This window comes from Sphingopyxis sp. (genome assembly GCF_965279755.1).
In the GTDB taxonomy this organism is placed as follows: Bacteria; Pseudomonadota; Alphaproteobacteria; order Sphingomonadales; family Sphingomonadaceae; genus Sphingopyxis.
Window position 1 is genome coordinate 57,672 of record NZ_OZ257261.1, and the last position, 55,049, is coordinate 112,720.

A 55,049-nucleotide genomic window follows, 5' to 3' on the forward strand; every position below is an offset into this window, starting at 1 on the left:
TGCTCATCGCTGCGCTTGTCTGGTGGATACTCGACGAACCGCGTCAGCGTGTCGACGCCACAGTGCCGCGCGGCGGTACCGAGGATTTCCGGACCTCGGTCGGGCGCCTCGCCGGAAAGCGGTCGTTCGTGCTGATGCTCGCGGGCTTCACTCTCTATCATTTCGCCGCTTACGGCTCGCTCGTCTTCGTCCCCTCCTATCTCGTGCGCGTCATCCAAAGCCCGATCGAGCAGGCCGGGCTCTATTATGGCGCCACCTCGGCGTTCGCGGTGCTGGTCGGAAGCCTCGCCGGCGGCGCGATCCAGGATGCGCTATCGCGGCGCGATCCGCGCTGGATCGTCCGTTTCCCGGCAATCGCATTCGGCCTCGCGGCCGTGCCCAATTGCGCGATGTTCCTGATCGACGACCTTCCCACCTTTCTGATCGTCAGCACGATCGGCGGCATCTTGCTCTACGCTGCCCTGCCCGCCGCCTTCGCCGCGATCCATGCCGTGTGCGGCAGCGCGCGCCGCGCGACCGCAATCGCGGTCGTGCTCTTCTTCGGCAACCTGCTCGGCTTCGGGCTTGGCCCGGTGATCACCGGCGCCCTCAGCGATCATTTCAGTACAATCCACGGCCCCGGCGGGCTGCGTTATGCGCTGATCATCGTGATGGCGCTGACGGTTCCGACCGCATTGTTCTTCTACCGTGCAAGCGGCAGGGTGGCCGAGGATCTGGAAGACTGAAGCTGGTGGTCGCGGCTCAGCCGCGGCCGTTCAGCGAGAAATCGGCGGTGCTCGCGCCCGCGACAAAGGTCTTCATCCGCTCGCGGAATTCATCCGAATGCTCATATACGAGCCGCTCGGCTTCGTCCGCGTCACCGCGGCGGATCGCATCGATCATCTGGTTGTGCTGATCGATAACATCCGAATAGCTGAGCAGCGCAGCGCCGTTCTGGCGAAAGGCGAGCAGCGACAGCCGCATCACCCCGCGCAGCATCTTCGAGCAGTCGGCGGCGAGGAACCTGTTCCCGCAGGCCTGATTGATCGCATCGTGAAAAGCCCAGTTCGCCTCGACGATCAGGCGCGGATCGCGCGTTTCGCTGGCGGCCGCGAACTCGCGGTTGCGCTGTTCGAGCAGGTCGAGATGATGCGGCTGACGGCGGAGCGCCGCCCAGCGCGTTGTCGCACGCTCATAAAGCTCAAGCGCCTCAAGTACCTGCGGAACCTGATCGAGATCGAGCGGCGCGACACGCGCGCCGCGGTTAGGCGCCAGCACGACGAGGCTGTCGGACGCGAGCCGGATCAACGCCTCACGGATCGGTGTGCGCGAAAAACCCAGCTCGCGGCTGAACTGGACTTCGTCAAGTTCGGTGTTCGGCGGCAGGTCGAGGTTCAGTATCTGCTCGCGCAGCAAGGCATAGACCTTCTGCCCCGAGGACTGGCGGGCAATCTCGTCGCCTATGTCAAGGGCTTCCACCGGTTCGGCGGCTTTGACGGATCTGGTTCGGGCTGCGCACATTGCCGATCTCTACTCCGCATGGGTCATGGCAATCAACCTCGACATGAACCGCGCGCCCGCTTCGATCTGCGCGACCTCGATATACTCGTCAGGCCGATGCGCCTGAACGATCGAGCCCGGACCGCAAATCACCGTCGACATACCCGCGGTCTGGAATTGTCCCGCCTCGGCACCATAGGACACCGCGCCCGCTGGCGTGGCGACTTCGCTCAACAACGCCGCAAGCCCTTCGGCCGTCCCCTTCTCCTCGCGGCGCAGCGGGGGCACCTCTGCGATCGCCCGCACCGTAATGCCGGTTTCTTCGCCTTCGGCCTTCAGCCGCATCCGCGCTGCCTCCACCGCCGCCCAGAAAGGCTCCAGCACGGCCTCGAGGTCCCGGTCGGGCACGGTGCGCAGGTCGAAGGTGAACCGGCATTCGCGCGCAAGAATATTCGCGGCCGTTCCGCCTTGAATCGTCCCCACGGTCAAGGTCGACCAAGGCGGCTCGAACCGCGCGTCGCGATGATCGGTGCGCTCGCTGTCTGCGATCCGCCCAAGCACACCCAATATCTCGATCGCGATCATGTTCGCCGACACGCCCTCGTGCACCAGGCTTGAATGCGCCTCGCGCCCCGTGACGACGACTTCGTAGAGGCGAATGCCCTTGTGGCTGTTGATAATCGCCATTTCGGTCGGCTCGCCGACGATCGCCGCGACCGGGCGATGCCCTTCGGCCACCAGCGCATCGATCAGGTCCGGCGCGCCGAGGCACCCGATCTCCTCGTCATAGGAAAAGGCAAGATGGACCGGTCGCGTCATCGTGCGCGGCGTAAGATAGGGCACCGCCGCGAGCGCGAGCGCGATGAAACTCTTCATGTCCGCGGTGCCGCGTCCGTAGAGCCGCCCTCCATCCTCGACGAGCGTGAAGGGATCGCGGCTCCACGGCTGGCCTTCCACGGGCACGACATCCGTATGCCCTGACAGCACGAGACCGCGTGCTTCCGCCGGGCCGATCGTCGCGAGCAAATTCGCCTTGCTGCCGTCGGCGTTGGCGATCCGCCGCGCGGCGACGCCATGCCCGGCCAGATAGTCTTCCACATAGTCGATCAATGCGAGGTTCGACCCGCTCGAAGTCGTATCGAATGCGATCAGGCGGGCCAGGATTTCGATCGCCGATGCGGCGAGCTCCGGGGCCAGATTATCGTCGCTCCGCGGCGCGCCGGTCATCCGATGCGCCCTTTTGCAGCGCGCTCCGCAGGCGGCGTGGAAGACCGGCGCGCGCATCGCGTCCGCGCGCGTCGTCCGAAACCCTCTTTCATGAAAAACCCCTGTTGCGTATGTCGATGACTAATTAATGTATACACATTGTATTATTATCGCCGGGGGTCAATAGGAATTGCGATGAAATACGGTCGACGTGCGGGATGATATGGATGTGAAATTTCGTGTAGCGCCGGGCGAGGCGGACGCGACCGACAAGGGCCCGGCAATTCGGGAGGCTCTTCATCTGGCGTTTGGTAATGGCCCGTCAGGCCTATTCGCGCACAAATGTGTCGCCACCAAGGTCCATGGTGGCAATTGCTCCATCCGGCGCGAAGGTGAACCCGACCGGGGTCTGGCCCAATATGCTCATCTGCCCGGGACTATCCCACCGCGCCTTGAACATATCGCTATGGTCATGGTTGAGCACGGCCGTTGCCTGCGGACGTGCGAGCTTGAGTTTGCCGTTGACCAGCGTAATCGCAATCCGACCGAGCAGAGCACTCGAATAGGTGCCGGCATAGCGATCGAGCGGCAGCCGCGTAGGCGCAATGGTCGCCAAAGCCGGCGCAGCCGCTGCCTTTTCACGCGCGATCCGGACCGCCTCGTCGGCCTCCCGCTTCATGACGGCGCTATGATTGACCACAGGACCACCCAGAAAGGCATCCAGCACGCGCAGTTCGACGGCCGTGGCCAGCTTCGTGCGCAAGCCGTTGGTCAGCACGACCACGCCGAGCCTCCTTTCGGGTAGCATCGCGACCATGCTCTGCATCCCGTCGATCGCCCCACTATGCCGGACGACCTTTTGTCCGCGATACTCCTGCACGCCCCAGCCGAGCCCATATTCATTGAACTTGAAGGTTGCGTCCGCTCCTCCGCCCGTGATGATCTGACCGCTATGCATTTCCGCCAGCGTCGCGGGCGCGATCAGCTGCGCGCCCTCGAAACGGCCGCCGCCCAGTTGCAGGCGCACCCACTGCGCCATGTCGCGCGCGCTGGAATTGATCACACCTGCGCCGCCGACATTGTCGATCATGCGATATTCGACCGGTATCACCTTGCCGTCGAGCAGCGCATGCGGGGTTGCGACATTGGCCAGCCCCTTGAGGGCCGTGATGCTGGTGCTGGTGCGGCGCATGCCAAGCGGCCCGAAGATGCGATCGGCGATGAAGCGGTCAAAGCTGATACCGGTCACCGCGGGGACGATTTCGCCCGCGACGATGAACATCTCGTTCTGATATTGATATTGGTTGCGGAAACCGAGCGTTGCGGTCTGGAAGCGCAGCCGCCGGATGATTTCCTGCCGGTCGAACCCCGATCCGTACCAGAGCCCCCCGTTGGTGACGACCCCGGTGCGGTGCGACAGCAGGTCGCGCACGGTCACATGGCGGGTGACATAGGGGTCGTGCAGCTCGAACGACGGCATATAGTCATGCACCGCGCCATCCCAGCCGATCTTCTTTTCGTCGACCAGCATGCCGAGCGCCGCCGCCGTAAAGGCCTTGGTCGCCGACCCGATCGCAAAGACGGTATCGGCGTCGACCTTGCCGGGCTTGCCGCTCTCGCGCACGCCGAACCCTCTGGAATATATAATCCGGTCGTCCTTGACGATCGCGATCGACAGACCCGGCACCTGCCACGTCTGCCGAGCGTCCTCGATATATTCGTCAAGTCCTGCGAGAGCTTCTGCCGTCGTGGGCGATGTGACGGACGGCGGAATCGGCGTCTCCGCCGCGGCCGGAGCGGAGGCCGGGCCGGCGAGCACGGCAAAACTTGCCGCGGACAGGACGAGATGTCTCAATCGCCTATTCGAGATCATGATGCATGCCCTTCCCAGAAAGCAGAAATTTCCAATTTGAAAATATTTTCATATCTGGACATAATTGCCCGGAGTGAAAATTGTCAACGGCCTACCATCCTTCATTGCGGGATCAGAGCCGGCGCACCGAAAAGCGTTTGGTTGTCCGGCAGTTGACGAGATCAGGTTGGTAGAAGCCTGATCGGCAGGCGGCTTGCGGCTGCAAACAGCCGTTTGCGGACTGGCCGCCTTGGGGGTGGCCACTGGCGATATCGGACATCAGCTATGTTACAGAGCCAAGGACGTGGACGGACGATCTCGGCCGTCCGTTGACGCAGCCTGAGCACCCGAAAACAAGCGTTCGATTGTGGACCGAAAGGCGCCTGTGCGATTCAATGTCGCCATGGTCAAAGGCGAGATCATAATCCACGACGCCACCTTGGCCGACGCTGGGGAGATCGCCGCAATTCACTGCGCAAATTCGGTCGAAATGTCACCGGTGCGACGCCAGCGGCAATAACCACGCCGCCGCGTCAGGCTTGGCAAGGTCGATCATTCGCGTCGGGGATTTCCCGTGCCGCTTGTCCCACCGTTTCTCCATCAGGAAAAACCAACTGCCTTCCAAAAGCTTGGCTTTCTCCGGAGGCTCTCGGAAGCTTGGGGGTGACCCCCTTGGTGGACAGGGCTGGATTCGAACCAGCGTACGACAACGTCGGGCAGATTTACAGTCTGCTGCCTTTAACCACTCGGCCACCTGTCCATTGGGGCCCGCTTTGGGAAGTGGCCCAATGGCGAAACGAGGCTTGCCTGTCAATGGCAGTCATGGGAAAGGCGCGCGCATGAAACAATTTTCCCGTCACCGCCGCCCGCAGGCGTCCGGCCCACGCGGCCAGGCCATCCGTTTCTGGGGCCGTCACGCCGTTTTCGCCGCGCTCGCGAACCCCGAACGCACCGTGAAACGCATCTGGGGCACCCGCGAAGCCCTGGGTCAGCTCGACCTGCCGCCGGTGATTCCCATCACCTATGCCGACGTCGCCGACCTTGCGCGCCTCGTCGCGCGCGATGCGCCGCATCAGGGTCTCGTCATCGAAGTTGATCCGCTCGAGGAAATCTATCTCGGCGACCTGCTGCAGCAGGAAGTCGATGCCGAGAGCCGGCGCCCGCTCGTCATCCTCGATCAGGTCACCGACCCGCACAATATCGGCGCGGTGCTGCGTTCGGCCGCGGCGTTCGATGCCGCCGCGATCATCACGCAGGATCGACACAGCCCGCCCGAAAGCGGCGTCATCGCGCGTTCGGCCTCGGGCGCGCTCGAAACCGTGCCATGGATACGCGTCGTCAACCTGTCGCGCGCGCTGGAGGAAATCGCCGAGGCGCAATATTGGCGCATCGGCCTGATGGGCGACACCGAAACGACGCTGGGCGAGATACTCGACGGCGGTAAGGTCGCGTTGGTGCTCGGTTCGGAAGGCGACGGCATGCGCCACAATGTCATGGAACATTGCGACGTGCTGGCGAAACTCCCCATCTCGCCGCGGATGGAGAGTCTCAACATCTCGAACGCTGCCGCGGTCGCGCTCTACGCGGTCGCGACGGCAGGATCATAACGCATCGTCATTGCGAGCGAAGCGAAGCAATCTCCAGCTATCGACCACATCTGAGTCGATAGCTGGGGATTGCTTCGTCGCTAAGCTCCTCGCAATGACGAGCGTTTTTCGGAAATCAATCTTCCGCGGCGATCCGGACGCGAAGGCCGTCGAGCGCGTCGCTGAACGGAATCTGGCACGACAGGCGCGAACTGTCGTCGCGATCGGTCGTCGAATCGAGCAGGTCGTTCTCGTCCTCGCTCATCGCGGGCATCGCGCTCTTGTCACCACCCTCGATATGGACGTGGCACGTCGCGCACGAGCAGCAGCCGCCGCACAGTGCGAGCAGCTCGTCGAAGCCCGCATCGCGGATATTCTCCATCACGGTCAGGCTGGTGTCGCCCTCGATCTCATGCTCGGTCCCGTCACGCGTCACCACAATCAGCTTGGCCATGCTCGTCCCTCATAGGTTCTTTGTTGCAGGCGCTATGTCGTGCGTTGCGCGGCAAATCAAGCGTTGCTAATGACTACTGAAAGAACAAATGGAGAATATGCGATGGGCCTGAGCCAGGATCAGCTGAACGCGGGGATCGACGCACTGGCGGCGCGCGACGCGAACTTCGCGCGGGCGCTCGGTAATGCGGGCTATCCCGAACCGCGCATCCGCGAACCCGGCTATACCACCCTGCTCCGCACGATCGTCGGCCAACAGGTCAGCGTCGCCGCCGCGAATTCGATCTGGAACAAGCTGGAGGCCGGCTTCGGCGAAGGATGCCCGGCTGAGGTGATGGCCGCCGCGGAATTCGACGCGCTGCGCGCCTGCGGCCTCTCGGCCCAGAAACAGGGCTATGCGAAGAGCCTCGCGCAGCTCGTCATCGACGGTGAGCTGAAATTCGACGCCCTGCCCGCCGACGATGAGGAGGCGATCGCGCTGCTCACCAAGGTCAAGGGCATCGGCCGCTGGTCGGCCGAAATCTACCTGCTCTTTGCCGAGGGGCGCCCCGACATCTGGCCCGCCGGCGATCTCGCGGTGCAGGAAGCCGTCGGCCGCATCCTCCAGCTCGAAGCGCGCCCGAGCGAGAAAGCCGTTCGCACGCTCGCCGAACCCTGGCGCCCGCACCGCGGCGCCGCCGCGATCTTCAGCTGGCACTGCTACAATATGGATGTGATCTGATAAGGCGGCCGCGAAACACCGAACGGAGATTCGCATGACCAGCACCCGCGATATCGTCACCGCCTATTATGCCGCTTTCAATGCGGGGGACACCGATGCGATGCTGGCGTTCGTCGCCGACGATATGCGTCATGACGTCAACCAGGGCGAGCCCCGCCAAGGCAAGGCGCTGTTCGCCGAATTCAACGCGCATATGACGCGCTGCTACCGCGAGCAGCTCACCGACATGGTGATCTTTGCCGAGGGTGACCGGGCGGCGGCGGAGTTCATCGTGAGCGGCACCTATCTCGCCACCGACGACGGCCTGCCCGAGGCGAACGGCCAGACCTATCGCCTTCCCGGCGGCGCCTTCCTGTCGGTGAACGCCGACGGCCTGATCGACCGCGTCACGACCTATTACAATCTGCAGGACTGGCTGAAGCAGGTCGGCGCGTGACGATCCAGATCGCGCCGGTCACAGGCGCGGGGCTGGCCGAGGCGCTTCCCGCTCTCGCCCGCCTGCGCATTATGGTCTTCCGCGACTTTCCCTATCTCTACGACGGCGACGAGGCCTATGAGTCCGCCTATCTCGCCGGCTTCGCCGCTTCGGAAGGTGCCGTCATAGTCGTCGCGCGCGACGGAGCCGGGATCGTCGGCGCCGCTACTGCCGCGCCGCTGGCGGCGCAGGACGCGGCATGGCAGCAACCCCTCGTTGCCGCGGGATTCGACCTCGCGCGCACCTTCTATTTCGGCGAATCGGTGCTGCTGGACGGCTATCGCGGCCAAGGCATCGGCCACGGCTTCTTCGACCACCGCGAAGCACAGGCCCGCGCGCACGGCGCCTCGCACGCCGCCTTCTGCAGCGTCATTCGTCCTGAGGACCACCCCGCCCGCCCGGAAGGCTACCGCCCGCTCGACGCCTTCTGGCGCGGCCGCGGCTATGCCCCGCTGGCCGGCGTGACCGCCACATTCGACTGGAAAACGGTCGAGAGTGCCGAAGAAGAACCCCACCAACTGCAATATTGGACCCGCGGGCTTTGATCTTAGGCAATGGCCTAACCACGGATGACCGCTAACGACCGGTTGCGGACATAATAGTCTATAGCCATGATCATGGCATGGGAAAGAGCTTAAAAATCTTTGGTGGCATAGCGCTGCTCATACTCGGATTGCTTGTGGTGTTGCTAGTCCTTAGCCGGGGACGTGACGGTGGTGCGTCTGATTTACCCCGGAAATGTGCACCCTCATTTGGTCTCACTGAAGCAGAGCAGAACTTTTCCACAACGAGCGCTAGTTACCGCGCGGCGGTGAAGGCGTTACATAGCCTACGTCAGAATATGAAAGTTGATATTGGGGATATTGCTGATTTCTGCGGGTACAAAGTTGAGAACTCTAGAACCTGCTATCGATTCATAGATGTGGATCATGGGTTGGGGCATCGGGTTTGCATTCGGGAAACCGACGGCAAATTTTCCGCGTACGAGCTCGAAATATAGAAGTCGCACGCATGGCATCCATGCCCGCTTTCCACCCCATTTGCGTCGTCGGCCGCCGATCTGGACGCGATGGCAGGTAACGACCGTTTGCGGACGTCAGGGCATTGCGCTCTTTTGTGCGTGTGACCGTCGTTTCAACTCGGGGGTTATGAGAGTCAACACCCCAAGGCCCATGGTCCAATAAATGTAGCTGTTCAGTCCTTCATAGCCATCTAGGCGCAAAAGCAGCAGAGTGGCGAAGCTACCGAGCAAGAAAAGTCGCATATGTTCAAGAAACTCAACAAGTTTCGTCACGGCTTGCTCCATTTGCGAATAGCCCCATTCGCATATCACAATCTCAATGCGAGGTGAAGCAGACGAACCGCTCTCCACCCCGAAACGGCCCGTCGTCCGGCGCTCCAAAACACAGCCAATAAAAAAGGCCGGGTGGATCGCTCCACCCGGCCTTTCAATCTCTTGCGAGGCGAAGCTCTTACTTCTTCGCAGCCGCTTTCTTGGCCGGAGCCTTCTTCGCAGCAGCGGGCTTTTCCTCCGCTTCGGCCTTCGGCGCCGCGGCCTTCTTCGCCGCCGGCTTCTTGGCGGGAGCTTCCTCGGCCTTGGCTTCTTCCTTCACCGCGTCCTTCTTGGCGGCCGGCTTCTTCGCGGCGGCCTTCTTGGCGGGCTTGTGGTCGTGGTCATGGTCGTGGCCGCAGCCCGGGCCATGGACATGATCGTCGTCGGCTTCGATCGCGGCTTCGATTTCTTCGCGCGTCACTTCGCGGTCGGTGATCTCGGCCTTCTCGAACAGGAAGTCGACGACCTTGTCCTCATACAGCGGGGCGCGGAGCTGCGCGGCGGCGAGTGCATCCTGCTGGACATATTCCATGAAGCGCTGGCGGTCTTCAGGGCGATACTGCTGCGCGGCCTGCATGATCAGGCGCTGCATTTCCTGGTTCGACACCTGCACGCCGTGCGCCTGGCCGATTTCCGAGAGGAGCAGGCCCAGACGGACGCGGCGCACCGCGATCGCATGATATTCGTCGCGATCCTTTTCGAGTTCGGCCTTCGCAGCCTCGACGTCGGCTTCGTGCGACGCTTCATGCTCGAGCTGCTGCCAGATCTGGCCGAATTCGGCCTCGACCATCGTCGGCGGCACGTCGAAGTCGTGCGCCGCGGCGAGCTGGTCGAGCAGCTTGCGCTTCATATAGGTGCGGGTCAGGCCGTTCAGTTCCTGCTCGACCTGATCCTTCATCAGCTCTTTCAGCTTGTCGAGGTTTTCGAGGCCCAGCGACTTGGCGAATTCGTCGTCGATCTTCGACGCGGCGGGAACCTTCACTTCCTTCACGGTGATCGCGAATTCGGCGGGCTGGCCCTTGAGCGTCTCGACCGGATATTCTTCCGGGAAGGTCACCTTGATCGTCTTTTCGTCGCCGACCTTGGTGCCGACCAGCTGGTCTTCAAAGCCCGGGATCAGCTGACCCGAACCGATTTCGACCGCCATGTCCTCGCCCGTGCCGCCGTCAAAGGCGACGCCGTCGACGCTACCGGCGAAGTCGATGATGACCTGATCGCCCTGGGCGGCCTTCTTCGTCTTCGGCGCGTCCTCGAAGCGCTTCATCTGCGCCGCGAATTCCTCGATCTTGGCCATCACGGCCTTGTCGTCGGCGGGAACGGTCAGGCGCTCGAGCTTCAGGCCGTCGATCGAGGGCGCTTCGATGTCGGGCAGAACTTCAAGGCTGACGGTCAGCTCGGCATCCTTGCCGCGCTCATAACCGTCGGCGAGCGCAACCGCGGGCTGCAGCGCGGGGCGCAGCTTGTGGTCGGCCATCAGCTTCTGGACGCCCTGGTCGATCGCCTTGTTCAGCGCGTCGGCCGACAGCGCGTCGGCGTGCATCTTGCGGATCAGGTTCGCGGGAACCTTGCCGGGGCGGAAGCCGGGCATGCGCACGGTCGGTGCGATCGCCTTCACTTCGTCGTCGACGCGCGCGTCGATGTCCTTCGCGGTGATCGTGACGCGATATTCGCGCTTCAGGCCTTCGTTCAGCGTTTCGACGGTGTTCATTGCCTTGGTCTTATCCTTGCTCAAAATCTCATGTCCGAACCCCGCCTGACAAGCGAAGTTCCCCATTCCCGGTCTCTGCTCGCGAAGGTGGTGCGGGCGAAGGGACTCGAACCCCCACATCTTGCGATACTGGTACCTAAAACCAGCGCGTCTACCAATTCCGCCACGCCCGCTCAGAGCTTCGGCCGGGATGCACGACATCGCGCGCTGCCGCGCACGCCCGTGCGGGCCGCGCGGGGCTATAGCAGAGACGCGGCCAAGGGCAAGGGCACAAAGCCCCCTTTTCCGCCCCGAACGCGGGAGGCGGAACATGCCCCGCGCCCGTTCGTTGGTTAATCAAGGAGATTGACCATGACGAACACCCCCGACCCGTTTCCGAAACCGAAGCCCGACACGATCGAGCCGGCAGCCCCGCCCGAGCAACCGGTGCAGCCGGCGCCGCTCGAAGATCCCGCCGGCCAGCCGCAGGAAATCCCCGGCAGCCCCGGCGGCGGCGACTTCGACGCCCCCGGCCGCGGGCCAAGCGAAGTGCCGCCGCAACAGGTTTAGCTTGCCAGGCCCTTGACCCGCCCCCTCCCCCGCCGCCACGATGCAGGCGGGGAGAGATGCCATGAAATCGATCATTACTGCGGTCGCGCTGGCGCTGGCGGCCACGTCCGCCGCCGCGCAGGACACCATCCTCTATCGCGGCGGCCCGATCGTCACGATGGACGGCGACACGCCGCAGACGGTCGAGGCGGTCGTCACCCGCGATGGGCATATTCTTTTCGCCGGCTCCGAAAAGCAGGCGCGCAGACAGGCCGGCAAGGATGTCGCGGTCCACGACCTAAAGGGTGCAACGATGCTGCCCGGCTTCGTCGACGCCCATTCGCACTTCGCGGTCGCCATGCAGATGGCGGGCGGGCTGGATCTTCGCGACGGCGGCCTGCCGCCGGTCACCGACATCGCATCGCTTCAGCGCACGATCGGCGACTATATCGTGCGGCAAGCGATCCCGAAGGACGGCTGGGTGATCGTCTGGCAATATGACAATGAGTCGCTCGCCGAAAAGCGTCACATCACCCGCGCCGAACTCGACGCGGTCGCCGCCGACCGCAAGATCGTCGTGCTGCACCAGTCGCTCCACGGGCTCGTCGCGAACAGCGCCGCGCTCGCCGCCGCGAAGCTTGACAACGCCAGCCAGCCGCCGCCGGGCGGCATGATGCTGCGCGACGCCGACGGCCGTCTGAACGGTGTCCTGCTCGAAAAATCGACCTTCCTGATGCTCGCCGCGATGCCGCAGCTTTCGCCCGAGCAAAAGCTCGCCCGGCTCGATGCGGCGCAGCAGCGCTATTTCGCCGAGGGTTATACCCATGCGCAGGACGGTGCGACGATGCCCGCCGATCTTGCCTTTTTCACCAGCCCCGCGGCGCGCGATCATCTGAAGATCGATCTCGCCTTGCTCCCGCTCTACACCGGCCTCGACGCCCTGCTCGCGCGCCCCGACGTCCGCTTCGGCCAATATGACGGCCATGTGAAGCTGCAGGGGATCAAGGTCATCCTCGACGGATCGGTGCAGGCGCGCACCGGCTATTTCACCCGCGACTATGCGCGCGGCGGGCCCGACGGCGCGCATCCGTGGCACGGCGCCCCCGCGATGGATCAGGCCGCGTTCGACCTGCTCGCCAAAAAGGCCACCGACCGCCACTGGCAGCTTTTCGTCCATGCGAACGGCGACGCCGCGATCGACATGGCGATCAGGGGCTTCGACGCCGCAGGGATCAAGGCCGCGGACGACCGCCGCCCCGTCGTCATCCACTCGCAGTTCCAGCGCCGCGAGCAGCTCGTGGACTACAAGCGCATCGGGGTCGCCCCCTCCTATTTCTCGAACCACGCCTGGTATTGGGCCGACGTCCACCGCACCAATTTCCCGAAAGACGTCGTCGATTTCATCAGCCCGCTCCGCTCGGCGCGCGCCGCCGGGCTGATCCCGTCAAACCACAGCGATTTCAGCGTCACCCCGCTCGACACGCGCTTCATGCTCTGGACCTCGATGGCGCGTGTGTCGCCGACCGGCGTCGTCAGCGGCCCGGACGAACGCCTCGGCGCCTATGAAGCGCTGCAGGCGCTCACGACCGCCCCCGCATGGCAGGCGTTCGAAGAGGATCGCAAGGGCCGGATCAGAGCCGGCCTGCTCGCCGACTTCGTCATCCTCGACAGGAACCCGCTGACGACGCCGGTGGACGGCATCCGCAGCATCAAGGTGCTCGAAACGGTGAAGGAAGGCCGCAGCGTCTGGAAGGCCAAATGATCGCGCCAGACTGGCACCAAATCCGGCCTGCGATACCGCGACCGGTGTATGGCGTGCGACGCATTCCTGCTATGGTCGGCCGGACAACAACAGGAGTATTGCGATGCGTCCGCCTCTCTTCTCCCTTCTCCTCCTCACCGCCGCGCTCGCGCCGCTGAGCGCTGCGGCGCAATCGGCACCCGACGTCGCCGATCTCGCCGGCGCACGCGCTGCCGGCGGCGAAACGCAGTTGCTCGCACGCGGCTACGCATCCCGCCGCTCGACCGTCGTCGGCGATCAGCGCTATACCTTCTGGTTCAACGCCCGCACCGGCCGCTGCCTCTCGGTGTCAACAGTCGATGGCCGCTATGGCGCGCTGATCGCGGTGCCCGCCGAGAATTGCGATGCGGGCCCTTCGTCAGGGGGTTATGCGCCGCCGCAGCCGCACAGCTATGCTCCGCCCGCCGAGCCGGGCTACCGCGACGCCAGCTCGCTCATCCTCGTCTGCTATGGCGGCGGCAACCGGCCGACCGTAACGACGCGGCCCGACTATCAATGGAATTCGCACAAGGACCGCTGGGAGTGGCGCGACCGGCTCGACAGCAGCAGCGAGAGCTTCAGTTCGGACGTCCAGATCGAACTCTACGGTGGTCAAGGCCGCATCCAGCTGGGTCCGAAACTGGTGCCGCCGATCCATTCGGGCGACGATCATGGCTGGTGGGAGCTCGACAATGTCGTCGTCACCGCCGACACGATCACCGCCAGCTATCGCCTCAACGGCCTCAACAAGCCGAAAATCAAGATCGACCGCCGCTCGGGCCTCATCAACATCAAGGGCATAACCGATTTTTCGGGCCGCTGCGATGCGGGTGACTGGGGCGCGGGTCAGCGGCGCTTCTGACGCCGCTGACCCACATGATCCGATTTACGGCGTCGGCGTGGTCGCCGGCGCAGCGGACTCCGGCACCTGCGGCAGATCGGCTGCGGCGGGCGCATTGACGGCCGCAGGCTCGGCCTTCAGATCGACGATGCGGTCGCGGTCATAAGCAAGCACGCCCGGGACCGGCGGCATGCGGGCGATCGTGATTCCGTAAACATTGTCGAGCTTGCCATAGGCACGGAAATCCGCCTGCTCGTTCGGATATTTCTTCAGGATTTCGGGAAGCCCGAAGGCCAGCGGGCCATATTGGCCAGACAGGCCCGTCGGGCGGTACAGCCCCAGCTCGGATCCCGACGTCGGCCCCGATGCCGACGGAAAATCTGGGTCGAGCCCCGAACCCACGAGGAAGAAATTGCCCGCGTCGGTGATGACGCCCCGCTTCACATCGAACGCCACCGTTCCCATGCAGTAACAGGCACCCGCCGACGCGCCATTCGCGGCCATCCAGACCGGCCCGTAATAGGCATAGCGGCCGGGCTTCAGCTCCATCAGATAGCTGTATTCCTCGACGTCCTTGCCCTTGGCAAAGACGAACTGCGGGCCAAAGCTCACCGCGCCGCGGAATTCGATCGGTCCGATCGAGAAATTTTCCTCGGTGGGTTCGACGGGCTTTTCATAGCGATACTCGCGGCCCTCCTTGCGGGCGGTTCCCGCGCGATGATACCATCCCGCCAGCTTCGACGGATATTTGGCCTTCACCTTGGCAAAGGCTTCGGCCCAATCCTTTTCATAGTCTGCGATGGTCTCGGCGTCGGGCAGGCGCAGGATCATGCCCATCTGCCGAACCGGCCCGCGCACGAACAGATAGCCGCTTTCGGCGTCGATGGACGCCTTGCCCGACAGCAAATTCTTTTCCTCGACGGCCTGCGCGGAGGCGAGGCCCGGCAACGTGCCCAGCGCAAGGGCGGCCGCGGCGATTGCTATCTTCATCATTTCGGCAACACCTCCTGCTGCGGCTTGGCACCCGACGCGACGCGCGCCTGCTTCATCAGATAGCCGGTGCGCTTCTCGCCCTCGACGCGGCCATTGCCTTCCTCGAATTGGAATTGCTGCCACAGCTCGCGTTCCATGCCGTATCGTGCATAGCCCTTGAACCCCATGCAGTTGCGCATGTTGATACGGCGCAGCCGGCGGCGTTCGGCTGACCCGAAGATGGCATCGGCGACCGCCGATCCGATGGCGCCGCCCGCAACGCCCGCCAGCCCGTATTGGGTGGCATAATAATTGGCCATATAGCTGTCGCCGCCGGCATAATAGCTGATGCCGCTCGACAGCGAGTCGCACTCGCTGATGTCGGCAAAGGCCGTATCGAAGTCGGTGCCTTCGCGGTGGAAATAGAAATATTTGTCGTAATCCGCGGTCATTTCCGGCGTCTCTTCGAACGCCAGCACCGGCATTTCGACCGCGGCAATCTGCTCGGCGGTAAAATGCCGGATCGCTTTCGGTGGTTTGATCGCCTGCGCGTGGACCGCAACCGGCAACGCCAGCAGCATCGCTGCCGCCGCAAATCGTCTCATCATATGCCCCTCCCCCTTGTGGCGACAATTGCCGCCGCAAGGGGGTTTAGGCAAGCGGGATTTCAGCCGCTTTTCAGCTGGCTATTGCCAGTCTGGCACGATTGCGGCCGTCGGCCTCAGCCCAGCGCCTTCTTCAGCAGTTCGTTGACGACCTGCGGGTTCGCCTTGCCCTGCATCGCCTTCATCGTCTGGCCGACGAAGAAGCCGAACAGTGCTTCCTTGCCGCCCTTATACTGCTCGACCTTGTCGGCGTTGGCGGTCAGGATCTTGGCGATTTCGGCCTCGATAGCGCCGGTGTCGCTCGTCTGCTTCAGGCCGTCGCGTTCGACGATCACGCCTGCGGCATCGCCGCTTTCAAGCATCTTCTCGAACACCTGCTTCGCAATGGTGCCCGAGATCGTGCCGTCGGCGACCAGCCCGAGCAACTCGCTCGCCTGCGCCGGGCTGACCGGGCAATCCTCGAAGCTCTTGCCGAGGCGATTGAGCGCCCCGAACAGCTCGCTCGACACCCAGTTCGCCGCCGCCGCCGGCTTCGCACCGGTTTCGAGCAAAGTGTCGAACCACAGCGCGCTCTCGACCTCGGCGGTCAGCACGTCGGCGTTATAGGCCGAGATGCCGGCCGCCAGATAGCGCGCGCGCTTGGCGTCGGGCAGTTCGGGCAGGCTGTCGCGGCACTCGGCCAGAAACGCATCGTCGAGTTCGAGCGGCAGCAGATCGGGATCGGGGAAGTAGCGATAATCATGCGCGTCTTCCTTCGACCGCATCGAGCGCGTTTCGTTGCGATCGGGATCGTACAGCCGCGTTTCCTGCACCACCGTGCCGCCGCTTTCGATCAACTCGACCTGGCGCTTCGCCTCGCCTTCGATCACCGCCATCACGAAGCGTACCGAATTGACATTCTTCGTCTCGGTGCGCGTCCCGAACTCGTCGCCGGGCTTGCGCACGCTGACGTTCACGTCGGCGCGCATCGAGCCCTCTTCCATATTGCCGTCGCACGACCCGACATATCGCAGGATCGAGCGCAGCTTGCGCACATAGGCCCCGGCCTCTGCGGGCGAGCGCATGTCGGGGCGCGAGACGATCTCCATCAGCGCGACGCCCGAGCGGTTGAGGTCGACATAGGACATCGTCGGATGCTGGTCGTGCATCAGCTTGCCGGCGTCCTGCTCGACATGGATGCGCTCGATCCCGATCACCTTGTCGGTCGGAATCCCGGCCTTCTCATCGGCTGCGATCGTCAGCGAACCTTCGCCGACAAGCGTATGATAAAGCTGCGAAATCTGGTAACCCTGCGGCAGGTCGGCATAGAAGTAATTCTTGCGGTCGAACCGCGACCATTTGTTGATCTCGGCCTCGATCGCCATCCCCGTGCGTACCGCCTGGCGGATGCACTCGCGGTTCGGCACCGGCAGCATGCCGGGCATCGCGGCGTCGACCAGCGACACCTGCGTGTTCGGTTCGGCCCCGAACGCCGTCGCGGCGCCCGAGAACAGCTTGGCGTTGGAGGTGACCTGCGCATGGACCTCGAGGCCGATCACGACCTCCCACTCGCCGGTTTCGCCCTTGATGCGATAATCGCTCATCTATCTATCCTGCACTTCGATCTGACGCCGACCCATCCGCATTGCGGAGACCCGACGCGATTTCCTGCTCAACCTTGCTCGTCAGTTCACCGCCGATTTCGGCTTCCCCGACGCAACCCCAGCAATCTCCGCCGCAATCGGTCGAAAGCGGATCGCTTTCGACGTTGAGCGGACGCCCGCAAATATTGCAGGCGCTGGAATTGATCACCACCACTTCTCCGCCCGCGCGGTAAAGCCCGCCCGCTCTTCAATCGCCAGCCCGGCATTCAGCACGCCCTGCTCGTCGAATGCCTTGCCGATGATCTGCAGCCCCAGCGGCAGCCCTTCGCGGTTCAGCGCCGCGGGGACCGACATTGCGGGCAGCCCCGCAAGGCTCGCGGGCACCGCGAACACGTCGTTCAAATACATCGCCAGCGGGTCGGCCATCTTTTCGCCCAACCCGAACGCCGCCGACGGCGCGGTCGGCGCAAGGATCACGTCGCAGCTTTCGAAAGCGGTGCTGAAATCGCGCGCGATCAGCGTCCGCACCTTCTGCGCCTGCGTGTAATAGGCGTCGTAGAAGCCCGCCGACAGCACATAGGTGCCGATCATGATGCGGCGCTTGACCTCGGGCCCGAAGCCGTCGGCGCGCGTGGCGGCGTACATGTCCTGCAACCCGGCCTTTTCGGGCAGATCGCGCAGACCGTAGCGCACGCCGTCATAGCGCGCGAGGTTCGACGACGCCTCGGCGGGCGCGATGATATAATAAGCCGGCAGCGCGTACTTCGTGTGCGGCAGGCTGATCTCGACGACCTCGGCCCCCGCATCCTTCAGCATCGCGATGCCGGCGTCCCACATCGCGTCGATGTCGGGGTCGATGCCTTCGAGGCGATATTCCTTGGGAATACCAACCTTCTTGCCCTTGAGATCGCTCGACAATGCCGCTTCCCAATTCGGAACCGCCAGATCGAGGCTCGTCGCATCCTTCGGATCGAAGCCTGCCATATTCTCGAGCATGATCGCGCAGTCGCGCACATTGCGCGCCATCGGCCCCGCCTGATCAAGCGAGCTGGCGAACGCCACGATGCCCCAGCGCGAGCAGCGGCCATAGGTCGGCTTGATCCCGCTGATCCCGACGAACGCCGCGGGCTGGCGGATCGAGCCGCCGGTGTCGGTCCCCGTCGCCGCGGGGCACAGCCGCGCCGCAATCGCCGACGAACTGCCGCCCGACGACCCGCCCGGCGCGAGCGCGGCATTGCCGCCATCCTTGCGCCGCCACGGCGAAATCACATTGCCGAAATAGCTCGTCTCGTTCGACGAGCCCATCGCGAACTGGTCGAGGTTGAGCTTGCCGAGCATGCCGCAACCCGCGTCCCACAATTTCTGCGAAACGGTGGACTCGTAGCGCGGCACAAAGCCTTCGAGCATGTGGCTCGCGGCGGTCGTCTGAACGCCATTCGTCGCGAACAGGTCCTTCATCCCGATCGGCACGCCCGACAGCGGCTTCAGCGTCCCCGCCGAACGGTCGGCGTCGGCCGCCTTCGCTGCGGCGATGGCATGCTCGGGGGTCTCGACGATGAACGCGTTGAGCGCCTTCGCACCCGCGACATTGGCGTTGAACGCCTCGGCGACCTCGACGGCGGAAAAATCGCCCGCGCGGTGCCCGTCGCGGATCTGCGCGACAGTCAGGTTCGTAAGATCGGTCATTATTCGATTACCTTGGGAACGCCGAAGAAGCCGTGCTGCGGCGCGGGTGCATTGGCCAGAATATCGTCGCGGCGGTTGCCGCCGGTCAGCGGATCGGCGTCGACGACATCGTCGCGCAGGCGCAGACTGTTGGGGATCACCGCAGTCATCGGCTCGACCCCGGTCACATCGACCTCGCCGAGTTGCTCGACCCAGCCGAGGATGCCGTTGAGTTCGCCTTCCATCGCGGCGGCTTCCGCATCGCTGATCGCGATGCGCGCCAGTGACGCGATCTTCCTTACCGTTGCCTGATCGATTGCCATTCATCTTGCCTTTGCGGGAGAAGCTGCGCCGCTAGCATCCGCGCGCGCAGGCTTCAAGGTAGCGGCCGAAAAACCGCTCCGAAAACCGCACCCGCTTATTCGAAAAGCCCGCCCATCGGCTTGCCGTTCACAAAGACCTGCCGCCGCTCGACCGTCCGCACCTCGATCGCCCCGCGCTGCAGCTCGTCGTCGGTCAGCGCGCCGGGCCCGTTGGCCGGACTGAAGGCGTTATAATCCTCCGACCATTCGCCGCTTTTCGCGTTACGCACATACAGCTTCACATATTTCCCGCTTCCGACCACCGCGACACGGTCTTCGGTTACCGCATAGGCGGCGCATGGCGACGTCCGGCACTGATCGTCCGCCTCGAGCGCCTTGTAGAGCGCCGGCTCCAGCGTGCGGCCCGCTGGAAGCGCGCGGACCTTTTCTTCGATCGGTTTCGCCGCAAAGGTGAGTTCACCCGTGTCGGCATCGCCGCCTGCGACGTTCAGATCCCAGCGATCCTTCGCCTTCAGCGCCCATGCCGCGAGGCGCGCGCGCTCGCGGTCGGGCGATTTCGCAAGATCGCGCAAAACCATCCTCCCGCTCGGCCCGAAATCGAACGCCATCGCCGCCCAGTCGAATTTCTCCGCCTTCACCGTGCCGCTCTTCAGCCGGGAGACCTGATCGCGCGTCGAGATCGCCCCGAAATCGAGGATCGGCAGCGCGAGAAACACCGCGAGCAGCATCAGTCCGATCGCCAGCTTCTGCTGGAAGGGCCGCAGCCTGTCGTCAAAATCCCAGCGCGCGCGCACCACCGACCAGACGCCGATCGCGCCATAGGCCAGCGCGATCATCGCCGCGATCACGCCCCAGATACGCTCGGGGGTCCAGCCATATTGAATCACGCGCAGATGCATCGAGTAAAAGGCGATCACCGCCAGCGGCAGCACCGCGACGACCAGCACCGCCGCCGCGCCGTGCAGCAGAGGGTTCCCCGACCGCTCCTCGCGCCCGTTGCCGATCGCCGCATTGGCAAGCAGCACGGCAAAGGCCGCCGCCGCCATCATCAGCGCCGCGGTCGAAAAGCCCGATGCCCAGAGCTTCGTCAGGCCCGTGCCCGCGAGCGAAAGCAGAAAGATTACCAGCGCCGCCGCCAAAACGGGCGCGAGCACCGACAGGATGATCATCACCAGCTTTTGCAGCGTCGCGACCAGCCTGTCGCGCTCGCGCAGCAGGCCGACCGCGCTGCCGAACGCCGCGCCCGCCAGCATCCAGCCGAACCATTCGTCGTTCAGCAGATCCTGGATCAGGTCGATGCCGATCAGGTGGAACATCTGCCCGATCAGCATCACGAGCAGGAAATTGACCCCGACGTCGACCAGCGCCGCGGCGCCGATCACCGCATCGGCCCACGCATGGCTATGCAGCCGGTCGTACGGCATGTTCCACAGCTTCCAGAAGCGCCAGTCGGCCGCGACGTCGCGCCGCGTCTGGAACAGCGGCGTCGCGACCAGCACCGCCAGGATTCCCGACCAGAACGGCCACTCGAACGGCGATCCGTGCAGATTATTGCCCGCCGAATGCCAGGTAATCAGCCCGATGATCGCGCCCCACAGGATCGCGAAGCCCGCCGCCCAGTGCCAGCGCCGCCGCTCGACGCCGAGCAGGAATACCACCGTTGCCACCGCAATGAAGGCCGCGAGCGCATCGAGCAGCGGCGCCGGCTCGGCCACATGGGGACGATCGACGACCAGATGAAACAGCAGCCCGGCGACCGCGCCGATCGCCGCCATGATCCACGGGCGCCGGGGCCAGGGCGGATCGCTGTCGTCGAGGCGTGCGGAAATGCGGGGCGACTCGGTCGCGGCGGCGCTTGCGGGTGCGTCGGTCATGCCCCACATCTGGGCTTGTTTAAGCCGCGCGCGCAAGCCAGATAGCGCAACTGCCCTCTCCCGCCCGCATGGAGCCCCGCTTGGCCCGCAAGTTTCTCTACATCATCGCCGCCATCATCTTCGTCCTGCTCGGCATCGGTATCGCCTATCAGGTCGCGCCCGGCTGGTTCGCGCGCACCGCGCTTGTTCCAAGCTCTGCGTTCGTCGAACAGACGGCGGCGGCACCCAATGCCTATAATGACCCGAAGATGTGGCTTGCGCGCCCGGGGCTGGCGGATGACCCGTCGAACTGGCGCCCGCCCGCCGATGACGGCGCCGAAAGCGAAAAGCCCGCGAGCGCCAAGCTGATCCCGCCTGCAACGGCGGCAACCACCGCGGCCGACGCAACCGCGACCGAAGCGCCGAAGGGCGACGCCGCGATCTTCTTCGTCCACCCGACCAGCTATTACAGCAAGGCAAGCTGGAACGCCCCGCTGAACGACGCCGACGCCAATTACCGCGCCAAACTCTTCATGCAGGGCATGGCGAGCGCGTTCGGCGACGCCGGCGAGGTATGGGCACCGCGGTACCGGCAAGCCACGTTGGGCGCCTTCCTCGCCGAGGATCGCGTCACCGCGGGCAAGGCGATCGACGCCGCCTATCGCGACGTCGAACAGGCATTCGACGCCTTCCTCGCCTCGATCCCGAAAAATCGGCCGATCATCCTTGCCGGCCACAGCCAGGGCGCGCTGCATCTCACCACCCTGCTCAAGAACCGCATCGCCGGCACCCCGCTCGCGAAGCGGATCGTCGCGGCCTATGTCATCGGCTGGCCGATCAGCGTCGATACCGACCTCGCCGGTCTCGGCCTCCCCGCTTGTCAGACCCCCGAGCAAAAAGGCTGCATCCTGAGCTGGGCGACCTTTGCCGAGCCCGCCGACACGTCGATGGTCACCGGCGCTTATGATGGCACGATCGGCTTCGACGGGCGCCCGCGTGCGGGCACGCGGATGCTCTGCACCAATCCGCTGACCGGTATCCCCGACACTGCAGCCGGGCCCGACGCCAATATCGGCACGCTGAAGCCCAGCGATGGCTTCAAGGCGGGCGAACTGATCGCGCACAAGGTCGGCGCAAAATGCGACGACGACCGCGGCTTTCTGATGATCGGAGATGCCGACGCGGCGAAGAATTATGCGCCGAGCTATGTCCTGCCCGGCAATAATTATCATGTGTTCGACATCACTCTTTTCTGGGCGAATGTCCGCGCCGACGCGCTGCGCCGCCTCGCGACGTTCGAAGGCAAGCCCTCGCCGGTTCCCCCGCCCGCCGCGCCCGTTGCTGCTCCCCCCGCCCCGGCCACCAGGACCTGACCCGTTCCCGCAAGGAGCAAAGCGACGACAAGACCGCCCGCAACCGGACTAACCCTCTGTTCTGCGATGGAATATTTCTTCGCATTGCGCGCAATGGCGGCTAAAGGGCGAAAATGATCACCACCGCCGCCTCCGAATTCGCCGCCGCGCTGCCGAATGCCGGTCGCCTTGCGGGGCTCGATGTCGGGACAAAGACGATCGGCGTTGCGCTCTGCGATGCGGGGTGGAGCTTCGCTTCGCCCGACAAGACGATCATCCGCAAGAAATTCAGCCTCGACCTCGAAGCCCTGAAAGCCGTGATCGCGGCGCAGTCGGTCGTCGGCCTTGTCGTCGGCCTGCCGCTCAACATGGACGGCACCGACAGCCCGCGTACACAAAGCACCCGCGCTTTCGCGCGAAACCTGCTGCCGCTCGCCCTGCCGGTGCTGCTGTGGGACGAACGCTGGTCGACCGCCGCGGTCGAGCGCGCGATGATCGCCGCCGACGTCAGCCGCGCCAAACGCGCCGAACGCGTCGACAGCGCCGCCGCCGCCTTCATCCTGCAAGGCGCGATCGACGCCCTCACCCGCGCCTGAGTTCTCCCATGACCAACTATCTCGTCTACTGGCTGATCGCCGCCAATCTGCTCGCCTTCGCCCTGATGGTCATCGACAAGCGCCGCGCCGAAGCAGGATCCCGGCGGATATCCGAATCGACCCTGCTCCTCTGGGCCTTCCTCGGCGGGGCGTTCGGCACGGCCGCGGCGGCGCGGCTCGTTCGGCACAAGACCCGCAAACAGCCCTTCGCATCGTGGATGCTGATCTGGCTCTGGCTCGACATCCTCCTCTTCATGCTGTGGGGTGTCGGATTATTGCAGCCATGGATTGCCTCGACGCTTGCCTATTTAGGCAGTGCGACCTAAACGCTCGGCTTTAATGACAAGCGCAACAATCCGGCCCGCCAGCGACTATCCGCCCGGCGGCGATGCCTTTCGCCATCGCCACCTCACCGGCATCGCCCAGCTCACCCCGTGGGAGATTTCCTACGTTCTCGACGCCGCCGAAGAATGGGTCGAGCTGAACCGTGGCGGGGCGACCAAGCACGACGACCGGCTCGCGGGTCTGACGATCATCAACGCCTTCTTCGAAAATTCGACGCGCACGCTCCTCTCTTTCGAAATCGCCGGAAAACGCCTAGGCGCCGACGTCGTCAACATGCAGGCCGCGCAGTCGAGCGTGAAGAAGGGCGAGACCCTGCTCGATACCGCGATGACGCTGAATGCGATGCGCGCCGACGCGATGGTGATCCGCCACCAGAGCTCGGGCGCGGTGCAGCTTATCGCCGACAAGGTCGACTGCCCCGTGCTCAACGCCGGCGACGGCCGCCACGAGCATCCGACGCAGGCTTTGCTAGATGCGCTCACGATCCGCCGCCGCCTTGGCCGGGTCGAAGGGCTGACGATCGCGATCTGCGGCGACGTGCTGCACAGCCGCGTCGCGCGCTCGAATATCCTCGCGCTTACCCTGCTCGGCAACGAGGTGCGGATCGTCGCGCCGCCGACACTGACCCCGCCCGCAATCGACCGCATGCACGTCACGACCTTCACCGACATGGACGAGGGCATCCGCGATGCCGACGTCGTGATGATGCTCCGCCTCCAGAACGAACGCATGGACGGCGCCTATCTGCCGAGTGCGCGCGAATATCACGCGCTCTACGGCCTCACGCCGAAGCGCCTCGAAACGGCGAAGCCCGAGGCGATCGTCATGCACCCCGGTCCGATGAACCGCGGGGTCGAGATCGACAGCAGCGTCGCCGACCACCCGACGCGCTCGACGATCACCGAACAGGTCGAAATGGGCGTCGCTGTCCGCATGGCGTGCCTCGACATATTGACGCGCCGCAAGCGGGGAGTCGCGGGATGGAACTGAAGCCCCTCCTGATCGCGAACGCGCGCCTGCTTGGCGGCGATACCGCCAGCCTGCTCGTCGAGGATGGCCGCATCGCCGCGCTGAACCCGTCCGCGACCCCCGACGGCACCGAAACCGTCGACGCCAAGGGCCAGTGGCTGGCCCCCGGTATCGTCGACCTCGGCGTGTTCGCGACCGACAAGCCCGCCTTCCACTTCGGCGGCATCACCCGCGCCGCGCTGATGCCCGACAGCGGCCCGCTCGACGGTGCCGGGCTCGTCGAACGCGCCGCCAAAGGCGGCAAGCCCGACCTCTGGGTCCACCCTCTCGCCGCCGCCACAAAAGGCCTCGAAGGCCGCGAGCTGGCCGAGATCGGCCTGATGAAACAGGCGGGCGCGCGCGCCGTTTCGACCGGCCGCGCCCGCATCGCCGACGCCGGCGTCATGCGCCGCGTGCTTTCCTACGCGGCCGCGCTCGGCCTCGTCACGATCATCCATGCCGAGGATGAAGGCCTCACCGCCGGCGCAGTCGCGACCGACGGCGAAATGGCGACCCGCCTCGGCCTCGCCTCCGCCCCCGCGATCGCCGAAGCGATGGCGATCGCCCGTGACCTCGCGCTCGTCGAGGAAACCGGCGCCCCGGTCCATTTCCGGCAGGTGACGACCGCGCGCGGGCTCGACCTGATCCGCGCCGCGAAGGCAAAGGGCTTGCCGGTGCTCTGCGGCATCACCCCGGCGCATCTGTTCCTCTCGGACACCGCGATCGGCGATTTCCGCACCTTCGCGCGCCTCTCGCCGCCGCTGCGCAGCGAGGACGACCGCCACGCCTGCCTCGCCGCGATCGCCGACGGCACGATCGACATCCTCTCGTCGGGCCACGACCCGCGCGGGCCCGAGGACAAGCGCCTGCCCTTTGCCGAGGCGCAGCCTGGCATGGCGGGTGCCGAAACCTTGCTCGCGATGGGGCTTCAGCTCGTCCGCGACGGCCATGTCGCCCCGGCGCGACTGTTCGATCTGCTCGCGGCCACCCCCGCCTGCCTGCTCGGGCTCGACGCCGGCCGGCTCGAGCCGGGCTATCAGGCCGACCTGATCCTGATCGACGAGGGCACGCCCTGGCAGGTCGATGCAAAGAAGATGGCGGCCTGGGCGGGCAATACCCCCTTCGACGGCATGCCCGTTCAGGGCCGCGCGACCGCCGTGTGGAAGGGCGGCCAGCGCATCCGCTGATCGCCGCCGCGTCACCTGCCAAAAAAGAAGCCCGTCGGAAAACCGGCGGGCTTCGAGATAACAGAATGACTATGGTGGATCACCCTGTGCTTGGGTCGCACGGGCCAGATGCCCGATCCGTGCGACAGTTTCGCTACCCAAGCGGGTAGCATTTCGCATTTTTATATAGCATGCTCACGATATTCGGCACGATCGCGTCCATAAATCGCGCCGCCGCCTTCCTAATCGGGGACATGCGTGCCGACCGAACCCGTTCCGATCCCGCCGACGCTGCCCCCGCTTGCCGAAACCGACACCGCCGCCGAGTGGGAGGTTCTGAACGAGTTGATCGGTCGCATCTATGATTCGGTGCTGCATCCCGAACGCTGGAACGAAACGCTCGCACAGATCACCGCCGCGCTCTGCCCGCTCCGCTGGGAATCGGCCTTCATCCTGTGGGAAAGCAGCAACCCGCCGCGCGCGCGCTTCGTCGCCGCGTCGGGCCTCGCTGCGGGGCTGCAGGAAATCTATACGGCGGTCTATGCCGGCACCAACACCTGGTCGCAGCGCTTCTCGCGTTATCCGAACGGCAGCGTCGTCGACAGCTATGACATCGTCACGCGCGACGAATTCTACGAGACCGAATTCTTCCGCAACTTCCTGATGCCCTATGGCATCGACCGCCTTGTCGGCGTTCTGCTCGACCGCCGCGATGGCGAGCGCATGGGGCTGATGATCCCCGGCCCCGGCGACCGCGACACGGAAAAGCTCAAGCGCGGGCTCCGCATTCTCGCCCCCCACATCCAGCGCGCGATGCGGATCAGCGACCGCCTCGCCTCGCTCGAACTCGCTGCCGGCGCCGCGCGCGCCGCCGCCGACGCCGCCCCCTTCGCGATCTTCAGCCTCGACGAGCAGCTCAATATCCTCGCCGCCAACAGCCGCGCCGCGGGCTATGAGGCTGCGGGCTTCATCCGCACCGCGCAGGACCGCTTCGCCTTCACCCATCCCGCGACGCAAAAAAAGCTCGCCAACCTCGCCGCCGGCCCCGCCCCCGCCGGCCTCGCCTTTCAGGCGGTGAACGAGGCGGGCGTCGAATGCCCCGTCCTCGCCGCGCGCGTCTCGCGTCAGTCGGCGCAGCAGATCGGCGGGTTCCAGCTCGGCGCCGCGCTCGTCGTCACCATGGGCAGCACCCCGGGCGAAACCCCGATCGTCGAAATCGACCGCGTCGCGCAATGGTTCGGCCTGACCCCCGCCGAGGCGCGCCTTGCGGTGTGGCTGGCGGGCGGCAAGACGCTGCAGGACTATGCCGCGCTCCGCGCCGTCAGCCTCAACGCCGCGCGCTTTCTGCTCAAAGGCATCTTCCGCAAGACCGGCGCCACCAGCCAGGCCCAACTCGTCGCCACCCTCGCGCGATTGCCTGCGGGGTCGGGAGGCTGATGGCAGCTTAGGGGTGGGAAGCCGCCATTCTGCTTTCGGCAGAGTGGCGAGTGGATCTCCCAAGGATGGCTTGTTCAGTCGTCGCCCCCATTCGGTGTGTGAGGCCCTGGCCATTCCTTGCGCGGATTATCGCAGACCAAACTCATTGATAGGCCTTCGGTCGCCCGCACTGGCAAAGACTGGAAGTGGAACCCGTCGAGGCAAAAGACATTCACGCCGAAGTAATCGGGCGCGGCGCGCTTTCGGTGGAACACGTAGATGCCACATCGGCGACAGAAATAATGCTCAGCTCGTCTGCTGTTCCATTGATATAGCGAGATGAATTCGTGACCTGCCTCGATATGCAGAGCCGTTTCCGGCACTTTCACCATCAATGCGTTGCGCTTCACGCATAGTGAGCAATCACATGTCGTCATCTCGACGGGATCGTGCGCCACTGTAAATAGAATGGCACCACAATGGCACGAGCCTGAGTGGGTGCTTACCATTCTGCCTTTCCCTCAAGATAGAAGACGCACGATCCTGCTATCTCGACCCGATCGCCTCGCAGCGTGCAACGCAGAGTGCCGCCACGGGCGGACGCCTGGAAAGCGAGCAATTCGTTTTTGCCAAGCCGCGCCGCCCAAAAAGGCGTGAGCGCGCAATGCGCGCCGCCGGTGACGGGATCCTCCGGAATACCCTTTGCGGGAGCGAAGTAACGACTGACGCAATCATATTCGCCATCGCCTGCCGCCGTCACAATTATGCCGGCGGCGGGCATACGAGCGATAGCCGAGAGGTCGGGCGAGAGATTACGTACGGCTGCGGCACAAGGAAGGCAGACAAGGAAGTTGAAACCATCCCACACCACCTCCTCGAAAGGAGACCCGAGCACAGCGGCGAGATCCTTGGGCGGCTTTATCGCGCTGCAAGGCCGAACCGGAAAATCCATGACATAGCCAAGCTCAGAGCGACTGACTGTAAGTGGGCCGCTGGCAGATCGGAAAATCACAAAATTACGCGTTGGTTCCAAGCGCTCCAGAATCACTGCAGCGGAAGCAAGGGTCGCGTGTCCGCAAAGCGGCACTTCCACAGTAGGTGTGAACCATCTGATCCGAAAATCAGCATCCTCGGGAACAATAAATGCAGTTTCGGCGAGATTGTTTTCCGCCGCGAGCGCCTGCAACAGATGATCGCCCGGATAGCTTTCCAATAGCATCACCGCCGCGGGATTGCCGCTAAATCGCTCTGTCGTGAAGGCATCGATCTGAAAAAGGCGAACCTGCATATCTTGCGTTACGTACACTAAGAAGCCGATATAGTCACCGGGTACCCTCATAGTGCTGGGGTGGCAGATGAACCCAGCATTGCCGTCCGGCGAAAGAAGCGTAACAGCCAGTATCGGTAGCGTGCTGTCATCCCCGCCCTATCGGTTTCGAATGTCTGCCTTTCTAGGTTCGCCCCCTAGAAGCTGCCGGTCCGAAACCGGTCGCTTGCTGCCATCGCAACCCGACGCGAACAAGTGCTAGCGCAGTTTATCCCACGCTTCGCTCATGAGCGAAATTGCCGGGAGCAGCATAAAAATCATCACGAGCCAGAATTGAAAAGGTCTTTCAGCGCGGCGTGGATCGGTGAAGCCGAGCGGTACGCCCGCTCGAATAGAACGACCAATCAGGATCAAGAACGATGATGCAAGCAGCAAGCAGAGCAGGCTCGTCATGCTGAGAAGCATACCATCACTATGGAATGTCCGCAAACGGTCGAAAGCCGATCCCGGAAAGAAAGGGAAGCGATCACACCGGACCGCTTCCCGTCTCCGCCTTATTGCGTGGGGCAGCCCCAGGGATAGTTGCACGGCACATTGGGCGTACCGGGATTGGGACGAGTCTCGTTTCCGAAGCGGCGGTTGCATTCCTGCACGCACCAGTCACCGCTGTTCGGACGGCTCGCGACGCAGCCGACGATACATTCATAGACCGGGTCGCTCGTCTGCGCGGTGGCCGGGGCAAAAACCACAGGCATCGCCATCAGGGCCGATATGGTGAGAAGCTTCCGAATAAGCATACGCATCTCCCGAACAAGAGTGGACCCTCCGGGCCTTACATATTTTCCCAAAGGAATTAGTAGCTTATGCGATTCTCCGGGTCGGTCAACGCAATGTAGCACCGGAACGGAGCAAGCCGGATGCTATCGGCTTTTTCAGCGCGGACGGCGCCGCGGTGTGTACCGCCCCGATACGAAAAGGGCGCGGCCCCGGATCAGGTCCGGGGTGACGATGCGTAAATGTCAGGCCAGCTCAGGCTTGCAGCTGCCTCTGCAAATCCAAGGCCTTGTGGCGTATCTCGGGCCAAGGGCGCTTATCGAGATTGTCGCGATGCCACATCGGATCGGGCTCGGCCGGAAGCGACCACAGATAATCGTCGAACGCGCGGATCGCGTCAGCTTCCTGCGCCAGTTTGCCGGTCATCTCGCCGACGCGGCTGTCGAACAGGACAAAGACGTCCTCCCAAATCAGTCGAAGCTCCTCGGGCGGGAAGTCCGACGCCCGCTGAATTTCACTGCTCGCAGCCAGTCCGTCGAGAGCCGAAAGCATTTGAGAGATTTCGAAATCTTCGATCATGTCGACAGTCTAGCCGCTCCGCACTGGCGGAAGCAATGAGGCCGGCGGCGTTCCAATTTGTCGACGACCATCGCCCCACAAGAAAAGGGCGCGGTCCCCGGACCGCGCCCCTCCCTTTCGGCCTCCCGCGGACGGGAGGCGCCCCCAATTCGTTCAGCGCGACGCCATGCGGACGGGCTTCGACGCCGCGGCCCACTGGATGCTCTCGCTGCCGCCCATCTGGCGGATGAAACAGGTCTGGCCCTTCGACTTCAGCTCGGCGCACAGCGTCGAGGCGTCGGAGCGCGTCGCCAGGCCGTTGACGGTCAGGCGATAGAAGGTGCGGCCCTTGACGACCGCGGCGTGGCTCGACGCCGGATAATTGCCGAGCAGCGCGCTACGCTTTTTCAGCGTGCTCCATTTTTCCTTGGCGATACCCAGGCTGTCATAGGCGCCAAGCTGCACCGCCCAGCCCGAGGGCTTTTTGGCGTCGAAGCCCATCGCCTTCGGCAGGATCCTGGTGACAAGTTCCAGCGCCTCGCGCTGCGCCGGGCGGATCGCCTCGACGCGGTCGCCGGCAACGCGCGGCGCGGCGCGATAGGGCTTGGCATCGGCCATGATGATGTCAGCCGGCTTCGGCTGCGGCAGTTCGGTGACCGGAACGACGCCATTTTCGTCGCGCTGCGGCATCGGCAGTTCGACGGTGCGGATCGGGCTCGGCTCGGCCGACGCCAGCACCACTGCGGGCGCGGCGGCTTCGGCGGCCGGCGGCGGCGGCGCATAGGCCGTGACCGGTGCCGGATCGGCGCTCGCGACTTCGACCGGCGCATCGGCGGCGGCCATTTGGGTGCCGTCGAAATTGCTCAGCGCCAGACGCACCGGCATGCCGGCATCGGTCTGCGCCGACGTGCCGAGCAGGCTCGCGACGCGCATTCCCGCATCGGGCTGTTCGGCGAGTTTCGCCCATTCGACCATGCGCAGCTCGACCTTGTCGAGCGCCAGATCCTGCGCGGCAAGGATGCGCGCCTGCGCCCAGCGGCCCGACAGCGCGAGCGCGAGCGCCAGATTCTGGCGCGTCCGCGCGGTCGCTTCGGGTGCACGAGCGGCCTCGGTCAGCATATAGATCGCCGAATTGGTGTCACCGGCAAGCGCGAGGGCAAGGCCCATGTCCGACGCCGGAACGACATCGAAATTGCGCTTCAGCAGGTCGGTCGCCTGATCATTCTTGCCCTGCGCGATATAGGCGAGGGTCAGCGCGATGACGGTATTGCTGTCCTTCGCGCCCAGATCCATCGCCTCGCTCAGCGCCGAGGTCGCCGAAGCGAACCGGCCGTCGTTGAGATAGGCCTGGCCCAGCAGCGCGCGATAGCCGGCGTCGCGGGGGTTGCCCGCAACCGCCGCCTCGGCGAGCGCGACGGCCTTGGTCGGCTTGCCCGCTTCCAGCGCTTCGCGCGCCTTGTCGGCCGATTTCGACGCGGTGGACGAGCCACCGGCCGATTCAGGGGCCGCATTCGCCATCTTGCTCATCCCGCTGCAGCCGGTTGCCACAGTCAGGACAAAGCCCGAAATCGCCAGGTTCTTGAGCAGTTTGCGGTTCATCGTCGGTCCCCCATCATTCCTTACGGCTGCATCGTCTGGCGCGTCGGACGCGCCGCCGGCAAGCGGCTCGCCATCGCGTCGATTTCGGGCAGCGAGGCCAGATATTCGTCGAGCAGGTCGGTCAGGATCACCTGCGACGACCGGTTCGTCACCGCGCTCGCAAGGCGCAGGCGCAGGTGGCGCTCGGCGTCGAGGCGCAGCGTGAAGGCCGCCTTTTCGCGGGCACGCAGCGCACGCGGAGCGCGATCCTTCTTCGCCTTGGGAGCCGGCTGGGCTTCGACCTTGCGCGCCACGGCGGCGACGCGGTCGAGCAGCGATTCCTGCTGGCGGACGATTTCGGGCACTTCGGCCGCTTCGGGTTCGAAGTCCGGCGCAAGCGCGTCGGTCAGCTCGGGCACCAGATCATGGCCCGGCGCCTCGTCAACGGCGTGTTCGGCATTGGCGTTATGCGTCAGCACCGAACCCGCGAGCAGCGGTTTCAGGTCGACCATCCGTGCAGGTTCGTCGGCGGCATTCTGGTCCGGATCGACATCATAGCCCATGTCGTTCCAGCCAAGGTCGTCATAGCCTTCGCCGACCATCGGCGCGGCGCCGAGGCCCAGCGGAGCGCGGCGCATCGCCGGGCGTGCGCCACCCTTGCGGGCGAGCAGTCCGGCGGACAACGATGCGAGAGGTTTGGGTTCGCCCATGTTCACTTGCCCCCCCTTACTGGCCGGCGATGCGGCGGCCGAAGCCCCCACCCATCGGGCGGACCGTGCCGTAACCCGGCTGCGCGGGCATCGGCGAGGAGAAGACGGTGCGGCGGAAATTCTTTTCGAGCCGGTCGTTGACATAGGTCCACAGCTGGCGGATTTCCTCGGCCGATCGGCCGTTGGGATCGACTTCCATCACCGTGCGGCCGTCGATCATCGACGCCGCATAATCGGTGCGGTGATGCAGGGTGATCGGGGCGACGGTGCCATGCTGCGACAGCGCGACCGCCGCCTCGCTGGTGATCTTGGCCTTGGGCGTCGCGCCATTGACGACGAACACCAGCGGCTTGCCCGCGCGTTCGCACAGATCGACCGTGGCGCCGACGGCGCGCAGATCGTGAGGGCTGGGGCGGGTCGGGACGATAATCAGTTCGGCAACGCCGATAACGCTCTGGATCGCCATGGTGATCGCCGGCGGCGTATCGATGACCGCCAGCTTGAAGCCTTGCTGGCGCAGGATTTCGAGGTCGGAGGCCAGCCGCGCGACGGTCGTCTGCGCAAAAGCCGGAAGGTCGGTCTCGCGTTCGTTCCACCAGTCGGCGAGCGAGCCCTGCGGATCGATGTCGATCAGAACGACGGGACCGGCGCCGGCAAGCTGCGCCTGCACCGCAAGATGTCCCGATAGGGTCGTCTTGCCCGACCCGCCTTTTTGTGAAGCCAATGCCAAAACGCGCACAGCTATCCCCCTAGGAAAACCAAAATCGGGGCGAGAGATGCCATGCAGGGCGCTAAAATTGAGTTAACGATGATAGAAAGATGGTGAACGGGTTGCTCGCACCTGTGGTAAACAGGTCGTTGACATCATTGTGTCCCGATCCGGAACGGATGCGGTTCGCCCCGGGGTGATGCTAACGCGCTGTTAGCCATTTATGGGTAGATCGCCGTCCCGGGGACTGCCGGTGCCTTTTTCTGCGCCGCCCGTCATTGGAGAATGAAGATGCGTTCTTTCCGCGCTGCCGCGTTTCTGGCCCTGCCGCTTCTCGCGCTCGCTGCGCCCGCGCATGCCGATGTGAAGGACGGGGTCGAGGCCTGGCAGGCCGGTGATTATCCGAAAGCCGTCGCCGAATGGCGCCCGCTCGCGGTTTCGGGCGACGCCGATGCGCAGTTCAATCTCGGTCAGGCCTACAAGCTCGGCCGCGGCGTTCCCGCCGACCTCACCCAGGCCGAAGACTGGTATCGCCGCGCCGCGAAGCAGGGCCATCTTCAGGCCGAGGATAATCTCGGCCTCATCCTCTTCACCGCGAACAAGCGCGACGAGGCGATGCCCTATATCAAGGCGTCGGCCGACCGCGGCGAACCGCGCGCGCAATATGTTCTCGGCACCGCGATGTTCAACGGCGACTATGCTGCCAAGGATTGGGCCCGCGCCTATGCGCTCACCAAACGCGCCAGCGACGCCGGGCTCGGCATTGCCTCGGCACGCCTCGCGCAGCTCGACAGCCTGATCCCGCTCGACCAGCGGCAGGCCGGCCTTGCGCTGATCCCGGTCATGGAAAAGGACGAAGCCCGCGCGCGTCTGGCCGCAGTCAACGCCGCCGCGCCGCCGGCACCAGCCAAGCCCGCGCCCTCGCCGATCAAGACCGCCAGCCTGCCCGTTTCGGCGCCCGGCGCCAGCTACACCCCGCCGCCGGTGATCGCGCCTGCGAAACCCGCGCCGGCGCTCGCGACGCCCGCTGCCGTCGCAGCCGCAACCGCTGCGACCGAAGCCACCGCCGCCGCGACCGCCGCAAAGGGTAGCACCGCGCCCGGCACGAGCTACGCCGCGCCGCCCGAAAACGGCGCGCTGCCGCCGAAAAAGGCCGAGCCCAAACCGGCGCCGGCGAAGCCCAAGCCCGCCTTCGACAACCAGCCCATCAAGGTCGTCGAAACCCCCGTTCCTGCGGATACGGTAACCGGCACCAGCCCATGGCGTGCGCAGCTCGGCGCCTTCGGGGTCGAGGCGAACGCCCGCAGCCTCTGGGCCTCTCTCGGCAAGAAATATCCCGCCGTCGCGGCTCGCCAGCCCGTCTATGTGAAGGCCGGCGCGGTCACCCGCCTCCAGACCGCCGGTTTCGCAAACAAGGGCCACGCCGAAAACTTCTGCGCCACCGTCCGCAAGGGTGGTCAGGCCTGCATGGTGGTGGCGAAGTAAGCGGGGTGGACCCCGGCGAAAACCGGGGCCCGCATCCCTATTTCGCTGTCCCGGCCTTCTCCGCCGCCAGCCGCTTCGCCAGCAACCCGCGCGACCGCTCGGCATAGGCGCGGCACGCGCCGGGCTTGTCGTTGACCCGCCCCTCGCCCGCATTGTCGGGGTGGGCCGAGATCAGGACGTCGCACTTCAGCGCGTCCATGAGCTTGTAGCTTTTCGCGAACCCCGAAACGAACGGCTTCCCCGCCGCGCTCGTATAGCGATAGCCGTCGGCCGACACTGGATTCAGGCTCGAGGCGAAAACGATCTGCCTGCAGATTTTCCCCTCGCAGGCGTTCCAGCTCCAGCTCATGCTGCCCATCGTGTGGCCCGGCGTCGCGTGCGCGGTGATTTCGGTATCGCCGAGCTTCAGCACGTCGCCGTCCTTCACCACGCGCACCCGCGTCGTCACCGCCGGCCATGTCCCGCCATAGGCAAGCTGCGGATCATCCTTGGCGAGCGCGCCCGCGCGCAGCCCCTCGGCACCGCGCGCGCTTGCCACGACCGTCGCGCCGGTATCGCGCGCCAGCGCCGCGAAGCCGCCGGCATGATCATAATGCGGCTCTGTGCTCAGAATATATTTGATGTCGCCGGGGTCGAACCCCGCCGCGCGGACATTGGCGAGGATCGCGGGCGCCGCCTGCGGAAGGGCACCGTCGATCAGCACCAGCCCGTCGACCGTGTCGATCAGCGCAACGCTCAGCCCGCCGAAACCGACGAGCCAGGTCTTGCCGAAAATCCGCTCGGGCGGCTGCGGTGCAAGCCACTCCTTCGCCCTCTCGACCGCCATCGGCCGCGTCAGCGGATCGTCGGCAGCAGGCGCCGCCGCCGCATTCGCCGTTCCCGTCATCCAGAGCGCCAAGGCCAGCATTTTCATCATCTTGTATCTCCCTTCACCCGAAGAAATGCCAAGCGCGGGCCGCGTCCACAAAGCATCATTTCTCGACAAAGCCATGAGAATGATTGATGACAGATCATGGACCGCGCCCAGCTCCCGCTCAATGCCCTCCGCGCCTTCGAGGCGGCGGCGCGCCACCTCAATTTCACCCGCGCCGGACTTGAGCTTCACGTCAGCCAGGGCGCGGTCAGCCATCAGGTGGCACAGCTCGAACGCCGCCTCGGCACCCGCCTCTTCCACCGCCTGCCGCGCGGCCTCGCGCTCACTGACGAGGGGCATGCGCTCGTCCCCGTCGTCGCCGATGCCTTCGACCGCGTCGCCGCAACGCTCGACCAATATGCCGACGGCCGCTTCCGCGAAGCGCTGAAGGTCGGCGTCGTCGGCACTTTCGCGACCGGCTGGCTGCTCCCGCGTCTCGCCGATTTCGCACGCGCGCATCCCGGCATCGACCTGCGCATCTCGACCAACAACAACCGCGTCGATCTGGCGGGCGAGGCGCTCGATTTCGCGATCCGTTTCGGCGACGGCGCGTGGCACGGCACCCACGCCGACCCGCTGCTCGCGGCGCCGATGAGCCCGCTCTGCGCGCCGTCGATCGCCGCGCGGCTCCGCGCACCCGCCGACCTGCTCCACGAACCCCTGCTTCGCTCGTACCGCAGCGACGAATGGGCGCTCTGGTTCGCCGCCGCCGGCATCCCTGCCCCCGTGCTGCGCGGCCCGGTTTTCGACAGCAGTGCGCTGATGGCGACCGCCGCCGCCGCGGGTCAGGGCATCGCGCTCGCGCCGCCCTTGATGTTCACCCGCGAACTTGCGGCCGAAATCCTCGTCCAGCCCTTCGCCGTCACCATCGACGCCGGCCGCTACTGGCTCACCCGCCTGATGTCGCGCCCCGAAAGCGACGCGATGCGGCAGTTCCGTTTGTGGCTGGCGGCCGAAACTACCGGCTGACCCGGCTCAGTCCTTCGCCGCCGCGCGCAGCGCCGCCAGCCGCTCGACCCCGTCGAGCTGATCCTGCGCGCAATAGCTTGTCATGTCCCAGTCGGTCAGCCCGTCCCTGGTCCAGCGGTCGAGGCAGAGCGCGAACGACGCCTGCACCGCCTTGTCGGGGTAGACCGCCTTGAACAGCGCGAAATCGCGGTGGCCGATGACCTCGTACCTGACGCAATCGTCGAAATTGACGTCGGCCCGCTCGCTCTGCTCGCGCCGGCAATGCGCGCGCGCGCCGTCCATATCGAACTTATCGCGCGCGACCGTCACCTCGGTCAGCAGCGTGTCGCCGCGGTGCGTGCAGATCTGGGTCATGTTCCAGTCGGGACGCCCATCCTCGCGATATTCGGCGATGCAGCCATCGATCGCCTCCCTGAGCGCCGGCTTCGCATAGCGATAGAGCGCCGAAAGCTGCCGGTAATCGCGGATCAGCCCCTTGACGCATTCGGCCTGCGCATCGAAATCGCCCGGCTCCTCGGCCTCGCATTGCGCGACCGCCTGACGCGGGAGGAAGGGCGGCAGCGAAGCGGCCGGCTGCGGCGAGGCGGCAAGCGCCAGTGCGAACATCAACATGCCCGCGATGATGACCGCAGGGTCTTGAAGAGGAAAGCATTAATCCGTCATGCCGGATGGTGCGATGGCCGTTGGAGATGCAATAGCCACGATCTTGACCCGCGCGCTCGCTTCTCCCATCAACAGGCGATGATCCATGATCTGCAGGCGGCAGCGAACGGGCTCGCGTATATCAAGCCGGAACCGGGCCTCGAGCGCGGTCTGACATATCAAGTCTCGCCCGACATTGACTATTTCCCGAGCCTCGTCTGGAAAGATCCCGTCGTCTTTATATTCTGTCCGACCCTCACGCGCGCAGGCGACAACTTCGGCCTATATGGATTTTGCGAGCTCGCTTCGCCGGCTTGGTTGGACGTGGCGCGCGTGGCGGAAGAAACAGAAGACCGGCTTCGGCTCGCGGACGGCGCTCCCGCCGACATCTTCGCGGAGGGTAGCGAACTTCTGCACTTGCTCCGCAGCACGGGCGGTCGCCGCCGCCTCGTCAACGCACTTCAATTGACGTCCTTCTGGCTTCGCGATGCCATCTCCCGGTTTCCGGCGTTGACATTTTACGGCGTCTAGAGGGCGGTCGGTGCAGCGGGGGGCCGCTGTTCGGGCAAGCATAATGATCTTTCGGGAGAAGCCCGACACATCGGCGCTGTTTTCTCCCTTCAGGCTCAGGCCGTCGCCACAGAACAAACGGTTTCGTTGGCCGCTGAAGCGGAATTCAGCACCAACGAGCGTCACCGCCATCCGACGGCTGAAGCCCGCGACGCCGCCTGCCCAGCCCAAGCGCCTTGTAAAGACGCGCCATCCGTTCCACATATAGTCTATCGCCGGTTCCGCTTTGCATGCCGCTGACTGAGAGACGATCGCGCGCTCCCGCATGACGGGAGGCAGATATGGATCTCAACCAGTTGCTCTATCATCATCAGATGGCGTTGATGGCGGTGAGCCAGGCACAGCTTGACGGCCAGCTTCTGCCGAATTTCGACCTCCCGCGCTATTATGCGAAACGGATCAACGAGTATCGCGAACGCCGCGGGCTCAGTGATGCTCTTGCCGCGCCGGAACAGGCCGGATCCGGCCCGCAGGCCGACCCCGCGACGGCGGAAACCGATGCCGCCTATCCGGCCTTCATCGGCGACACGCTCATCGCCGAGCTTCTGGTGAACAAGGCGCTGAACATGACGTCCGAAGAGCGGACGGCTCGCGGACTGGACGGCATTGTCGAACGGCTCGCCGGGGTTCAGGAAGATTTGTGGGTCATCGGACGCGATATCTATCACGCGCTCGATCTCGACGAGGACAAGCTTGCCAGACTGGCTGCGGAATGGCCGCTTGTGCCCGCCGGCGACGACCGTGAACCCGTCCACCTGATGCCTTTCCGCTCGCTGTCCGAAGACGGCATCGTCCACACCTGTGTCGAACAATTCAGAGTCGGGGCTTTCGGTTACACGAATATCGAGGATGCGCGGGCCGCCCTTCTGCGTCAGCGATCGGGCTCGGGATCTGCCGGCGGACAAGCCAATGACGCTTGACCCCAACGGCACCCGTCCGGGCCCGGCGCCGTCGCGCACGAATCCCTTTCGCCAGAAACACAAACCCGCGCCGCTTCCGCCGCAGGATGCGCGGCGACAGGGTGCGATCAGCGCGCTCGCCTTCCAGCTGCTCGGCGGGCGCGATCCTGCGATGGATTTTCTCAACAGCGAGAATGCACCGCTCGGCGGCCGCCCCATCGTCATCGCGACACGGAGCGAGGCCGGATACGCAGAGGTCGAAAAAGCGCTTCGCTCACGCTCGAGCGCGCCCGGCGATCCGCGATGACACGCGCGCGCGATGCCGGCGACCATATCGTCCGCAGCTGGCACGAGTGGGAGATCGACGGCCTCGCACGCAAGGTCATCCTTGTGGTCGAGACCGATCTCGCGCTCCAGCCCGACGAAAACGGCTATGATGCGGTCACGCTGGACGCATTGCGTTCGGTTGTCATCGACCTGTCGCGCGCATCACCCGGCGCGATCGATCGTATCCGGATCGTGCCCGTTCGCTACTGACTATTCACGACAGGAAGGTGGGAACCGCAGCCATGTCCGAATATGAAATTACCGGTGTACGCCAAAACAACGGGGAGGGACGAACCCATCATATCGAAGCGGTGAAGGTCGGCGACAGCCTGTTCCTCGTCGATCAGATCATCACTTGGGTCCGCGACGACGCGCATCGTTTCTGGATATGGTTCCAGAACCGGAAAACCGCCATCATCACGCTGCAGCACGGCTCGACGCGGCGCTACTATCTCACGGTCGAGGGCGGCGGTTTCCCGCCGGTGGCATTGCTGTCGCTCCCCCGGATCTGAACGGTCGCGGGCGAAAGCCTACCCCAGCACCCAGCTCCGCCTCGGATAGCCCTGCGCCCACAGCAGCGCGGTCAGGTCGTGGTGGCGGATCACCGCATCGGCCGCTTCGGCCGCGGCGGGATGCGGATAGTATCCAATCCCCAGCCCGGCGGCGGTGATCATCGGAATGTCGTTGGCGCCATCGCCGATCGCCAGCGTCTCGCCCAGCGGCAGCCCGTGCTTCGCGGCCTCGGCCCTCAGTGTCGCCTCTTTCGTGTCCTTGTCGACGATCGGCTCGCGCACCGTTCCGGTAAGCTTGCCGCCTTCGACGACCAGCTCGTTCGCGACCACCTTGTCAAACCCGATCGCCTCGCCCACCGGCCCCGCGAACGCGGTAAAGCCGCCGGTCACCAGCACCGAATGCGCGCCATGCGCCTTCATCGTCTGCACCAGCGTCCGCGCGCCGCGCGTCAGCCGCACGCGCTCGATCCGGCATTCGGTCAGCACACCTTCGGCCAGTCCGCCGAGCAATGCGACGCGTTCGGCCAGCGCGCCGCGAAAATCGATTTCGCCACGCATCGCCTTTTGCGTGATCGTCGCGACCTGATCTTTCAGCCCGGCATAATCGGCCAGCTCGTCGATGCACTCGACGGTGATCATCGTCGAATCCATGTCGGCGACGATCAGCTTCTTGGCGCGGTCGCCGAACGGCTGCACCACGACGTCGAGCGCGCCATGGTCCATTTTCGCCAGCTCGGCGCGCGCACTGACCAGACTTCCCTGAAACAGGATATCCGCCGCGTCATGTTCGTCGATCCAGTGCGGCGCCCCGACATCATGGCCCGTGGCGTCGAGCCGGTCGATCGCCTCGCGAACCACCTCGTCGGTCAGCTTTCCGGCTGCTATCAGCGTGGCAACGAACATGGCATCTCCTTCTTCATCCAACGAGTCCCGGCGGCCGCCGGTGGCGCTTATTGCCGGACCGACCGCGAGCGGCAAGAGCGCTTTGGCCGTCGCGCTCGCGAAAGCGCTGGAGGGCGCCGGCCGCGAGGCCGTGGTCGTCAACGCCGACGCCAGCCAGGTCTATGCCGACCTTGCCGTCCTGTCGGCGCGCCCGAACGAAGAAGAGATGGAAGGCGTGCCCCACCGCCTCTTCGGCCACATCGACGGCGCCGAAGCGCATAATGCCGCGCGCTGGTCCGACGAGGCCCGCGGCATCCTGTCCCACGCGCATGATGCGGGGAAGGTTCCCGTGCTCGTCGGCGGCACCGGCCTTTATCTCCGCACCTTGCTCTATGGCATCGCCCCGGTGCCAGAGATCGATCCGGCAGTACGCGAGGCCGTGCGCGCGCTGCCGGTCGCCGAGGCGCACGCCGCGCTCGCGGTCGCTGACCTTGAAGCCGCCCGCCGCCTCAACCCCGCCGACACCACCCGCGTCGCCCGCGCGCTCGAGGTCGTGCGCGCGACCGGCCGCACCCTCGCCGACTGGCAACAGGCGCGCGAGGGCGGCATAGCGGACGACATCGCCCTCACCCCGCTGATCCTGCTGCCGCCGCGCGATTGGCTGCGCGAGCGCTGCGACCGGCGGCTCGCGCAGATGTTCGACGACGGCGCAGTCGAGGAGGTCCGGGCGCTGCTCGACCGCAATCTCGACCCCGATCTGCCCGTCATGCGCGCGATCGGCGTCCCGCAGATCGCGGCTTGGCTTCGCGGCGAGATCGACCGCGATACAGCGCTCGAACAGGCGCAAGCCGCTACGCGCCAATATGCGAAGCGCCAATATACGTGGTTCCGCCACCAGCCGCCGGCCGATTGGCTGCGCCATGAAGAATCATTAAACAATGATTCAATCCACAATTTCGCAATAATATTACGCGATAGGCTGTTGACAGGATAGAATCATACACCTATTGCCCGCCGACCTGCTGCGGCGCACAAACGCGCGCCGACCGGTTCTGGCGGGGTGAAAGAAAGGAGTTTCGTCGTGACGGAAATGAGTGGTGCCGACATGGTGGTTCAGGCGCTGGTCGACCTCGGGGTCGATACGGTGTTCGGCTATCCGGGCGGCGCGGTCCTTCCCATCTATGACGCGCTCTACAAGCACCCCACGATCAAGCACATCCTCGTCCGCCACGAACAGGCGGCAACGCACGCGGCGGAGGGCTATGCACGCTCGACCGGCAAGCCGGGCGTCGTGCTCGTCACCTCGGGTCCCGGCGCGACCAACGCGGTCACCGGCATCACCGACGCCCTGCTCGACTCCATTCCGATGGTCGTGCTGACGGGCCAGGTTCCGACGACGCTGATCGGCACCGATGCGTTCCAGGAATGCGACACGGTCGGCATCACGCGCCATTGCACCAAGCATAATTATCTCGTGATGGACCCCGATCGTCTCGGCCCGATCATGCACGAGGCTTTCTATATCGCGACCCACGGCCGCCCCGGCCCGGTGGTGATCGACATTCCGAAGAATGTGCAGGTCGCGACCGGCACCTACCGCGTGCCCGAAAAGATCGAGCATCAAAGCTATCGCCCGCAGGTCGAGCCCGATGCCGATGCGATCAGCGCCGCGATCGACATGATCGCCGCGGCCGAGCGCCCGATCTTCTACACCGGCGGCGGCGTCATCAACGCCGGCCCCGACGCCAGCGCCGCGCTGCGCCAGCTCGTGTCGCTCACCGGCGCGCCGATCACCTCGACCCTGATGGGCCTCGGCGCCTTCCCGGCCGACGATCCGAAGTGGCTCGGCATGCTCGGCATGCACGGTACTTACGAGTCGAACATGGCGATGAACCGTGCCGACCTGATCATCGCGGTCGGCGCGCGTTTCGACGACCGGGTGACCGGCCGCCTCGACGCCTTTTCGCCGGACTCGAAAAAGATCCACATCGACATCGACCGCAGCTCGATCAACAAGATCGTCCCCGTCGACCTCGCGATCGTCGGCGATGCCGGCCGCGCGCTCGATGCGCTGATCGCGGCGTGGCAGGAAAAGGGCCACAAGGCGCGCGATCTGGGCGAATGGTGGCGCCGCGTCGACGGCTGGCGCGCGACGCGCTGCCTCGATTTCCCCGAAAAGAAGGACGACGCCGCCGAGATCATGCCGCAGCGCGCGGTGAAGGCGCTGTTCGACGCGACCCGCGGCCGCGACCCGGTGATCACGACCGAGGTCGGTCAGCACCAGATGTGGGCAGCTCAGCATTTCGGCTTCTCGGCCCCCAACCGCTGGCTCACCTCGGGCGGGCTCGGCACGATGGGCTATGGCTTCCCCGCCGCGGTCGGCGCGCAGATCGCGCATCCGAACCGTCTCGTCATCTGCGTCGCGGGCGAAGCCTCGCTGCAGATGAACATCCAGGAAATGGGGACGGTCAGCCAGTACCGCCTGCCGGTGAAGATCTTCATCCTCAACAATGAATGGATGGGAATGGTCCGCCAGTGGCAGGAACTGACCTATGAAAGCCGTTATTCGAACAGCTATTCCGACAGCCTGCCCGATTTCGTGAAGCTCGCCGCCGCATACGGCTGGACGGGCCTGCGCATCGACACGCTCGGCGAGCTCGAGGACGGCATCAGGACGATGATCGAGACCCCGGGTCCGGTGATCGTCGACTGCCGCGTCGCCAAGCTCGCCAACTGCTTCCCGATGATCCCGTCGGGCGCCGCGCACACCGACATGATCCTCCAGCCGAGCGACGTCACCGGCACGATGGACGACGAAGCCAAGGCACTGGTGTAAACACATGAAAATCAAGACCGAAGCCGGCGAGCGCCACGTGCTCGCCATCACCGTCGATAACGAGGCCGGCGTGCTCGCCAAGATCACCGGCCTGTTCACCGCGCGCGGCTACAACATCGAAAGCCTGACCGTGGCCGACATCAGTTCGGACCATGCGCTCAGCCGTATCACGATCGTCACCAACGGCCCGCCGCCGGTGATCGACCAGATCATCGCGCAGCTCGAACGCCTCGTTCCCGTGCACAAGGTCGTCGACCTCAACGACGCCGGCGAAGCGCACGTCGAACGCGAGATCGCGCTCGTGAAGGTCGCGGGCACCGGCGACAAACGGATCGAGGCGCTCCGCCTTGCCGACGTCTTCCGCGCCAAGGTCGTCGACACGACGCTCACCAGCTTCATCTTCGAGATCACCGGGAACAGCGACAAGGTCGACCGCTTCATCGCGCTGATGCGCGAATGCGGGCTGGTCGAGGTCGGCCGCACCGGCGTCGTCGCCATCGCCCGCGGGCCGGAGGCACTCTAGCGTTTTTCACGTCCCGGCGACGCCGGGGTCCACTCTCCCACATCATATCACCCCCTCGCGGGGCCACAGGACTAGAAGGGGTTCATCCAATGCAGGTTTATTACGATCGCGACGCCGACCAGGAACTGATCAAGGGCAAGAAGGTCGCCGTCCTCGGCTATGGCAGCCAGGGCCACGCCCATGCGCAGAACCTGCGCGACAGCGGCGTGCGCGAAGTCGCGATCGCGCTGCGCCCCGGTTCGGCGACCGCGAAGAAGGCCGAAGGCGCGGGCTTCAAGGTTCTCTCGAACAAGGAAGCCGCCGAATGGGCCGACGTCATCATGATCGCCGCCCCCGACGAACATCAGGCGAAAATCTATGCCGATGACCTCGCCGCGAACCTCAAGCCCGGCGCCGCGCTCGCCTTCGCGCACGGCCTCAACGTCCACTTCGGCCTCATCGAACCGCGCGCCGACATCGACGTCTTCATGATCGCGCCGAAGGGCCCCGGCCACACGGTGCGCAGCGAATATCAGAAGGGCGGCGGCGTCCCCTGCCTGATCGCGATCGATCAGGACACGACCGGCAACGCCAAGGCGCTGGCGCTGAGCTATGCCTCGGCGGTCGGCGGCGGCCGCAGCGGCATCATCGAGACGACCTTCAAGGAAGAGTGCGAAACCGACCTCTTCGGCGAACAGGCCGTGCTCTGCGGCGGCATCACCCACCTGATCCAGGCCGGGTTCGAAACGCTGGTCGAGGCGGGCTACGCGCCCGAAATGGCCTATTTCGAGTGCCTCCACGAAACCAAGCTGATCGTCGACCTCCTCTATGAAGGCGGCATCGCGAACATGCGCTACTCGATCTCGAACACCGCCGAATATGGCGACATCAAGACCGGTCCGCGCATCATCACCGAGGAAACCAAGGCCGAGATGAAGCGCGTTCTCGCCGACATCACCTCGGGCCGCTTCGTGAAGGATTTCGTGCTCGACAACCAGGCCGGCCAGCCCGAGCTGAAGGCCAGCCGCAAGGCCGCCGCCGCTCATCCGATCGAACAGACCGGCGCCGAACTGCGCGCGATGATGCCGTGGATCGCGAAGAACAAGCTGGTCGACAAGGCGGTCAACTGATCGTCTGAACCACCGGCTTCCGCAATCGCGGACAAGATATTAAGGTCGGGCGATGGCTTCATCGTCCGACCTTGAATTCGCCTGCGAATGCGGCTCCGTTTCGGGAACGCTGCTCCGCGTCGGCCCCGATCAGGGCGATCATGTCATATGCCATTGCACCGACTGCCAGGATCTCACCCGCCATCTCGGCCAGTCCGCGCGGGTGCTCGACGCGCACGGCGGCAGCGCGCTCTATCAGTCGCGCTGCGCGGCCATGACAATCCTTTCAGGGCGGGACCGGCTCGCCTGCGTCCATATGACCGACAAGCCGACCCTGCGCTGGTATGCGGCCTGCTGCGGCATGCCGCTGTTCAACACCTATGCGAACGGCCGCATCCCCTACATCACGACGCAGCTCGCGGCCTGCGATCCCGCGAAGCGCGACCGGCTGACGGGACCGCCGCTCGGCCATCTCTTCACCGCGGACGGCAGCGGCGACACCGCCGCGCTGCCGAAAATGAGCATGGGACGGCTGATGCGGCGCTTCTTCCCGCGCATGATCCGCGACATGCTCTCGGGCGATCGCCGGCGCTGCGAATTGTTCGACCCCGAAACCTTCGAGCCCATCGCGGTCCCGTACCGGATGACGGCAGAGGAACGGCAGGCGCTGCGCTCCGCCTGACCGGTTCCGCGCGGGCTTGCCCGCAGCCATTTTTGACGTAGGGAGCACTCCATGCAGTCCCCCTCGCCCTTCGCCGCGCATCGCAAGGATCTCGCCGCGCTCGCCGCCGACGACCGGCGCCGCACGCTGAGCCCCCGCACCGGCGCCGATTTCGCGTCGAACGACTATCTCGCGCTCGCGGGCTCCTATGCACTCGGCGAGGCGCTTGCGATCGGGCTCGAACGCGGCCTCCCCGCAGGGTCGGGCGGCTCGCGCCTGCTGCGCGGCAATCACGAAGAGCATGAGGCGCTCGAGGCGCACGCCGCACGCCATTACGGCAGCGAGGCCGCGCTCTTCTTTCCGACCGGCTTCGCCGCCAACGCCGCGTTATTCGCAACCTTGCCCCAGCGCGGCGACCTGATCGTCCATGACGAACTGATCCACGCGAGCGCGCACGACGGGATGAAGCTCGGCCGCGCCGGCCATGTCGACGCGCGCCACAATGACGCGCAGGCGTTCGACGATATCATCCGGCGCTGGCGCGCCGGCGGCGGCAGCGGCACACCGTGGATCGCGGTCGAGAGCCTCTACAGCATGGACGGCGACCGCGCCCCCCTCGCCGACCTCGCCGCCGTCGCCGACCGCCATGACGCCGTGCTGGTCGTCGACGAGGCGCATGCGACGGGCGTCTATGGGCCCGCGGGTCAGGGCCTCGCGCACGAACTCGCGCCCCGCGAGAATCTCGTCACCCTCCACACCTGCGGCAAGGCGCTCGGCTGTGAAGGCGCGCTGCTCTGCGGCCCCGCGATCGTCCGCGACTTCATCGTCAATCGCGGCCGCCCCTTCATCTTCTCAACCGCCCCCTCGCCGCTGATGGCGTGGCTCGTTCGGCAGGCGCTCGAAATCGTCGCGAACGAGCCCGAACGCGCCGCGCGCCTCCACGCGCTCGTCCGCCACGCCGAAACCCGCCTCGCCCCGCTCGGCATTGCGCCCGGCGGCAGTCAGATCCTGCCCGTCGTCATCGGCGACAACGCTCGCACGATGCGCATCGCCGCCGCGCTGCAGGCGGACGGCTTCGACGTGCGCGGCATCCGCCCGCCGACGGTTCCGCACGGCACCGCGCGCCTCCGCATCGCAATCACCCTCAATGTCGGCGAGCGCGAGATTGACGCGATGACGGAGAGGCTTTCGGCCGCTATGGCCGCCGCATGACCCGCTTCGTCATCACCGGCACCGACACCGGCATCGGCAAGACCGTCTTCTCCGCCGCGCTCGCGGGCGCGCTGACGCTGCCCTATTGGAAACCGATCCAGTCGGGGCTGGAGGAAGAAACCGACACAGAAGCCGTCGCGCGCCTCGCGGGCGTGCCCGTCCTTCCCGAAGGCTACCGCCTCGTCACCCCCGCCTCGCCCCACCTCGCGGCCGAGATCGACGGCGTCACCATCGACGTGCAGGCGCTGACGCCGCCCGAAGGCCCGCTGATCGTCGAGGGCGCCGGCGGCGCGCTCGTCCCCGTCACCCGTACCCTGCTCTACGCCGACCTTTTCGCGCGCTGGCAGATCCCGGTGATCGTCTGCGCGCGCACCGGCCTCGGCACGATCAACCACAGCCTGATGACGATCGAGGCGCTGAAAAGCCGGAACGTCCCGATCCACGGCATCGCCTTCCTCGGCGACGCGGTCGAGGACAGCGAAGCGATCGTCGCTGCCCTCGGCGGCGTCCGCCGCCTCGGCCGCCTGCCGGTCGTCGACCCGCTGACGCGGGAAAATCTCGCGCAGGCCTTCGCCGACAATTTCGATCCCGCAGACTTCGCATGACCTCCCCCGTCTGGCACCCCTTCACCCAGCATGGCCTCGGCGACCCCGTCCCGCTGATCACGCGCGGCGACGGCGCGCGCCTTTACGATGCCGACGGCAACCACTGGATCGACGCGATATCGAGCTGGTGGGTCACCACCCACGGCCACGCCCATCCGCGCATCATGGCCGCGATCCGCGACCAGTCCGAAAAGCTCGACCAGCTGATCTTCGCCGGCTGGACGCACGAACCGGCCGAGACGCTTGCCGCCGAGCTGATCCGCATCACCCCCGACCCGCTCACGCGCGTCTTCTTCTCGGACTCGGGCTCGACCAGCGTCGAGGTCGCGCTGAAAATGGCGCTCGGCTACTGGTTCAACATCGGTGAGCCGCGCAGCCGCATCCTCGTCCTCGAGCATAGCTATCATGGCGACACGATCGGTACGATGTCGGTCGGCGAGCGCGGCGTCTACAACCGCGCCTGGCAGCCTCTGCTTTTCGACGTCGACACCATCCCCTTCCCGCATGAAGGCATGGAGCAGGCCACGCTCGACGCGCTCGAAGCTGCCTGTTCGCAGAAGCCCGCGGCTTTCATCGTCGAACCGCTCATCCTCGGCGCGGGCGGGATGCTCATCTACCCCGCGTGGGTGCTCGCAGAAATGCGGGCGATCTGCGCGCGGCACGGCGTCCTTTTCATCGCCGACGAAGTGATGACCGGCTGGGGCCGCACCGGTACGCGCTTCGCGTGCGATCAAGCGGGGGTGATCCCCGATATCGTCTGCCTGTCAAAGGGGCTGACCGGCGGCAGCCTGCCGCTCGCGGTGACGCTCTGCATCGAGCCGATTTTCGCGGCGCATTGGTCGACCGACCGCGCGAAGACCTTCTATCATTCGAGCAGCTACACCGCGAACCCGATCGCCTGCGCCGCCGCGAACGCGAACCTCGCCATCTGGCGCGACGAGCCGGTGCAGCAACGCATCGACACGCTCGCCGACGCGCAGGCGGCGCATCTGTCGATGCTGTCGCACGACCCGCGCGTCGCCAGCCCCCGCCGCCTCGGCACCATCGCCGCGTTCGATATCGCGGCGCCGGATTCGGGCTACCTCTCGAACCTCGCCCCGCGCCTGATCGCCTTCCACCGCGAAAACGCCGTCCTCCTCCGCCCGCTCGGCAACAGCGTCTATGTCATGCCACCCTATGGCATCACCCCCGACGACCTCGCGCACGTCTGGCGCACCATCGCAGCGTCGCTGGACGCGATCGCGCGGTAGCGAAACGGAACATACCCTCAGCAATTCAGCCTCTTGTCGCGGCACGCTGAACTGATATCTCATCGCCACGCGTGACGGGGCGAAGGGGCGCTCGTCCGTCATGGGGCAACGCAATCAGGGGGAAATTTATGGAATGGATGTTGATGCCGTTCAAACGCTACGCCGACTTTTCGGGGCGATCGCAGCGGATGGAATATTGGATGTTCGCTCTTTTTTACGTTCTCGTGATCGGCGCTCTGTTCGTCTTTGCGATGGCCTTGGGCAGCAATCCGGGCGAGGAACTGACCGGCGCGGAAGGGTTTTTCCTGCTTCTCGCCGGCCTCTTCGTTCTCGGATCGATCATCCCGTCGATCGCCGTGACGGTCCGCCGCCTGCACGATCAGGACAAGTCGGGCTGGCTCTATCTCATCAGCTTCATTCCCTATATCGGCGGCTTGGTCTTGTTGATTTTCATGTGCATCGACGGCACGCCCGGTCCCAATCAATACGGCCCGGACCCCAAGGCCCACGGGTCCGATATCTTCGCCTGACCGCTCGAACGGATCCGGGCGATCGCAGCGTCGCAGGACGGTCTGTGACGACGGCTAGCGACCGATGCCGGTCCATTTACTCCTCCCTGTGCCGCAGGCATGGGGAGGTGGCAGCCCGAAGGGCTGACGGAGGGGCAATGGCGCGGCGCGGCCCCTCCACCACTCGCTGCGCGAGCGGTCCCCATCCCCATGGCTGCGCCACAGGGAGGAATTTCAACATCCGCTTCCCCCCATTTGCGTCGTCGGCCGCCGATCTGGACGCGATGGCAGGAAACGACCGATTGCAGTCATCGATCTTGCGCCTTACTCTGTCGGTATGGCGAAAGCGGGTTACGCCCTACTACCTAGCATCTTGTTCGCTTCGGGGTGCCCCACCTCACAGCCTGATGGCAAAGTTGTGTATGAAATCGAGCGCAAACTCGCTGAAGATCCTTGCCTGAAGGGGTTGGAGCAGATGCGGCAAACCTACCAGTTCGCCAAACGCGGATGGAAAATCGATCCCAATCGTATTGATGTTCACATCACTGAAGCTGGACACAGAGGCCTACCAGCAGGTCGCTTTGCTATCAGTGTGGAACGCGAAGGCATACTCGACGACAGTGAGCATTTCGGCGCTTTTGCAACTTATGTCGTCGACAGGAAGATATTGGATTTGTGGTCTTGTGGCGGGAACATGGACCCAGCCTCATTCCGTCATCAACCAAAGCTTTAATCGTCCGCTCCCCCACCCCATTTCGGACGTTAGATCGCGATCCGGCGCAACCCCCACTTATGGCCAAGTCGCTCCTCCGCTACCATAAAATCCCATGTTTTCTGCCATTTATAGTGAAACGAACCCCCGAAAATTCGTGCATGGGGTTAGGCGTCGCCGAATGTCCGAATTAGGGGAGAGAAGCGGACGCTATTTTCGCAACTCACTTTGTGACGTTGCGACCCACTGCCCCCAAGGCATTTTCAATGAAGCAAGGCCAAGTAGGTCTGGTGCTGCTCTCAATGCGTCAGCCATCTTTCTATTGCTATCAGTATCGCAGCCGAAGTTGAAAATGAGCTTATCTGTTCCGTTTGCATCTATCCATGCCACCCGAACGCCGTCCATGTCGTTCCATAGGGCTTGGCAGGCAGGCCGGTCTTGCAGAGAGAGTTCACCTTTCGGACGATAGGGGCGCAGAGCTTGAACAAAGCGCGCAAACTTGTCTGGGGTCACGTACTCAAGTTGCCGCTCTAACCTCCAACCTCGGTATTTGCCTGTCCGGTATCCGTGCTCGATCCATACGCGTCCGTCCGACACAGCGGTGATTTTCACCATGTCACAGCGGCCGCAGAACGGACCTGGCTCATTTTCTAGGGTAACGAGTTGGGCGCTAGCTTCCGACGGCGCAGTAGGCGGTCGCGGTATGCTGACACAGGCCGCAAGCAAAGCCGCTGACAGCACGACAAGCGCCAAAGGAGGTCTTTTGCCGATCATAGCAGGCAGGCTACTTCGTTGCCCACGTGTCTGCAATCGGTCGATTCCGGTCATTCGGCCCGTATCGGCACTAACGGCAGCAAACGACCGATTGCGGACGTCAAGCGCGACTGTAGATCTCCAAATCCGAAGATGTCGCAATGACAAACGATTTACCGGTCGGAGAAAAGCCGTAAGCTACCAACGAGGAAGGTAACGGCCGTAGTTTGAACAACTCGGGTTCGGCCGCAGGGGGATTCCACAGCATCGTCTGTCCTGGGGGGCACAAGAAAAACTCCTCCTCCGGCCATGAAAGCGGATGCAGTTCGATAAGCCATCCGTCCTCGGTGGCGTGGGATAAGCCACCGCCAGAGGTTCCGGCTACTCGAATCTGCTGCCCCTCCAACGGGCCTATGCCTTCGGCCTCTAAAGAACCGAAATCGGGGTGATACTCTTCATCATCTCTTGCGACTTTGCCGCCGGTTGCACAGTCAACAACGCCACGTCCGCTGACCGAGACAACCAAAAGCAGATCAGATTTCGACGCAAACCCGATGTGCTGAAGGCCCCCTACGGCGACCGCTGTCAATTTACGCCACGGCCCCAAAGCGCTGGCAGGTGCGAGCCCGTCCAAATACCGGAATCGATCTCGAAGGTGGTCAGGGACGGCGCCTTTGCCAGTTGGTTTAGCTCTCTTGAACATAGCCTCGTTGTAGAGAAGCGCCGTCCGCTTTCCACCCCAAAGCCGACATTGCCAGCGGCAGGGGCTCGAACCCGCACCCGTTGCCTGGATCTCTGTGGCGATACGTCTACCAATTCCGTCACGCTGGCGAACTGTACATAACAGCCGCGTGCCCGCTCCGCGACCTTACCCGCCCTTGCGACCGTCCCGACCCGAAACCATATGCAAATTCATCCTCTTGCTGCAGCAGTTCGGCTGGGGTTCATCTTCGCGGTCTATGTCGGTGTCCGGGGATGGTATCTGGGAATGCGTCATGATGAAATCCGCCCCTCTCCTTCTCCCCCTCGTCGCCGCGATGCTGCTCGCCGCGCCCGTCCACGCGCAGGATGACAGCCTTGCGCAGACCGGGTCGCCCCCCGAGCGCGTGTCGGTCCTCTACACCTATGGCAACGAGCCCTGCCCCGAGCCGCAGGATGGCGAGATCGTCGTCTGTGCGCAGCAACCCGAATCCGAACGCTATCGCGTGCCGAAGGATTTGCGCCACAAGGACGAGGATACCGCAGTCGGCGGCGGTTCGTGGGCCTCGGCGGTCGACAGCTATACCAACGGCCCCGCCGCCGCGAGCCGTCCGAACAGTTGCTCGCCGGTCGGCAGCTATGGCTATACCGGCTGCACCGCGGCGATGCTGCGCGACTGGTTTGCCGAGCGGCGCTCGATGAACCGCTGAGCGCGGCGCAAGGCCCCCGCGCCGAAACGAAGCGTTTCCGCTTCGCAAATTGACGCGGGGCCCGCCGCGCGCTTAACCTCCGCGCTTCCACAACAGGAGGTTCCCCCCATGCGCCGTTTCGCCCCTCTCGCCGCCGTCGCGCTCGCGATCGTCGCGGTTCCCGCCGTCATCGCCCAATCGCCGGGCGCTCCCGGTGCGCCCGACAAGACGCGCGTCACCGGCGGCACCTATGCGGCCGATTCCAACCACACGATGGTGGTGTGGCAGGTCGATCATCTCGGCTTCAGCAACTACACCGGCATCTTCGGCGACGTCACCGGCACGCTCGTCCTCGATCCGAAGAATCCCGCCGCGTCGAAGGTCGATGTGACGATCCCGGTCGCCAAGGTCACCACCGCCAGCGCCGGCCTGACCGCGCACCTGCTGCGCGAGGGCAAGGACGGCGGCAAACCCGACTTCTTCGGCCCCGCGCCCGCCGACGCCAAATTCGTCTCGACCAGCGTCGTCCTCGACAAGGACGGCGACGAGGCGAAGGTCATCGGCAATCTCACGCTCAACGGCGTGACGAAGCCCGTGACGCTTGACGTCGACTTCCACGGCGCGGGCACCGGCATGAACAAGAAGGAAACCGTGGGCTTCGAGGCCGAGGCGACGATCAAGCGCAGCGACTTCGGTGTCTCGATGGGCATCCCCTTCGTCAGCGACGAGGTCGAGCTCAAGATCCACGCGGCGTTCGAGAAGCAGTAAGCCCGGCGCCATGCAACGTGGCGGCGGACGCACCGGACGGCCGCTCGGCCACCTGACGATCGACCAGTTGGAAGCGATCGTCGGGTCCGGTACGGGCGACAGCGTCGAATTGCGCAGCGTTATCGGCGAACTCGCCTATCGCAAATCGCCGCGCGCGATAGAATTGCGGTCGCGCGCCCGGCAACTGGCGGAAACGCGCCAGGACGGCAGCGCTGACTGAATGTGCGGCATCCCGGACCGGGATCGCCGCATTCATCGCAGGGCCAGCAAGGCGCGCGCATAAGTTCTCCATTCAAGGGAGTATCTCATGCGCAAAGCCTTGCTGGTTGCCGCGGCGCTCGTCGCCACCCCCGCCTTCGGGCAAGCCAATCCCCAGATCGACTATCCAGCGTTCCAGACGCTCACCGCCAGCGTCGGCACCGCCCGCGCCGACCGCCTGCTCAAGTTCGACGCCTTCAAGGCCGAGGCGGCCAAGCCCGACGTCCTCCTCCTCGACGCCCGTTCGAAGGACGCCTTCGCGCGCGGCCATATCGCGGGCGCGGTCAACCTGCCGCTCACCGACTTCACCGCGGACAGCCTTGCCGCGGTGATCGGCGCCGATCCCGGCCGGCCGATCCTCATCTATTGCAACAATAATTTCTCGAACCACCGCGCGCCCGTGCCGCTCAAATCGGCGCCGCTCGCGCTCAATATCCAGACCTTCATCAACCTCGTCGGCTATGGCTATCCCAATGTCTGGGAGCTTGCCGACGTCGTCGACTTCAACGATCCGAAGGTCGGCTGGGTCACCGGCTAGCCCGGCTCCGCCAATCTGTCACACGACTCCTGTACGCAGGGCGCGGGGCCACCCCCGCCCCGCCAGAGGAGCGCACGGCCATGAGCGAACTGGTACGCGAAATCGTCGAAGTGAACGCCGCGATCGACGGCGATGAAGAAAACCCCGTCCTGATCGTCGAAGTCGAGGGCCTTGCCCCCACCCTCGGCTGGAGCCACGTCCGGCTCGAACCCCATGTCTATATCACCCCGCCCGACGACGGCTTTCAGGACTTCGACCTTGTCGGCGACCGGCCTTCAGATGCCGCCGCCGACGCCCTCACCCCGGTCGAGGCCGGTTGGGAAGGCCCGCTCGAGGACTGGTGCATCGGCGTCCGCATCCACGCGATCGACAATATGATCGAGGACGAGGTCTTCGAGCCCTGGGATGAAGATGATACGCATGAGGACGACGACGACGTCGCCGAGGAAGCCGCCTGACCCCCTATTCGCCTCCCCTGCCCTGCGCCGGGCCGCGATCCCCCTTCGCGGCCCGGCGACATTTTCGCACACGGCTCTTGCCAAACGCGACATTTTGAACCAATAGCCTGCCCATGCGCGGCAACGCCCTTCTTCTTCTGCGACTTACACGCCCTTGGGCGTGACACTGGCTGCGCGCTAGTCGCGGCCACCCGCTCAAGGGTCCGATCGACAAGCACTCGCAACCACCAGAAGAAGTAGTCTCCACATGACCATGCTCCGCGATCCGTCCGCGAAATATTCCGCCTTTCCGCAGGTTCCCTTGGGCAACCGCGAATGGCCCGGCCGCGTCACCACACAGGCGCCGATCTGGCTCTCCACCGACATGCGCGACGGCAACCAGTCGCTGATCGACCCAATGGATGCCGAGAAAAAGGCGCGCTTCTTCGACCTGCTCGTCAAATGCGGGTTTAAGGAGATCGAGGTCGGCTTCCCCAGCGCCGGCGCGACCGAATTCGACTTCATCTCGGGCCTCGTAAAGAACGGCCGCATCCCCGACGATGTCACCCCGCAGGTGCTCACCCAGTCGCGCGCCGACCTCATCCGCACCAGCTTCGACAGCCTCGAAGGCGCGAAAACCGCGATCGTCCACGTCTATAACGCGGTCAGCCCCGCCTGGCGCAAGATCGTCTTCGGCATGGAGATGGACGAGATCAAGGCGATCGCGATCGAGGGCGCGAAACAGCTCCGCGACAATGCCGCGCGCCTGCCCGGCACCGACTGGCGCTTCGAATACAGCCCCGAAACCTTCTCGACCGCCGAGCTCGATTTCAGCCTCGCCTGCTGCGAGGCGGTGATGGACATTCTCCAGCCCACCACCGACAAGCCGATCATCCTCAACCTCCCCGCGACGGTCGAGGCGGCGACGGCGAACATCTACGCCGACCAGATCGAATATTTCTGCAAGAACCTCCCGAACCGCGACCGCGCGATCATCAGCTTGCACACCCACAACGACCGCGGCACCGGCGTCGCCGCGGCCGAGCTCGGCCTGCTCGCCGGCGCCGACCGCGTCGAGGGCTGCCTGTTCGGCAATGGCGAGCGCACCGGCAACACCTGCCTCGTCACCGTCGCGCTCAACCTGTACACACAGGGCGTCGACCCGCAGCTCGACTTCTCGAACATCGACGAGGTCATCCAGACGGTCGAATATTGCAACAACCTGCCCGTCCACCCGCGCCACCCCTATGGCGGCGAGCTCGTCTACACCGCCTTTTCGGGCAGCCATCAGGACGCGATCAAGAAAGGCTTCGCCGCGCGCGAGCGCCAGAATGACGAGCGTTGGGAAGTCCCCTATCTGCCCATCGACCCCGCCGACCTCGGCCGCAGCTACGAAGCGGTGATCCGCGTCAACAGCCAGTCGGGCAAGGGCGGCGTCGCATGGGTGCTCGAACAGGACAAGGGCCTGAAACTGCCCAAGAAGATGCAGGCGAGCTTCAGCCATGTCGTGCAGGCACTGGCGGACGAAACGAGCCGCGAACTCGGCGCCGAGGACATCTGGCACGCCTTCGAGCGCCAGTATCTGGCCACCGAAGCCAAACGCTTCCAGCTCGTCGACTGGTCGGAGACGCACTCGGGCGCCGACCGCATCTTCGCCGGCAAGCTCACCATCGACGGCACCCCGCGCAGCGTCAGCGGCCGCGGCAACGGCCTGATGAGTAGCGTCATCGCCGCGCTCCGCGAAAGCGGCGGCCCCGTGATGGACATCGTCGATTACAGCGAGCACGCGATCGGCCAAGGCAGCAATGTGCAGGCCGCGGCCTATGTCGAATGCCGCACCGCGGACGGCAGGAGCCTGTTCGGTTGCGGC

61 protein-coding genes, 2 tRNA genes and 1 pseudogene (2 of these 64 cut by a window edge) are annotated in these 55,049 nt (G+C 65.0%); 37 read left to right on the forward strand and 27 right to left on the reverse strand.

The annotated features are described in order from the left end of the window. A protein-coding gene (locus tag ACQY80_RS00235) for a spinster family MFS transporter (RefSeq protein ID WP_428682472.1) crosses the window boundary here: on the forward strand, positions 1-725 show its 3' portion. Its footprint begins 574 nt before the window's first position; only the last 725 of its 1,299 coding nucleotides appear in the window; the start codon falls outside the window, past its left edge; the stop codon is at positions 723-725. Positions 726-741: 16 nt separating this feature from the next. On the opposite strand, the gene ACQY80_RS00240 is transcribed toward ACQY80_RS00235, so the two are convergent. The 4 genes from ACQY80_RS00240 to ACQY80_RS00255 form a co-directional block, all read right to left on the reverse strand. After that, positions 742-1,458 (reverse strand): GntR family transcriptional regulator, encoded by a 717-nt coding sequence (locus ACQY80_RS00240; protein WP_428682474.1) that lies wholly within the window; start codon positions 1,456-1,458, stop codon positions 742-744. Positions 1,459-1,509: 51 nt separating this feature from the next. After that, positions 1,510-2,706 carry an acetylornithine deacetylase gene (gene argE, locus ACQY80_RS00245; RefSeq protein WP_428682476.1) on the reverse strand — a complete coding sequence of 399 codons (1,197 nt, stop codon included), beginning with the start codon at positions 2,704-2,706 and terminating at the stop codon, positions 1,510-1,512. A gap of 307 nt (positions 2,707-3,013) precedes the next feature. Then, on the reverse strand, positions 3,014-4,540 hold the full coding sequence (locus tag ACQY80_RS00250; RefSeq protein WP_428682478.1) for a serine hydrolase: 1,527 nt from the start codon (positions 4,538-4,540) through the stop codon (positions 3,014-3,016). A 670-nt stretch (positions 4,541-5,210) separates the two neighbouring features. Continuing rightward, positions 5,211-5,297: transfer RNA gene (locus ACQY80_RS00255), tRNA-Tyr, on the reverse strand. A gap of 79 nt (positions 5,298-5,376) precedes the next feature. Between ACQY80_RS00255 and rlmB the strand changes: the two genes are divergently transcribed. Continuing rightward, positions 5,377-6,144 (forward strand): 23S rRNA (guanosine(2251)-2'-O)-methyltransferase RlmB, encoded by a 768-nt coding sequence (rlmB, locus tag ACQY80_RS00260; protein ID WP_428682480.1) that lies wholly within the window; start codon positions 5,377-5,379, stop codon positions 6,142-6,144. A 115-nt stretch (positions 6,145-6,259) separates the two neighbouring features. Here the strand turns inward: rlmB and ACQY80_RS00265 are convergent, their stop codons facing one another. Then, positions 6,260-6,577, reverse strand: a complete 318-nt coding sequence (locus tag ACQY80_RS00265) for a 2Fe-2S iron-sulfur cluster-binding protein (RefSeq protein WP_428682482.1) — start codon at positions 6,575-6,577, stop codon at positions 6,260-6,262. A gap of 102 nt (positions 6,578-6,679) precedes the next feature. Here ACQY80_RS00265 and ACQY80_RS00270 point away from each other — a divergent pair, with 102 nt between their 5' ends. The 3 genes from ACQY80_RS00270 to ACQY80_RS00280 are packed head-to-tail and all read left to right on the forward strand — an operon-like array spanning position 6,680 to position 8,317. After that, positions 6,680-7,297: a DNA-3-methyladenine glycosylase family protein gene (locus tag ACQY80_RS00270; RefSeq protein WP_428682484.1), complete on the forward strand. Its 618-nt coding sequence runs from the start codon at positions 6,680-6,682 to the stop codon at positions 7,295-7,297. A gap of 34 nt (positions 7,298-7,331) precedes the next feature. Next, positions 7,332-7,733, forward strand: a complete 402-nt coding sequence (locus ACQY80_RS00275) for a ketosteroid isomerase-related protein (protein WP_428682486.1) — start codon at positions 7,332-7,334, stop codon at positions 7,731-7,733. Further along, positions 7,730-8,317: a GNAT family N-acetyltransferase gene (locus ACQY80_RS00280; protein WP_428682488.1), complete on the forward strand. Its 588-nt coding sequence runs from the start codon at positions 7,730-7,732 to the stop codon at positions 8,315-8,317. Before ACQY80_RS00275 ends, ACQY80_RS00280 begins: the two co-directional genes overlap by 4 nt. Positions 8,318-9,244: 927 nt before the next feature. Here the strand turns inward: ACQY80_RS00280 and tig are convergent. Both tig and ACQY80_RS00290 read right to left on the reverse strand, forming a co-directional pair. Continuing rightward, a complete protein-coding gene (gene tig, locus ACQY80_RS00285) occupies positions 9,245-10,813 on the reverse strand; it encodes a trigger factor (RefSeq protein WP_428682490.1) in 1,569 nt (522 codons plus the stop codon). Positions 10,814-10,901: 88 nt separating this feature from the next. After that, positions 10,902-10,986, reverse strand: a tRNA-Leu gene (locus ACQY80_RS00290). A 178-nt stretch (positions 10,987-11,164) separates the two neighbouring features. Here ACQY80_RS00290 and ACQY80_RS00295 point away from each other — a divergent pair. The 3 genes from ACQY80_RS00295 to ACQY80_RS00305 all read left to right on the forward strand — a co-directional run bounded on the left by ACQY80_RS00295 (position 11,165) and on the right by ACQY80_RS00305 (position 13,983). Next, positions 11,165-11,362, forward strand: a complete 198-nt coding sequence (locus ACQY80_RS00295; protein WP_428682492.1) for a hypothetical protein — start codon at positions 11,165-11,167, stop codon at positions 11,360-11,362. Positions 11,363-11,423: 61 nt separating this feature from the next. Beyond that, positions 11,424-13,103 carry an amidohydrolase gene (locus ACQY80_RS00300; protein WP_428682494.1) on the forward strand — a complete coding sequence of 560 codons (1,680 nt, stop codon included), beginning with the start codon at positions 11,424-11,426 and terminating at the stop codon, positions 13,101-13,103. A gap of 103 nt (positions 13,104-13,206) precedes the next feature. Next, positions 13,207-13,983, forward strand: a complete 777-nt coding sequence (locus ACQY80_RS00305) for a hypothetical protein (RefSeq protein WP_428682496.1) — start codon at positions 13,207-13,209, stop codon at positions 13,981-13,983. A gap of 24 nt (positions 13,984-14,007) precedes the next feature. Here ACQY80_RS00305 and ACQY80_RS00310 read toward each other — a convergent pair whose 3' ends face one another. The 6 genes from ACQY80_RS00310 to ACQY80_RS00335 all read right to left on the reverse strand — a co-directional run bounded on the left by ACQY80_RS00310 (position 14,008) and on the right by ACQY80_RS00335 (position 20,984). Next, positions 14,008-14,955 (reverse strand): hypothetical protein, encoded by a 948-nt coding sequence (locus ACQY80_RS00310; RefSeq protein WP_428682498.1) that lies wholly within the window; start codon positions 14,953-14,955, stop codon positions 14,008-14,010. Next, on the reverse strand, positions 14,952-15,542 hold the full coding sequence (locus tag ACQY80_RS00315) for a hypothetical protein (RefSeq protein ID WP_428682500.1): 591 nt from the start codon (positions 15,540-15,542) through the stop codon (positions 14,952-14,954). The genes ACQY80_RS00310 and ACQY80_RS00315 overlap by 4 nt, the downstream gene beginning before the upstream one ends. A 113-nt stretch (positions 15,543-15,655) precedes the next feature. After that, positions 15,656-17,122 carry an Asp-tRNA(Asn)/Glu-tRNA(Gln) amidotransferase subunit GatB gene (gene gatB / locus ACQY80_RS00320; protein WP_428682502.1) on the reverse strand — a complete coding sequence of 489 codons (1,467 nt, stop codon included), beginning with the start codon at positions 17,120-17,122 and terminating at the stop codon, positions 15,656-15,658. 204 nt (positions 17,123-17,326) lie between these two features. After that, a complete protein-coding gene (gatA, locus tag ACQY80_RS00325) occupies positions 17,327-18,808 on the reverse strand; it encodes an Asp-tRNA(Asn)/Glu-tRNA(Gln) amidotransferase subunit GatA (protein WP_428682504.1) in 1,482 nt (493 codons plus the stop codon). Then, on the reverse strand, positions 18,808-19,110 hold the full coding sequence (gene gatC, locus ACQY80_RS00330; RefSeq protein ID WP_242780329.1) for an Asp-tRNA(Asn)/Glu-tRNA(Gln) amidotransferase subunit GatC: 303 nt from the start codon (positions 19,108-19,110) through the stop codon (positions 18,808-18,810). Before gatC ends, gatA begins: the two co-directional genes overlap by 1 nt. A 95-nt stretch (positions 19,111-19,205) precedes the next feature. Beyond that, positions 19,206-20,984, reverse strand: coding sequence for a DUF4153 domain-containing protein (locus tag ACQY80_RS00335; RefSeq protein ID WP_428682506.1), 1,779 nt, complete (start codon positions 20,982-20,984; stop codon positions 19,206-19,208). An 80-nt stretch (positions 20,985-21,064) separates the two neighbouring features. On the opposite strand from ACQY80_RS00335, the gene ACQY80_RS00340 reads away from it, so the two are divergent. The 6 genes from ACQY80_RS00340 to ACQY80_RS00365 all read left to right on the forward strand — a co-directional run bounded on the left by ACQY80_RS00340 (position 21,065) and on the right by ACQY80_RS00365 (position 26,867). Beyond that, the gene (locus ACQY80_RS00340) at positions 21,065-22,336 is read left to right on the forward strand and encodes a DUF3089 domain-containing protein (protein WP_428682508.1); all 1,272 of its coding nucleotides are present in this window, start codon (positions 21,065-21,067) and stop codon (positions 22,334-22,336) included. A 113-nt stretch (positions 22,337-22,449) separates the two neighbouring features. Beyond that, entirely contained in the window at positions 22,450-22,911 is a 462-nt protein-coding gene (gene ruvX / locus ACQY80_RS00345) for a Holliday junction resolvase RuvX (RefSeq protein WP_428682510.1), read from the forward strand. An 8-nt stretch (positions 22,912-22,919) separates the two neighbouring features. Next, positions 22,920-23,237 carry a DUF1294 domain-containing protein gene (locus ACQY80_RS00350; protein WP_428682512.1) on the forward strand — a complete coding sequence of 106 codons (318 nt, stop codon included), beginning with the start codon at positions 22,920-22,922 and terminating at the stop codon, positions 23,235-23,237. Positions 23,238-23,250: 13 nt separating this feature from the next. Next, on the forward strand, positions 23,251-24,246 hold the full coding sequence (locus tag ACQY80_RS00355) for an aspartate carbamoyltransferase catalytic subunit (RefSeq protein ID WP_428682514.1): 996 nt from the start codon (positions 23,251-23,253) through the stop codon (positions 24,244-24,246). Next, complete coding sequence (locus ACQY80_RS00360; RefSeq protein ID WP_428682516.1) at positions 24,237-25,451, forward strand: dihydroorotase; 1,215 nt, start codon at positions 24,237-24,239, stop codon at positions 25,449-25,451. Before ACQY80_RS00355 ends, ACQY80_RS00360 begins: the two co-directional genes overlap by 10 nt. Before the next feature lie 237 nt (positions 25,452-25,688). Next, positions 25,689-26,867 (forward strand): helix-turn-helix transcriptional regulator, encoded by a 1,179-nt coding sequence (locus ACQY80_RS00365; protein ID WP_428682518.1) that lies wholly within the window; start codon positions 25,689-25,691, stop codon positions 26,865-26,867. 74 nt (positions 26,868-26,941) lie between these two features. On the opposite strand, the gene ACQY80_RS00370 is transcribed toward ACQY80_RS00365, so the two are convergent. The 8 genes from ACQY80_RS00370 to ACQY80_RS00405 all read right to left on the reverse strand — a co-directional run bounded on the left by ACQY80_RS00370 (position 26,942) and on the right by ACQY80_RS00405 (position 32,472). Beyond that, on the reverse strand, positions 26,942-27,256 hold the full coding sequence (locus tag ACQY80_RS00370; protein WP_428682520.1) for a GFA family protein: 315 nt from the start codon (positions 27,254-27,256) through the stop codon (positions 26,942-26,944). 92 nt (positions 27,257-27,348) lie between these two features. Next, positions 27,349-28,134 (reverse strand): PhzF family phenazine biosynthesis protein, encoded by a 786-nt coding sequence (locus tag ACQY80_RS00375; RefSeq protein ID WP_428682522.1) that lies wholly within the window; start codon positions 28,132-28,134, stop codon positions 27,349-27,351. Positions 28,135-28,371: 237 nt separating this feature from the next. After that, a complete protein-coding gene (locus ACQY80_RS00380) occupies positions 28,372-28,566 on the reverse strand; it encodes a hypothetical protein (protein WP_428682524.1) in 195 nt (64 codons plus the stop codon). Between the two features lie 101 nt (positions 28,567-28,667). After that, on the reverse strand, positions 28,668-28,862 hold the full coding sequence (locus ACQY80_RS00385) for a hypothetical protein (RefSeq protein WP_428682526.1): 195 nt from the start codon (positions 28,860-28,862) through the stop codon (positions 28,668-28,670). Between the two features lie 280 nt (positions 28,863-29,142). Beyond that, a complete protein-coding gene (locus ACQY80_RS00390; protein WP_428682528.1) occupies positions 29,143-29,466 on the reverse strand; it encodes a hypothetical protein in 324 nt (107 codons plus the stop codon). Between the two features lie 153 nt (positions 29,467-29,619). Further along, on the reverse strand, positions 29,620-31,044 hold the full coding sequence (locus tag ACQY80_RS00395) for an SPOR domain-containing protein (protein ID WP_428682530.1): 1,425 nt from the start codon (positions 31,042-31,044) through the stop codon (positions 29,620-29,622). Positions 31,045-31,064: 20 nt separating this feature from the next. Then, a complete protein-coding gene (locus tag ACQY80_RS00400) occupies positions 31,065-31,733 on the reverse strand; it encodes a hypothetical protein (protein ID WP_428685699.1) in 669 nt (222 codons plus the stop codon). Positions 31,734-31,749: 16 nt separating this feature from the next. Next, positions 31,750-32,472, reverse strand: coding sequence for an AAA family ATPase (locus ACQY80_RS00405; RefSeq protein WP_428682532.1), 723 nt, complete (start codon positions 32,470-32,472; stop codon positions 31,750-31,752). Positions 32,473-32,733: 261 nt separating this feature from the next. On the opposite strand from ACQY80_RS00405, the gene ACQY80_RS00410 reads away from it, so the two are divergent. After that, complete coding sequence (locus ACQY80_RS00410) at positions 32,734-33,927, forward strand: SPOR domain-containing protein (protein WP_428682534.1); 1,194 nt, start codon at positions 32,734-32,736, stop codon at positions 33,925-33,927. A gap of 37 nt (positions 33,928-33,964) precedes the next feature. Here the strand turns inward: ACQY80_RS00410 and bla are convergent, their stop codons facing one another. Beyond that, positions 33,965-34,840 carry a subclass B3 metallo-beta-lactamase gene (gene bla / locus ACQY80_RS00415; protein ID WP_428685701.1) on the reverse strand — a complete coding sequence of 292 codons (876 nt, stop codon included), beginning with the start codon at positions 34,838-34,840 and terminating at the stop codon, positions 33,965-33,967. Between the two features lie 99 nt (positions 34,841-34,939). On the opposite strand from bla, the gene ACQY80_RS00420 reads away from it, so the two are divergent. Continuing rightward, a complete protein-coding gene (locus ACQY80_RS00420; protein ID WP_428682536.1) occupies positions 34,940-35,809 on the forward strand; it encodes a LysR family transcriptional regulator in 870 nt (289 codons plus the stop codon). Positions 35,810-35,815: 6 nt separating this feature from the next. Here ACQY80_RS00420 and ACQY80_RS00425 read toward each other — a convergent pair whose 3' ends face one another. Continuing rightward, positions 35,816-36,421 carry a hypothetical protein gene (locus tag ACQY80_RS00425; RefSeq protein ID WP_428682538.1) on the reverse strand — a complete coding sequence of 202 codons (606 nt, stop codon included), beginning with the start codon at positions 36,419-36,421 and terminating at the stop codon, positions 35,816-35,818. A 129-nt stretch (positions 36,422-36,550) separates the two neighbouring features. Here ACQY80_RS00425 and ACQY80_RS00430 point away from each other — a divergent pair, with 129 nt between their 5' ends. From ACQY80_RS00430 to ACQY80_RS00450, 5 genes are all read left to right on the forward strand, one after another. Further along, positions 36,551-36,982, forward strand: a complete 432-nt coding sequence (locus tag ACQY80_RS00430) for a hypothetical protein (RefSeq protein WP_428682540.1) — start codon at positions 36,551-36,553, stop codon at positions 36,980-36,982. 320 nt (positions 36,983-37,302) lie between these two features. Beyond that, positions 37,303-37,941, forward strand: a complete 639-nt coding sequence (locus ACQY80_RS00435; RefSeq protein ID WP_428682542.1) for a hypothetical protein — start codon at positions 37,303-37,305, stop codon at positions 37,939-37,941. Further along, positions 37,931-38,227, forward strand: a complete 297-nt coding sequence (locus ACQY80_RS00440; RefSeq protein WP_428682544.1) for an antitoxin Xre/MbcA/ParS toxin-binding domain-containing protein — start codon at positions 37,931-37,933, stop codon at positions 38,225-38,227. The genes ACQY80_RS00435 and ACQY80_RS00440 overlap by 11 nt, the downstream gene beginning before the upstream one ends. Further along, positions 38,224-38,457, forward strand: coding sequence for a hypothetical protein (locus ACQY80_RS00445; protein ID WP_428682546.1), 234 nt, complete (start codon positions 38,224-38,226; stop codon positions 38,455-38,457). Before ACQY80_RS00440 ends, ACQY80_RS00445 begins: the two co-directional genes overlap by 4 nt. A gap of 32 nt (positions 38,458-38,489) precedes the next feature. After that, positions 38,490-38,759: a hypothetical protein gene (locus ACQY80_RS00450; RefSeq protein ID WP_428682548.1), complete on the forward strand. Its 270-nt coding sequence runs from the start codon at positions 38,490-38,492 to the stop codon at positions 38,757-38,759. 18 nt (positions 38,760-38,777) lie between these two features. Here ACQY80_RS00450 and serB read toward each other — a convergent pair whose 3' ends face one another. Continuing rightward, a complete protein-coding gene (serB, locus tag ACQY80_RS00455; protein ID WP_428682550.1) occupies positions 38,778-39,662 on the reverse strand; it encodes a phosphoserine phosphatase SerB in 885 nt (294 codons plus the stop codon). Between serB and miaA the strand changes: the two genes are divergently transcribed. The 10 genes from miaA to ACQY80_RS00505 all read left to right on the forward strand — a co-directional run bounded on the left by miaA (position 39,661) and on the right by ACQY80_RS00505 (position 49,058). After that, entirely contained in the window at positions 39,661-40,635 is a 975-nt protein-coding gene (miaA, locus tag ACQY80_RS00460) for a tRNA (adenosine(37)-N6)-dimethylallyltransferase MiaA (protein ID WP_428682552.1), read from the forward strand. The two genes, serB and miaA, sit on opposite strands and share 2 nt — an antisense overlap. An 87-nt stretch (positions 40,636-40,722) precedes the next feature. Beyond that, positions 40,723-42,477, forward strand: coding sequence for an acetolactate synthase 3 large subunit (locus ACQY80_RS00465; RefSeq protein WP_428682554.1), 1,755 nt, complete (start codon positions 40,723-40,725; stop codon positions 42,475-42,477). 4 nt (positions 42,478-42,481) lie between these two features. Then, the gene (ilvN, locus tag ACQY80_RS00470) at positions 42,482-43,000 is read left to right on the forward strand and encodes an acetolactate synthase small subunit (protein ID WP_428682556.1); all 519 of its coding nucleotides are present in this window, start codon (positions 42,482-42,484) and stop codon (positions 42,998-43,000) included. An 89-nt stretch (positions 43,001-43,089) separates the two neighbouring features. Beyond that, positions 43,090-44,109, forward strand: a complete 1,020-nt coding sequence (gene ilvC / locus ACQY80_RS00475) for a ketol-acid reductoisomerase (protein WP_428682558.1) — start codon at positions 43,090-43,092, stop codon at positions 44,107-44,109. A gap of 52 nt (positions 44,110-44,161) precedes the next feature. Beyond that, positions 44,162-44,770 carry a DUF6151 family protein gene (locus tag ACQY80_RS00480; protein WP_428682560.1) on the forward strand — a complete coding sequence of 203 codons (609 nt, stop codon included), beginning with the start codon at positions 44,162-44,164 and terminating at the stop codon, positions 44,768-44,770. A 51-nt stretch (positions 44,771-44,821) separates the two neighbouring features. Then, the gene (locus tag ACQY80_RS00485) at positions 44,822-45,961 is read left to right on the forward strand and encodes an 8-amino-7-oxononanoate synthase (protein WP_428682562.1); all 1,140 of its coding nucleotides are present in this window, start codon (positions 44,822-44,824) and stop codon (positions 45,959-45,961) included. Continuing rightward, a complete protein-coding gene (gene bioD / locus ACQY80_RS00490) occupies positions 45,958-46,566 on the forward strand; it encodes a dethiobiotin synthase (protein WP_428682564.1) in 609 nt (202 codons plus the stop codon). The genes ACQY80_RS00485 and bioD overlap by 4 nt, the downstream gene beginning before the upstream one ends. Beyond that, positions 46,563-47,816 (forward strand): adenosylmethionine--8-amino-7-oxononanoate transaminase, encoded by a 1,254-nt coding sequence (locus ACQY80_RS00495; RefSeq protein WP_428682566.1) that lies wholly within the window; start codon positions 46,563-46,565, stop codon positions 47,814-47,816. The genes bioD and ACQY80_RS00495 overlap by 4 nt, the downstream gene beginning before the upstream one ends. Positions 47,817-47,944: 128 nt before the next feature. Continuing rightward, positions 47,945-48,346 (forward strand): DUF805 domain-containing protein, encoded by a 402-nt coding sequence (locus ACQY80_RS00500; RefSeq protein ID WP_428682568.1) that lies wholly within the window; start codon positions 47,945-47,947, stop codon positions 48,344-48,346. Between the two features lie 397 nt (positions 48,347-48,743). Continuing rightward, positions 48,744-49,058, forward strand: coding sequence for a hypothetical protein (locus ACQY80_RS00505; RefSeq protein WP_428682570.1), 315 nt, complete (start codon positions 48,744-48,746; stop codon positions 49,056-49,058). Positions 49,059-49,247: 189 nt separating this feature from the next. Here the strand turns inward: ACQY80_RS00505 and ACQY80_RS00510 are convergent, their stop codons facing one another. The 3 genes and pseudogenes from ACQY80_RS00510 to ACQY80_RS00520 all read right to left on the reverse strand — a co-directional run bounded on the left by ACQY80_RS00510 (position 49,248) and on the right by ACQY80_RS00520 (position 50,621). Further along, positions 49,248-49,652: a hypothetical protein gene (locus ACQY80_RS00510; protein WP_428682572.1), complete on the reverse strand. Its 405-nt coding sequence runs from the start codon at positions 49,650-49,652 to the stop codon at positions 49,248-49,250. Between the two features lie 259 nt (positions 49,653-49,911). Next, positions 49,912-50,424, reverse strand: a complete 513-nt coding sequence (locus ACQY80_RS00515; protein WP_160292438.1) for a hypothetical protein — start codon at positions 50,422-50,424, stop codon at positions 49,912-49,914. Between the two features lie 118 nt (positions 50,425-50,542). Next, a pseudogene (locus ACQY80_RS00520) lies at positions 50,543-50,621 on the reverse strand. A gap of 164 nt (positions 50,622-50,785) precedes the next feature. On the opposite strand from ACQY80_RS00520, the gene ACQY80_RS00525 reads away from it, so the two are divergent. The 6 genes from ACQY80_RS00525 to leuA form a co-directional block, all read left to right on the forward strand. Beyond that, on the forward strand, positions 50,786-51,199 hold the full coding sequence (locus ACQY80_RS00525; protein WP_428682574.1) for a hypothetical protein: 414 nt from the start codon (positions 50,786-50,788) through the stop codon (positions 51,197-51,199). Between the two features lie 108 nt (positions 51,200-51,307). Next, entirely contained in the window at positions 51,308-51,946 is a 639-nt protein-coding gene (locus ACQY80_RS00530) for a YceI family protein (protein ID WP_428682576.1), read from the forward strand. A gap of 10 nt (positions 51,947-51,956) precedes the next feature. Continuing rightward, positions 51,957-52,166 carry a hypothetical protein gene (locus ACQY80_RS00535; RefSeq protein WP_428682578.1) on the forward strand — a complete coding sequence of 70 codons (210 nt, stop codon included), beginning with the start codon at positions 51,957-51,959 and terminating at the stop codon, positions 52,164-52,166. Between the two features lie 87 nt (positions 52,167-52,253). Then, positions 52,254-52,742: a rhodanese-like domain-containing protein gene (locus ACQY80_RS00540; RefSeq protein WP_428682580.1), complete on the forward strand. Its 489-nt coding sequence runs from the start codon at positions 52,254-52,256 to the stop codon at positions 52,740-52,742. An 80-nt stretch (positions 52,743-52,822) separates the two neighbouring features. After that, the gene (locus ACQY80_RS00545; protein ID WP_428682582.1) at positions 52,823-53,200 is read left to right on the forward strand and encodes a hypothetical protein; all 378 of its coding nucleotides are present in this window, start codon (positions 52,823-52,825) and stop codon (positions 53,198-53,200) included. Positions 53,201-53,453: 253 nt separating this feature from the next. Continuing rightward, positions 53,454-55,049, forward strand: the 5' portion of a protein-coding gene (gene leuA / locus ACQY80_RS00550; RefSeq protein ID WP_428685703.1) for a 2-isopropylmalate synthase. 63 nt of this gene lie beyond the right edge of the window; only the first 1,596 of its 1,659 coding nucleotides appear in the window; the start codon lies at positions 53,454-53,456; its stop codon lies beyond the right edge, outside the window.

Coding starts and splice junctions, on each gene's coding strand:
- argE (WP_428682476.1), bottom strand. CDS start 2,706: ATGACCGGCGCGCCGCGGAGCGACGATAATCTGGCCCCGGAGCTCGCC.
- rlmB (WP_428682480.1), top strand. CDS start 5,377: ATGAAACAATTTTCCCGTCACCGCCGCCCGCAGGCGTCCGGCCCACGC.
- ACQY80_RS00265 (WP_428682482.1), bottom strand. CDS start 6,577: ATGGCCAAGCTGATTGTGGTGACGCGTGACGGGACCGAGCATGAGATC.
- ACQY80_RS00270 (WP_428682484.1), top strand. CDS start 6,680: ATGGGCCTGAGCCAGGATCAGCTGAACGCGGGGATCGACGCACTGGCG.
- ACQY80_RS00275 (WP_428682486.1), top strand. CDS start 7,332: ATGACCAGCACCCGCGATATCGTCACCGCCTATTATGCCGCTTTCAAT.
- tig (WP_428682490.1), bottom strand. CDS start 10,813: ATGAACACCGTCGAAACGCTGAACGAAGGCCTGAAGCGCGAATATCGC.
- ACQY80_RS00295 (WP_428682492.1), top strand. CDS start 11,165: ATGACGAACACCCCCGACCCGTTTCCGAAACCGAAGCCCGACACGATC.
- ACQY80_RS00300 (WP_428682494.1), top strand. CDS start 11,424: ATGAAATCGATCATTACTGCGGTCGCGCTGGCGCTGGCGGCCACGTCC.
- ACQY80_RS00305 (WP_428682496.1), top strand. CDS start 13,207: ATGCGTCCGCCTCTCTTCTCCCTTCTCCTCCTCACCGCCGCGCTCGCG.
- ACQY80_RS00310 (WP_428682498.1), bottom strand. CDS start 14,955: ATGATGAAGATAGCAATCGCCGCGGCCGCCCTTGCGCTGGGCACGTTG.
- ACQY80_RS00315 (WP_428682500.1), bottom strand. CDS start 15,542: ATGATGAGACGATTTGCGGCGGCAGCGATGCTGCTGGCGTTGCCGGTT.
- gatB (WP_428682502.1), bottom strand. CDS start 17,122: ATGAGCGATTATCGCATCAAGGGCGAAACCGGCGAGTGGGAGGTCGTG.
- gatA (WP_428682504.1), bottom strand. CDS start 18,808: ATGACCGATCTTACGAACCTGACTGTCGCGCAGATCCGCGACGGGCAC.
- gatC (WP_242780329.1), bottom strand. CDS start 19,110: ATGGCAATCGATCAGGCAACGGTAAGGAAGATCGCGTCACTGGCGCGC.
- ACQY80_RS00335 (WP_428682506.1), bottom strand. CDS start 20,984: ATGACCGACGCACCCGCAAGCGCCGCCGCGACCGAGTCGCCCCGCATT.
- ruvX (WP_428682510.1), top strand. CDS start 22,450: ATGATCACCACCGCCGCCTCCGAATTCGCCGCCGCGCTGCCGAATGCC.
- ACQY80_RS00350 (WP_428682512.1), top strand. CDS start 22,920: ATGACCAACTATCTCGTCTACTGGCTGATCGCCGCCAATCTGCTCGCC.
- ACQY80_RS00355 (WP_428682514.1), top strand. CDS start 23,251: ATGACAAGCGCAACAATCCGGCCCGCCAGCGACTATCCGCCCGGCGGC.
- ACQY80_RS00360 (WP_428682516.1), top strand. CDS start 24,237: ATGGAACTGAAGCCCCTCCTGATCGCGAACGCGCGCCTGCTTGGCGGC.
- ACQY80_RS00375 (WP_428682522.1), bottom strand. CDS start 28,134: ATGCAGGTTCGCCTTTTTCAGATCGATGCCTTCACGACAGAGCGATTT.
- ACQY80_RS00380 (WP_428682524.1), bottom strand. CDS start 28,566: ATGACGAGCCTGCTCTGCTTGCTGCTTGCATCATCGTTCTTGATCCTG.
- ACQY80_RS00390 (WP_428682528.1), bottom strand. CDS start 29,466: ATGATCGAAGATTTCGAAATCTCTCAAATGCTTTCGGCTCTCGACGGA.
- ACQY80_RS00395 (WP_428682530.1), bottom strand. CDS start 31,044: ATGAACCGCAAACTGCTCAAGAACCTGGCGATTTCGGGCTTTGTCCTG.
- ACQY80_RS00400 (WP_428685699.1), bottom strand. CDS start 31,733: ATGGGCGAACCCAAACCTCTCGCATCGTTGTCCGCCGGACTGCTCGCC.
- ACQY80_RS00410 (WP_428682534.1), top strand. CDS start 32,734: ATGCGTTCTTTCCGCGCTGCCGCGTTTCTGGCCCTGCCGCTTCTCGCG.
- bla (WP_428685701.1), bottom strand. CDS start 34,840: ATGAAAATGCTGGCCTTGGCGCTCTGGATGACGGGAACGGCGAATGCG.
- ACQY80_RS00420 (WP_428682536.1), top strand. CDS start 34,940: ATGGACCGCGCCCAGCTCCCGCTCAATGCCCTCCGCGCCTTCGAGGCG.
- ACQY80_RS00425 (WP_428682538.1), bottom strand. CDS start 36,421: ATGTTGATGTTCGCACTGGCGCTTGCCGCCTCGCCGCAGCCGGCCGCT.
- ACQY80_RS00430 (WP_428682540.1), top strand. CDS start 36,551: ATGATCCATGATCTGCAGGCGGCAGCGAACGGGCTCGCGTATATCAAG.
- ACQY80_RS00435 (WP_428682542.1), top strand. CDS start 37,303: ATGGATCTCAACCAGTTGCTCTATCATCATCAGATGGCGTTGATGGCG.
- ACQY80_RS00440 (WP_428682544.1), top strand. CDS start 37,931: ATGACGCTTGACCCCAACGGCACCCGTCCGGGCCCGGCGCCGTCGCGC.
- ACQY80_RS00445 (WP_428682546.1), top strand. CDS start 38,224: ATGACACGCGCGCGCGATGCCGGCGACCATATCGTCCGCAGCTGGCAC.
- ACQY80_RS00450 (WP_428682548.1), top strand. CDS start 38,490: ATGTCCGAATATGAAATTACCGGTGTACGCCAAAACAACGGGGAGGGA.
- miaA (WP_428682552.1), top strand. CDS start 39,661: ATGGCATCTCCTTCTTCATCCAACGAGTCCCGGCGGCCGCCGGTGGCG.
- serB (WP_428682550.1), bottom strand. CDS start 39,662: ATGTTCGTTGCCACGCTGATAGCAGCCGGAAAGCTGACCGACGAGGTG.
- ilvN (WP_428682556.1), top strand. CDS start 42,482: ATGAAAATCAAGACCGAAGCCGGCGAGCGCCACGTGCTCGCCATCACC.
- ilvC (WP_428682558.1), top strand. CDS start 43,090: ATGCAGGTTTATTACGATCGCGACGCCGACCAGGAACTGATCAAGGGC.
- ACQY80_RS00480 (WP_428682560.1), top strand. CDS start 44,162: ATGGCTTCATCGTCCGACCTTGAATTCGCCTGCGAATGCGGCTCCGTT.
- ACQY80_RS00485 (WP_428682562.1), top strand. CDS start 44,822: ATGCAGTCCCCCTCGCCCTTCGCCGCGCATCGCAAGGATCTCGCCGCG.
- bioD (WP_428682564.1), top strand. CDS start 45,958: ATGACCCGCTTCGTCATCACCGGCACCGACACCGGCATCGGCAAGACC.
- ACQY80_RS00495 (WP_428682566.1), top strand. CDS start 46,563: ATGACCTCCCCCGTCTGGCACCCCTTCACCCAGCATGGCCTCGGCGAC.
- ACQY80_RS00500 (WP_428682568.1), top strand. CDS start 47,945: ATGGAATGGATGTTGATGCCGTTCAAACGCTACGCCGACTTTTCGGGG.
- ACQY80_RS00510 (WP_428682572.1), bottom strand. CDS start 49,652: ATGGTGAAAATCACCGCTGTGTCGGACGGACGCGTATGGATCGAGCAC.
- ACQY80_RS00525 (WP_428682574.1), top strand. CDS start 50,786: ATGATGAAATCCGCCCCTCTCCTTCTCCCCCTCGTCGCCGCGATGCTG.
- ACQY80_RS00530 (WP_428682576.1), top strand. CDS start 51,308: ATGCGCCGTTTCGCCCCTCTCGCCGCCGTCGCGCTCGCGATCGTCGCG.
- ACQY80_RS00535 (WP_428682578.1), top strand. CDS start 51,957: ATGCAACGTGGCGGCGGACGCACCGGACGGCCGCTCGGCCACCTGACG.
- ACQY80_RS00540 (WP_428682580.1), top strand. CDS start 52,254: ATGCGCAAAGCCTTGCTGGTTGCCGCGGCGCTCGTCGCCACCCCCGCC.
- ACQY80_RS00545 (WP_428682582.1), top strand. CDS start 52,823: ATGAGCGAACTGGTACGCGAAATCGTCGAAGTGAACGCCGCGATCGAC.